General features: G+C 58.1%; 55 protein-coding genes. 41 read left to right on the forward strand and 14 right to left on the reverse strand.

Features of this window, described 5'->3' with window-relative positions:
- From MK208_RS17355 to MK208_RS17370, 4 genes are all read right to left on the reverse strand, one after another.
- A partial coding sequence (locus tag MK208_RS17355) for a cryptochrome/photolyase family protein (RefSeq protein WP_294118823.1) occupies positions 1-148 on the reverse strand: 148 nt, incomplete at its 3' end.
- A gap of 16 nt (positions 149-164) precedes the next feature.
- A complete protein-coding gene (locus MK208_RS17360; RefSeq protein ID WP_294118684.1) occupies positions 165-686 on the reverse strand; it encodes a glutathione peroxidase in 522 nt (173 codons plus the stop codon).
- Between the two features lie 81 nt (positions 687-767).
- A complete protein-coding gene (locus tag MK208_RS17365) occupies positions 768-1,643 on the reverse strand; it encodes an amidohydrolase family protein (protein WP_294118686.1) in 876 nt (291 codons plus the stop codon).
- Entirely contained in the window at positions 1,640-2,644 is a 1,005-nt protein-coding gene (locus tag MK208_RS17370; protein ID WP_294118688.1) for an ester cyclase, read from the reverse strand. The genes MK208_RS17365 and MK208_RS17370 overlap by 4 nt, the downstream gene beginning before the upstream one ends.
- A 113-nt stretch (positions 2,645-2,757) precedes the next feature.
- On the opposite strand from MK208_RS17370, the gene MK208_RS17375 reads away from it, so the two are divergent.
- The 17 genes from MK208_RS17375 (at position 2,758) to MK208_RS17455 (ending at position 21,469) form a co-directional block, all read left to right on the forward strand.
- Positions 2,758-3,810: an ABC transporter ATP-binding protein gene (locus tag MK208_RS17375; RefSeq protein ID WP_294118690.1), complete on the forward strand. Its 1,053-nt coding sequence runs from the start codon at positions 2,758-2,760 to the stop codon at positions 3,808-3,810.
- Positions 3,811-3,909: 99 nt separating this feature from the next.
- Positions 3,910-5,154, forward strand: coding sequence for an extracellular solute-binding protein (locus MK208_RS17380; protein ID WP_294118692.1), 1,245 nt, complete (start codon positions 3,910-3,912; stop codon positions 5,152-5,154).
- A 66-nt stretch (positions 5,155-5,220) separates the two neighbouring features.
- The gene (locus tag MK208_RS17385) at positions 5,221-6,252 is read left to right on the forward strand and encodes a sugar ABC transporter permease (RefSeq protein ID WP_294118694.1); all 1,032 of its coding nucleotides are present in this window, start codon (positions 5,221-5,223) and stop codon (positions 6,250-6,252) included.
- A 10-nt stretch (positions 6,253-6,262) separates the two neighbouring features.
- The gene (locus MK208_RS17390; protein WP_294118696.1) at positions 6,263-7,144 is read left to right on the forward strand and encodes a carbohydrate ABC transporter permease; all 882 of its coding nucleotides are present in this window, start codon (positions 6,263-6,265) and stop codon (positions 7,142-7,144) included.
- A gap of 127 nt (positions 7,145-7,271) precedes the next feature.
- The gene (locus MK208_RS17395) at positions 7,272-7,802 is read left to right on the forward strand and encodes an ester cyclase (protein WP_294118698.1); all 531 of its coding nucleotides are present in this window, start codon (positions 7,272-7,274) and stop codon (positions 7,800-7,802) included.
- Positions 7,803-7,825: 23 nt separating this feature from the next.
- Positions 7,826-9,154, forward strand: coding sequence for a histidinol dehydrogenase (hisD, locus tag MK208_RS17400; RefSeq protein WP_294118699.1), 1,329 nt, complete (start codon positions 7,826-7,828; stop codon positions 9,152-9,154).
- Position 9,155: 1 nt separating this feature from the next.
- Positions 9,156-10,214, forward strand: a complete 1,059-nt coding sequence (locus tag MK208_RS17405) for an ester cyclase (RefSeq protein ID WP_294118701.1) — start codon at positions 9,156-9,158, stop codon at positions 10,212-10,214.
- Positions 10,211-10,975: an SDR family oxidoreductase gene (locus MK208_RS17410; RefSeq protein ID WP_294118703.1), complete on the forward strand. Its 765-nt coding sequence runs from the start codon at positions 10,211-10,213 to the stop codon at positions 10,973-10,975. Before MK208_RS17405 ends, MK208_RS17410 begins: the two co-directional genes overlap by 4 nt.
- Positions 10,972-12,012, forward strand: a complete 1,041-nt coding sequence (locus MK208_RS17415; protein WP_294118824.1) for a LacI family DNA-binding transcriptional regulator — start codon at positions 10,972-10,974, stop codon at positions 12,010-12,012. The genes MK208_RS17410 and MK208_RS17415 overlap by 4 nt, the downstream gene beginning before the upstream one ends.
- A 6-nt stretch (positions 12,013-12,018) precedes the next feature.
- A complete protein-coding gene (locus MK208_RS17420) occupies positions 12,019-13,008 on the forward strand; it encodes an ester cyclase (protein WP_294118705.1) in 990 nt (329 codons plus the stop codon).
- 154 nt (positions 13,009-13,162) lie between these two features.
- Positions 13,163-14,119, forward strand: coding sequence for a cupin (locus MK208_RS17425; protein WP_294118707.1), 957 nt, complete (start codon positions 13,163-13,165; stop codon positions 14,117-14,119).
- A 130-nt stretch (positions 14,120-14,249) separates the two neighbouring features.
- Complete coding sequence (locus MK208_RS17430) at positions 14,250-15,374, forward strand: cobalamin-independent methionine synthase II family protein (RefSeq protein ID WP_294118709.1); 1,125 nt, start codon at positions 14,250-14,252, stop codon at positions 15,372-15,374.
- The gene (locus MK208_RS17435; RefSeq protein WP_294118711.1) at positions 15,371-16,066 is read left to right on the forward strand and encodes an alpha/beta fold hydrolase; all 696 of its coding nucleotides are present in this window, start codon (positions 15,371-15,373) and stop codon (positions 16,064-16,066) included. The genes MK208_RS17430 and MK208_RS17435 overlap by 4 nt, the downstream gene beginning before the upstream one ends.
- Positions 16,063-16,758 carry an RraA family protein gene (locus MK208_RS17440; protein ID WP_294118713.1) on the forward strand — a complete coding sequence of 232 codons (696 nt, stop codon included), beginning with the start codon at positions 16,063-16,065 and terminating at the stop codon, positions 16,756-16,758. The genes MK208_RS17435 and MK208_RS17440 overlap by 4 nt, the downstream gene beginning before the upstream one ends.
- A 1,039-nt stretch (positions 16,759-17,797) precedes the next feature.
- Positions 17,798-18,820, forward strand: a complete 1,023-nt coding sequence (dusA, locus tag MK208_RS17445; RefSeq protein WP_294118714.1) for a tRNA dihydrouridine(20/20a) synthase DusA — start codon at positions 17,798-17,800, stop codon at positions 18,818-18,820.
- Positions 18,821-18,898: 78 nt separating this feature from the next.
- Complete coding sequence (locus MK208_RS17450) at positions 18,899-19,726, forward strand: sulfite exporter TauE/SafE family protein (RefSeq protein ID WP_294118716.1); 828 nt, start codon at positions 18,899-18,901, stop codon at positions 19,724-19,726.
- A 372-nt stretch (positions 19,727-20,098) separates the two neighbouring features.
- Positions 20,099-21,469 (forward strand): calcium-binding protein, encoded by a 1,371-nt coding sequence (locus MK208_RS17455; protein WP_294118718.1) that lies wholly within the window; start codon positions 20,099-20,101, stop codon positions 21,467-21,469.
- A gap of 69 nt (positions 21,470-21,538) precedes the next feature.
- Here MK208_RS17455 and MK208_RS17460 read toward each other — a convergent pair whose 3' ends face one another.
- The 3 genes from MK208_RS17460 to ccmI are packed head-to-tail and all read right to left on the reverse strand — an operon-like array spanning position 21,539 to position 23,486.
- The gene (locus MK208_RS17460; protein WP_294118722.1) at positions 21,539-21,772 is read right to left on the reverse strand and encodes a DUF1289 domain-containing protein; all 234 of its coding nucleotides are present in this window, start codon (positions 21,770-21,772) and stop codon (positions 21,539-21,541) included.
- Positions 21,769-22,251 (reverse strand): Holliday junction resolvase RuvX, encoded by a 483-nt coding sequence (gene ruvX, locus MK208_RS17465; RefSeq protein WP_294118724.1) that lies wholly within the window; start codon positions 22,249-22,251, stop codon positions 21,769-21,771. The genes MK208_RS17460 and ruvX overlap by 4 nt, the downstream gene beginning before the upstream one ends.
- Complete coding sequence (gene ccmI, locus MK208_RS17470; RefSeq protein ID WP_294118725.1) at positions 22,248-23,486, reverse strand: c-type cytochrome biogenesis protein CcmI; 1,239 nt, start codon at positions 23,484-23,486, stop codon at positions 22,248-22,250. Before ccmI ends, ruvX begins: the two co-directional genes overlap by 4 nt.
- Before the next feature lie 177 nt (positions 23,487-23,663).
- Between ccmI and MK208_RS17475 the strand changes: the two genes are divergently transcribed.
- From MK208_RS17475 to MK208_RS17510, 8 genes are all read left to right on the forward strand, one after another.
- Positions 23,664-24,911 (forward strand): sarcosine oxidase subunit beta family protein, encoded by a 1,248-nt coding sequence (locus MK208_RS17475; protein WP_294118726.1) that lies wholly within the window; start codon positions 23,664-23,666, stop codon positions 24,909-24,911.
- 127 nt (positions 24,912-25,038) lie between these two features.
- Positions 25,039-25,368, forward strand: a complete 330-nt coding sequence (locus MK208_RS17480) for a sarcosine oxidase subunit delta (RefSeq protein ID WP_294118727.1) — start codon at positions 25,039-25,041, stop codon at positions 25,366-25,368.
- On the forward strand, positions 25,365-28,379 hold the full coding sequence (locus MK208_RS17485; protein WP_294118729.1) for a sarcosine oxidase subunit alpha family protein: 3,015 nt from the start codon (positions 25,365-25,367) through the stop codon (positions 28,377-28,379). The genes MK208_RS17480 and MK208_RS17485 overlap by 4 nt, the downstream gene beginning before the upstream one ends.
- Complete coding sequence (locus MK208_RS17490) at positions 28,372-28,947, forward strand: sarcosine oxidase subunit gamma family protein (protein ID WP_294118730.1); 576 nt, start codon at positions 28,372-28,374, stop codon at positions 28,945-28,947. Before MK208_RS17485 ends, MK208_RS17490 begins: the two co-directional genes overlap by 8 nt.
- Before the next feature lie 101 nt (positions 28,948-29,048).
- The gene (locus MK208_RS17495; protein ID WP_294118731.1) at positions 29,049-29,450 is read left to right on the forward strand and encodes a hypothetical protein; all 402 of its coding nucleotides are present in this window, start codon (positions 29,049-29,051) and stop codon (positions 29,448-29,450) included.
- A 127-nt stretch (positions 29,451-29,577) separates the two neighbouring features.
- Complete coding sequence (locus MK208_RS17500) at positions 29,578-30,177, forward strand: superoxide dismutase (protein ID WP_294118732.1); 600 nt, start codon at positions 29,578-29,580, stop codon at positions 30,175-30,177.
- A gap of 3 nt (positions 30,178-30,180) precedes the next feature.
- On the forward strand, positions 30,181-31,062 hold the full coding sequence (locus MK208_RS17505) for a metallophosphoesterase (protein ID WP_294118733.1): 882 nt from the start codon (positions 30,181-30,183) through the stop codon (positions 31,060-31,062).
- A gap of 112 nt (positions 31,063-31,174) precedes the next feature.
- On the forward strand, positions 31,175-31,945 hold the full coding sequence (locus MK208_RS17510; protein ID WP_294118738.1) for a siderophore-interacting protein: 771 nt from the start codon (positions 31,175-31,177) through the stop codon (positions 31,943-31,945).
- A 74-nt stretch (positions 31,946-32,019) separates the two neighbouring features.
- Here MK208_RS17510 and MK208_RS17515 read toward each other — a convergent pair whose 3' ends face one another.
- Positions 32,020-32,571 carry a TIGR00730 family Rossman fold protein gene (locus MK208_RS17515; protein ID WP_294118740.1) on the reverse strand — a complete coding sequence of 184 codons (552 nt, stop codon included), beginning with the start codon at positions 32,569-32,571 and terminating at the stop codon, positions 32,020-32,022.
- Positions 32,572-32,669: 98 nt separating this feature from the next.
- Here MK208_RS17515 and MK208_RS17520 point away from each other — a divergent pair, with 98 nt between their 5' ends.
- Positions 32,670-34,535: a LysM peptidoglycan-binding domain-containing protein gene (locus tag MK208_RS17520; RefSeq protein WP_294118741.1), complete on the forward strand. Its 1,866-nt coding sequence runs from the start codon at positions 32,670-32,672 to the stop codon at positions 34,533-34,535.
- Between the two features lie 74 nt (positions 34,536-34,609).
- Positions 34,610-36,427, forward strand: a complete 1,818-nt coding sequence (locus MK208_RS17525; protein WP_294118743.1) for an ABC transporter ATP-binding protein/permease — start codon at positions 34,610-34,612, stop codon at positions 36,425-36,427.
- 28 nt (positions 36,428-36,455) lie between these two features.
- Here the strand turns inward: MK208_RS17525 and MK208_RS17530 are convergent, their stop codons facing one another.
- From MK208_RS17530 to MK208_RS17540, 3 genes are read right to left on the reverse strand one after another with little or no spacing between them, the layout of a single operon-like run.
- Complete coding sequence (locus MK208_RS17530) at positions 36,456-37,010, reverse strand: DUF1294 domain-containing protein (protein WP_294118744.1); 555 nt, start codon at positions 37,008-37,010, stop codon at positions 36,456-36,458.
- Positions 36,973-40,851, reverse strand: a complete 3,879-nt coding sequence (locus tag MK208_RS17535; RefSeq protein ID WP_294118746.1) for an efflux RND transporter permease subunit — start codon at positions 40,849-40,851, stop codon at positions 36,973-36,975. Before MK208_RS17535 ends, MK208_RS17530 begins: the two co-directional genes overlap by 38 nt.
- Positions 40,848-42,092, reverse strand: a complete 1,245-nt coding sequence (locus tag MK208_RS17540; RefSeq protein ID WP_294118747.1) for an efflux RND transporter periplasmic adaptor subunit — start codon at positions 42,090-42,092, stop codon at positions 40,848-40,850. Before MK208_RS17540 ends, MK208_RS17535 begins: the two co-directional genes overlap by 4 nt.
- 227 nt (positions 42,093-42,319) lie before the next feature.
- Here MK208_RS17540 and MK208_RS17545 point away from each other — a divergent pair, with 227 nt between their 5' ends.
- The 4 genes from MK208_RS17545 (at position 42,320) to MK208_RS17560 (ending at position 47,058) form a co-directional block, all read left to right on the forward strand.
- The gene (locus MK208_RS17545; protein ID WP_294118748.1) at positions 42,320-43,000 is read left to right on the forward strand and encodes a hypothetical protein; all 681 of its coding nucleotides are present in this window, start codon (positions 42,320-42,322) and stop codon (positions 42,998-43,000) included.
- Positions 43,001-43,025: 25 nt separating this feature from the next.
- On the forward strand, positions 43,026-44,330 hold the full coding sequence (locus MK208_RS17550) for a PQQ-like beta-propeller repeat protein (protein WP_294118750.1): 1,305 nt from the start codon (positions 43,026-43,028) through the stop codon (positions 44,328-44,330).
- A gap of 48 nt (positions 44,331-44,378) precedes the next feature.
- Complete coding sequence (gene der, locus MK208_RS17555; protein WP_294118752.1) at positions 44,379-45,872, forward strand: ribosome biogenesis GTPase Der; 1,494 nt, start codon at positions 44,379-44,381, stop codon at positions 45,870-45,872.
- A 205-nt stretch (positions 45,873-46,077) separates the two neighbouring features.
- Positions 46,078-47,058: a fatty acid desaturase gene (locus MK208_RS17560; RefSeq protein WP_294118754.1), complete on the forward strand. Its 981-nt coding sequence runs from the start codon at positions 46,078-46,080 to the stop codon at positions 47,056-47,058.
- A 98-nt stretch (positions 47,059-47,156) separates the two neighbouring features.
- On the opposite strand, the gene serS is transcribed toward MK208_RS17560, so the two are convergent.
- A complete protein-coding gene (gene serS / locus MK208_RS17565) occupies positions 47,157-48,449 on the reverse strand; it encodes a serine--tRNA ligase (RefSeq protein WP_294118756.1) in 1,293 nt (430 codons plus the stop codon).
- A 225-nt stretch (positions 48,450-48,674) separates the two neighbouring features.
- Here serS and yajC point away from each other — a divergent pair, with 225 nt between their 5' ends.
- The 9 genes from yajC to MK208_RS17610 all read left to right on the forward strand — a co-directional run bounded on the left by yajC (position 48,675) and on the right by MK208_RS17610 (position 55,127).
- Positions 48,675-48,959, forward strand: a complete 285-nt coding sequence (gene yajC, locus MK208_RS17570) for a preprotein translocase subunit YajC (protein ID WP_294118757.1) — start codon at positions 48,675-48,677, stop codon at positions 48,957-48,959.
- A gap of 30 nt (positions 48,960-48,989) precedes the next feature.
- The gene (gene secD, locus MK208_RS17575; protein ID WP_294118760.1) at positions 48,990-50,651 is read left to right on the forward strand and encodes a protein translocase subunit SecD; all 1,662 of its coding nucleotides are present in this window, start codon (positions 48,990-48,992) and stop codon (positions 50,649-50,651) included.
- Between the two features lie 3 nt (positions 50,652-50,654).
- A complete protein-coding gene (gene secF / locus MK208_RS17580) occupies positions 50,655-51,623 on the forward strand; it encodes a protein translocase subunit SecF (RefSeq protein WP_294118762.1) in 969 nt (322 codons plus the stop codon).
- A gap of 86 nt (positions 51,624-51,709) precedes the next feature.
- Positions 51,710-52,081, forward strand: a complete 372-nt coding sequence (locus tag MK208_RS17585; RefSeq protein WP_294118764.1) for an Mth938-like domain-containing protein — start codon at positions 51,710-51,712, stop codon at positions 52,079-52,081.
- Between the two features lie 235 nt (positions 52,082-52,316).
- Positions 52,317-52,937, forward strand: coding sequence for a heme ABC exporter ATP-binding protein CcmA (ccmA, locus tag MK208_RS17590; protein WP_294118766.1), 621 nt, complete (start codon positions 52,317-52,319; stop codon positions 52,935-52,937).
- Positions 52,934-53,590 carry a heme exporter protein CcmB gene (gene ccmB, locus MK208_RS17595; protein ID WP_294118768.1) on the forward strand — a complete coding sequence of 219 codons (657 nt, stop codon included), beginning with the start codon at positions 52,934-52,936 and terminating at the stop codon, positions 53,588-53,590. Before ccmA ends, ccmB begins: the two co-directional genes overlap by 4 nt.
- A 90-nt stretch (positions 53,591-53,680) precedes the next feature.
- Positions 53,681-54,433 (forward strand): heme ABC transporter permease, encoded by a 753-nt coding sequence (locus MK208_RS17600; protein WP_294118769.1) that lies wholly within the window; start codon positions 53,681-53,683, stop codon positions 54,431-54,433.
- A complete protein-coding gene (gene ccmD, locus MK208_RS17605) occupies positions 54,430-54,579 on the forward strand; it encodes a heme exporter protein CcmD (RefSeq protein ID WP_294118770.1) in 150 nt (49 codons plus the stop codon). Before MK208_RS17600 ends, ccmD begins: the two co-directional genes overlap by 4 nt.
- Complete coding sequence (locus MK208_RS17610; protein WP_294118771.1) at positions 54,576-55,127, forward strand: DsbE family thiol:disulfide interchange protein; 552 nt, start codon at positions 54,576-54,578, stop codon at positions 55,125-55,127. The genes ccmD and MK208_RS17610 overlap by 4 nt, the downstream gene beginning before the upstream one ends.
- A gap of 78 nt (positions 55,128-55,205) precedes the next feature.
- On the opposite strand, the gene rpiB is transcribed toward MK208_RS17610, so the two are convergent.
- A complete protein-coding gene (gene rpiB / locus MK208_RS17615; protein ID WP_294118773.1) occupies positions 55,206-55,646 on the reverse strand; it encodes a ribose 5-phosphate isomerase B in 441 nt (146 codons plus the stop codon).
- A gap of 193 nt (positions 55,647-55,839) precedes the next feature.
- Here rpiB and MK208_RS17620 point away from each other — a divergent pair, with 193 nt between their 5' ends.
- Positions 55,840-56,550 carry a DUF1223 domain-containing protein gene (locus MK208_RS17620; RefSeq protein ID WP_294118774.1) on the forward strand — a complete coding sequence of 237 codons (711 nt, stop codon included), beginning with the start codon at positions 55,840-55,842 and terminating at the stop codon, positions 56,548-56,550.
- A 15-nt stretch (positions 56,551-56,565) separates the two neighbouring features.
- Here MK208_RS17620 and MK208_RS17625 read toward each other — a convergent pair whose 3' ends face one another.
- Positions 56,566-57,645, reverse strand: coding sequence for a FliG C-terminal domain-containing protein (locus MK208_RS17625; protein ID WP_294118775.1), 1,080 nt, complete (start codon positions 57,643-57,645; stop codon positions 56,566-56,568).
- Positions 57,646-57,671 lie beyond the last annotated feature (26 nt).

Below are 57,671 nucleotides of genomic sequence, written 5' to 3' on the forward strand. Positions count from 1 at the left end.
CATAGCTGGCTTCCTCAGCCACCTCCGCCATCAGGATCACATCGCGGTCTTTGTTGCCGTCGCGCAGTGAGGAAAGGGTCAGGGACAGTTGATCGCCCAACACAAGGATAAGCCGCCCTGATGCGTGCGCGGGTGTTTGGATCGTCATGAGTAAAAACCAGCGCTCAGTTCAGAAGGGCTTCGATTTGCGAAGTCACCGTTTTGGACATCGGTTTGGTCTGGGAAGAAAACTTCGTAACCACTGCGCCGTCAGGGCCAATCAGGACTTTGCTGAAATTCCAGCGCGGCACATAGCCGGCTTCCTCTCGCAGCGACACAAATAGGGGATGCGCGGTTTTGCCTTTCACCGAGGTGATCCCGGTCATCGGCATGTCGATGCCATATTGCAGCTCGCAAAACTCTTTGACTTCTGCGTTTGAGCCCAGCTCTTGTTTGAAGTCATCGGAGGGCACCGCCAGCACCACAAGGCCTTGGTCGCGGTAAGTGTCATAGAGGTCCTGCAGCCCGCGATATTGCTTGGTGAAGGCACATTGCGAGGCGGTGTTCACCACCAAAACCGGCTGGCCTGCCCAATCGGAAACCGCAAGCGTGCCGCCATCCATCGAGACAAACTTGGCGGACAAGTCCAAGGCCAAGGCAGCTCCTGTCGTGGACAGCGCAAAAATCAAAGCAGTTAGGAACTTCATGTCGACCCTCCGTTTATTCGATTACGGCACAGAGGGCGCCTTGGATGTCCTTTTGATGCTATGCGAGAGGTGCCTGAGGGATCACGCTTTTAGCTCATAAAACCGTGCGGCGTTGTCCCCAAACACGGCAGCGTGCCAATCGTTGGGGACCAGCGTCTCCATGGCCGCGAACAGAGTGGTATAGTTGGAATAGAGGCTGTCGACCGGGAAGTTTGAGCCAAACATCACGCGGTCTTGGCCAAATTGGGTCAGGCAGGTTTGTACAATTGGCGCGATGCTCTGCTGCGTCCACTGATGGTCAAACATGCCAAGGCCTGAGAGCTTGCAGGATACGTTGGGCAGGGCGGAAAGAAGCTTCAACTCGTTCGCCCACGCTTCCAAGCCTTTGACGCTGCGGTCATGGGGAGACCCGGCATGGCAGAGTGCAACCTGTAGGTCAGACGCTTGCGCCAACACATGGGCGGTGTCTTCCATCAGCTCCGGGATCAGTTGCAAGTCAAAGCGCAAGCCACGCCCTGCAATCTCCTTCAGGCCAGCTAGAAAACGCGAGTTTTCGAGCAAAGCGTTGGTGCTGGTCACAGCATCTTCGTCCGGTGCGCGGCCGACAATCTGGCGCACGCCCCGCAGAGTGGAGAGGTTTTGCAGCCGGTCGAGGTCCCTTGCCAACGTGTCCGAAGTGAGGTCGCAAAACGCGACCTGAACCAAAGGCCAATGCGGGTTTGCCTCTGCCACCTCCTGCACCCAGAGCGCCTCTTGCAGCGGATTTTCAGCACCCACTTGAATGTGGACAGACCCTGAAATGCCATGCTGCCTCGCGTCACCGCTGAATTCTTCCAGCAGGTAGTTGCGCTGAATGGGGGTCGGGTCACCAAAGAACCGTTCAACACCCTGCGCCATCAGCCAAGGATAATGCACCGCGGAGAGATCCCAGAGGTGGTGGTGTGCATCGATCCTCATGTGCGGGGCGCCTCCGCCATGCGGGCCAGAATATCGACGCCCTGCTGTTTCCAGAAGTGCAGCAGGTCAATGAAGATCCAGTTTTCGGCCAGCTTGTCTCCGTCGCGGCGATAGATGTCGATCACGCGGAACTCACCGGGCTTGCCGGTCGCGGGCATGCCCATGAATCCGCCGGTTGGGGTGGCGGTAAAGTTTGGCCAACCAAAAAAGCCGCCAAAATGCCCCTCGGCCATGCGGCAGATGTGGGTGGTTTTGGAGCGATCAGTGAAGCCCGCGCGGAACGGACCGGAATGCTGCTTGGCGTAGCGCGGGATCGTGTAGGTCGCGCCAATGCCGGCCGGTCCCCACCAGATCATGTCCTCATGCCAGGTTAGGCGCAGCTCGTCCTCTAGGCTCAACCCGCTGTTCCATTGGCCGAGGTCGGTGATCATCGCGTTGATCGCACCCAGGGTTTTTTCTCCTGTCTCAGGCGACTGCGGAGTGAACATCAGGCCGTCATGCGTCATCGGGCCCGGTTGCACCAAATGCGCGGCGGTTTGGGGCGGGAACGGCTGCAGACCCGCCTGCATCATCAGATGCGGAATGTCGAAATACATCGCGGTTTCGGTCACTTGGCCGTTTTCAACCTTGTTGAACTCGCAATAGCGCAAGAAGGCCATTTTGCCCGTGGGGGCGATGCCCAGCCATGGCGCATCAAATAGCCCCATCAGATGTCCCATAGACACCACCCATGTGGAGGCAAACCCATCCATCTCGTTTTTGCCCGCCATAAAGACATCTTGGCGGCGTTGCAGGTGGGTGAGGGAAGTTTTGAGCGGTGCCCAGAACCGGTCCGCCACAGCCTCAGGCCCATGGATTTCATCAAACGGATGGTAGCCGCGCCAGATATGATTCGGCGCATAGTGATGTTTGAGTACCGCTTTGGCTGCCTCGGGTGAGGCAGTGTCCAGATCTCTATAGAGCTCTGTTATAATACGTTTTTCTTCTGTGAAGTCAGTCATGGTTTGGGTCGCTTTGCATACGTTTGCAAAAAAGTCTTGCCGAATTCCTAATCCTAAGTCTACCCTCTGTGCATACGTATGCAAAATGCATGTGACATCGGACGGGGGACCACATGGCCGAAATTCAGCTGCGCAATGTAGGCAAGCGCTGGGGCAGTTTTGTCGGGGTCGACAATTTTGATCTGACGATTGCGGATCAGGAGTTTCTGGTTCTGCTTGGCCCCTCAGGCTGCGGCAAGACCACAACCATGCGCATGATTGCCGGATTGGAAGACGCCAGCGAGGGCGACATCCTGATTGATGGCAAGAAGGTCAATGATCTGGAACCTAAAGACCGCGATGTGGCGATGGTGTTTCAGTCCTACGCGCTTTACCCGAATATGAATGTTTATGAGAACATCCGCTTCCCGCTGAAGGTGCGGGGGATTGATCCGGCGACACATGACGAAAAGGTGCGCCGCGCCTCTGCGATGGTTGAATTGGACGAATTCCTGCACCGCAAACCCGCGGAACTCTCCGGTGGTCAGCGGCAGCGTGTGGCGCTCGCCCGCGCCATTGTGCGCGAACCCAATGTGTTCCTGATGGACGAACCGTTGTCCAACCTTGACGCCAAGCTGCGGGTTTCCACTCGTGCCCAGATTAAAAACCTGAGCCACGAGCTTTCAGTCACCACCATCTATGTGACCCACGATCAGATCGAGGCCATGACTTTGGCGGATCGGGTTGTGGTGATGAAAAAAGGCGTGGTGCAGCAGGTCGGTAGCCCGACAGAGATTTACGACGCGCCAGCCAATACGTTTGTTGCGAGCTTCATTGGCAATCCAGCGATGAACTTGATGAGCGGACGCATGGAAGGCGGCACATTTGTTGCTGAGAACGTGCGGGTCGAAGGCCTGTCCGCGCCGGACGGTCCTGTGACCTTGGGCTTCCGCGCTGAGGACGCGGGCCTTGGAGACGCAGGCCATCATGAAATCACTGCACCGATCTACACACTCGAGCTGCTCGGGGACGCCACGATGGTGACCGTCCGCATTGGCGGCGAGCTGGTCGCTGTGCGCGCACCCAAAGATTACCGATCAGAGATTGGCGACACGGTGTCTTTGTCCGTGCCGGCTGAGATCTGCCACCTGTTTGACGCCGAAACCGGCGCCAGAATTGAGGCCTGACGGCTTCACACCAACAACCGGCGATCAACGCCGGGGGCGAGAGGGTGCGCGATTGCAAGGCGCACCTGCAAACACAGAAACGCAACAGGGAGAAAAGTTATGTTTCTAAAGAAATTAACCGCCGCCGGTGCCTTTGCCGGTCTCATGGGAACCGCAGCCTTTGCTGCTGATTGCGGGCCAGAGGGCCAGTCGATCCGCATCCTCGCATCCGACTTCCCAGCCATCCACGCTGTGGCAGGTGCTGCAGAAGCCAACTGTGCAAGTGGCGCCGCGGAGTTCACCCGCAACCACACCACTGAGGCGCGCCAGATCATGAACGCGGCGCTGACACCGAACCCAGCAGAGTACACCTCTGTGATTGTGGCCAACTCGACACTGACACAGCTGATGAACGACGGCCTTGTGCGTCCGCTCAACGATCTGGTTGAAAAATACGGTCAGAACATTCCAGAGAACCTGCTGATCAGCATCGATGGCAACATCATGGCTGTGGCCTTCATGGCAAACTCTCAGCATCTGTTCTCCCGTAAGGACCTTCTGGAGAAGGCAGGCGTTGCCGAGGTGCCATCCACCTACGCGGAAATGATCGACGCGGCCAAATCCATCCGCGACGCGGGTATCATGGAATACCCGGTCGTGATGAACATGAAGACCGGTTGGAACGTCGGCGAAAGCTTCAACCTTGCGTTCATGGCGCATGGTGGTGAGTTCTTCAAACCCGGCACCGCAGAGCCATCTGTGAACAGCCCGGCCGGTGTGGCCGCGTTGGAGACCCTGAAAGGTCTGGTGGAATATGCGCATCCGGATCATTTGACCCAAGCCTCCAACGAGACCCAAGGTCTGTGGGAAGCCGGTCAGGCGGCGCTGGGCATCATGTGGGGCTCGCGCGGCGCGCCAATTCTGGATGACGAAGGCTCCACCGCCGAGATTACTTCCAACACCGTCCTGACTGCGGCTCCATCTGTTGAGGAAGGCGGCGTGCCAGGAGCAACTCTTTGGTGGGATGGTTTCACCATCGCTTCCAACGTGTCTGACGAAGAAGCCGAGGCGACTTTTGCTGCGCTTGCAAGCGCACTGAACAAAGAGATGGTTATGGCCAACAACGACGACGCGGTCTGGCTGCTCGACGGCTTTACACCGGGTGCTGCAGCGGAAGGTGTTTCTGCCACTGCCAAGGCAGGCGCGAAGCCTTACCCAATGATCCCGCAGATCGGCTTGATGCATAACGCGCTGGGCGCGGAGTTGGCGGACTTCCTCAAAGGCGATGAAAGCGCAGAACAGGCGCTGGCGGACGTCGAGGCGGCCTACATCACCGCCGCCAAAGAAGCGGGTTTCCTCCAGTAATCCTCCCCTGAGAGGGCCTTCGGGGCCTCTCATCCCCTCAACTTTTTTTCCACCGGGACGTAGGCTATGAAGCATCGCACCTTTTTCTGGTTCATCTTACCGACGCTCTCCGCGATGATCCTGTTCATCGCGCTGCCCATTGTTTCGGTGTTTGTTCAGTCGCTTTTTGTGGCGCATGAACAAGTGCTTGTGGTGTCTGAAAGCTGCGGCCCGTTTGGCTGTACCCCCACCACATCCGTCGATCTGGAAGCCACCGAGAAGCTCCGCGAAGAGGCGCCTTTGGGTCGGTTCAACGGGTTGGGCACCTATTTCAACCGCTCCCATCTGGCGATTGCGGAAATTGGCGAAGCCTGGGCGAGTTCTGACAGTCTGGGGGCGTTCTGGAGCCAGATTTACAACCTACCATTCTACAACGCGTTGATCTTCACGCTGACCTATACCTTTGTGGTGACACCAGCGGTGCTGGTGCTTGGCCTGGCTATCGCCGTTGGGGTGAACAATCTGCCACGCGCGCTCAAAGGCCCGTCGATCTTTGTCTCTCTCCTGCCGTTCCTTGTAACCCCTCTGGTGGGGTCTCTGATCTTGTTTTGGATGGTGGATGGGGATGGCGTGATCGGCGCGACCATTCAGAAGATCTTCAACGATCCCTCGCTGAGCCTGAAAGCCTCTACAGCGCTCACTTGGATCATGCTGATCGTCTACGGCATCTGGCATACGCTGCCGTTCAGCTTCATCACATTCTATGCCGGATTGCAGACCGTCCCAGACGACACACTCGAAGCGGCGCAGATTGATGGGGCGTCCAAGTGGCAGACCATGATCCACGTTGTGGTGCCACATCTGATGCCGCTGGTGTCCTTCGTGACGCTGATGCTGATCATGGACAACCTGCGCGTCTTTGAACCCATTGTCAGCTTTTCGGCGGAGGCCCATGCCCGCTCGCTCAGCTGGGTGATCTTCAATGACCTGCGCGAAAGCGGCAACCCGCTTTACGCCTCTGCCGGAGCCACCTCCTTGCTGACCATCATCATCGTGATCTTCCTGATGATGCCCGTCCTGGTGCGCACCTGGCGCGACTTCACCCGCAAATCCCACTGAGGACAGACACATGGCGACCAAAGCACAATCCCGCATGACCCCGCTGAAGCTGTTCTCCTACACCTTCGTGGCGCTCTGGCTGATCATCGCAGCCTTCCCTTTCTTCTGGACCTTCTGGGGCAGCTTCAAAGTGCAGGCTGACTTCCTCTCCAAGGCGGACTGGCGCAATGCGCTTTATGGGGCCAACACCATTGCGCAGACCGGCAGCGCATTTACGGCGGAGGCCTATCGCGGGGCTTGGATTGACGAAGAATTCTGGTTCAACTTCAAGAACACCGGTATCGTGGTGTTCTTCACTGTGGTGATTTCGCTGACCTTCGGCACGCTTGGCGGCTATGCTCTGGCGCGCTCCGGCTTCCGCTACGCTTTCTGGATCCTGATGGCGGCACTGGTGTTCCGCGCCATGCCACACATCACGCTGGTGTCCGGCTATCTGCTACCGTTCTTCGAGTGGAACGTCTGGGGCATCCTGCCCACCACCATCATCGTTCTTGTGGCTATCAATCAGCCGTTTACGCTCTGGATGCTGCACAGCTTCTTCAAGAACATCCCCAAAGACATGGATGAAAGCGCCATGGTCGACGGCTGCACCCGCTTCCAGGCCTTCCGTTATGTGATTGTGCCGGTGATGTGGCCAGGTGTGATCACCACGGGTCTGTTCAGCTTCCTGCTAGCCTACAACGACTTTACCGTCGCGGCGATGCTTTTGAGTGAGGAAAACGAGACCATCATTCCGGCGATCAACAGCTTCATGGGCACCACCCAGGTCGAGGGCAAAGTCATGTACGCCGTGGCCGCCGTGGTCTCCACCGTTGCGCCACTCTTTGTGCTTATCCTGTTCTTCCAGCGCCAGATTGTCTCCGGCCTGACCGCAGGGGCGGTGAAAGGATGAGTTCTTCCGCCCGCCATAACGCCATGGCGCGTCATCCGGCGCTCAACAGAATGCCACGGGATTTCATAGGGCAGGGGGCGTTACGTTCCCTGACAATCCTCAACACCATTCTGAAAGGAGAGGCCCCATGAAAGGCTCCCGCCCCGAACAAGCCGTGCTGACGCGCGACACTGATATGAGCAAGACCGAAGCCACCCGCGCCGTGATCGAAGCCATGGTGGATGGTCTGAATGACCACCGCATCGACGATATTGGCGAGTTCTTCGCCCAAGGGTTCCGTTGGATGGGCAACCAAGGTTGCGGCACCAAAACGGGTCTGCAGGAATTTCAAGACAACTGGCAGCGCCCGTTTCAGGCGGCGTTTTCGGACAAGACCTGTATCGATGAGGCACGCCTCTACATGGGCGAATGGGCCGCTGCTTTTGGCCGTCAGGAAGCCACGCACAGCGGCGAGTTCCTCGGCATCGCGCCAACCGGCAAGCGGGTGGAAATTCGCTACATGGACTTCTGGAAAGTTGTCGACGGCAAAATCGTCGACAATTGGGTGAACGTGGATTTCGCCCATGTCGCCGCACAGCTAGGCGTCGACCTGTTTAACGGCGAAGGCTGGGAAGCCTTTGATCGCGGCGAAAAAGAAGCGCCGCGCCCCCAAAACTGATCCTGTCAATTGAGGATAAGACAATGACAATCGAGTATCTGAAACGCGGCAAAGACCAAGCGGAGCGTGCTGAAGACGACGCAAAAACACGCGCCGTTGTTGAGGCCACGCTGAAGGACATCGAAACCCGCGGCGACGCAGCTGTGCGCGAGCTGTCTGAAAAGTTTGACAACTACTTGCCGGCGTCCTTCAAGCTGAGCCAGCAAGAGATCGACGACCTGATGGCGCAGTTGAGCGACCGCGAGTTGGCGGACATTAAGTTTGCCCAACAGCAGGTGCGCAATTTTGCCCAGGCGCAGCGTGACACGATGCTTGATCTGGAAGTGGAAACGCTCCCCGGCGTTGTCCTCGGGCACAAAAACATCCCGGTCCAATCTGTGGGATGTTATGTGCCCGGGGGCAAGTTCCCGATGGTGGCCTCTGCACATATGTCCGTGGCCACCGCTTCGGTGGCTGGCGTGCCGCGCATCATTGCCTGCACACCACCATTCCAAGGCAAGCCAAACGCAGCCGTGATCGCGGCGATGCACCTTGGCGGTGCGCATGAGATTTATGTCTTGGGTGGCATTCAAGCGATTGGGGCCATGGCGCTGGGCACGGAAACCATTGATCCCGTGCACATGCTGGTTGGTCCGGGCAACGCCTTTGTGGCCGAAGCCAAACGTCAACTGTTTGGCCGCGTCGGCATCGACCTCTTTGCCGGTCCGACCGAAACCATGGTGATCGCTGACGAAACCGTGGATGCGGAAATCTGTGCCACCGACCTCTTGGGACAAGCTGAACACGGCTACAACAGCCCATGCGTGATGGTCACCAACTCCCGCCAGTTGGCGGAGGACACGCTGTCGGAAATCGACCGCATTCTGAAAATCTTGCCGACGGCGGACACTGCCTCTGTCAGCTGGGAAGAATACGGCGAAGTCATCGTCTGTGACAGTTACGAGGAAATGCTCGAAGTGGCGGACGACATTGCGTCCGAGCACGTGCAGGTCATGACCGATCGCGATGATTGGTTCCTGGAAAACATGACCTGCTATGGCGCGCTGTTCTTGGGGCCGCGTACCAATGTGTCCAACGGCGACAAGGTGATTGGTACCAACCACACGCTGCCGACCAAAAAGGCCGGGCGTTACACCGGTGGTCTCTGGGTGGGCAAGTTCCTGAAAACCCACAGCTATCAGCGCGTTCTGACCGACGAAGCGGCCACGATGATTGGCGAGTACGGCTCGCGTTTGTGCATGCTCGAAGGCTTTGTCGGCCATGCGGAGCAGTGCAACGTGCGTGTGCGCCGCTACGGTGGCATCAACGTGCCGTACGGCGAAGGTGCACCCTATCGGGAGGCGGCTGAGTAGGATGGCTGTCGACAAACACACACAGCACAAAGAGCTGATCCAAGCCTTTCGAGACGCGACTTATAACTTTAGCGAAGAGGGTGTCCGCAAGGCGCTCTCGGATCTCGCGACACCGGATGCGCTTTTCCGTCTGTGCCATCCGTTTGGCGACATGACAGGGCCGGGTGCTTTTTACGATGGCGCCTATAAGGGCTTGCTCGACGCCTGGCCGGACTTGGAGCGTCGTGACTACATCGTCATGGCCGGACCAGATGAGTTTGGCAACGACTGGGTGGGCTGCGGTGGTTACTACACCGGCGTGTTCACAGGCCCGTGGTTGGACATTCCGCCCACCGGCCATCAGGTGTCGATGCGCTATCACGAGTTCTTCCGTTTTGTTGATGGCAAAGTGGTTGAGTATCAGGCGATGTGGGACATTCCCGAGGTGATGATGCAGGCAGATGCCTGGCCTATGGCGCCGTCGCTGGGGCGCGAATGGCATGTGCCTGGCCCCGCAACCGCAGACGGCTTGGTGCCTGGACCCTATGATGAAGCCAAAGGCAAAGAGACCTGTCAGCACATCATTGACATGCTGGAGCATCTGAAAAAGCACCCGCGTGATCCGGATCCACGCGCCATGAAGATGGATCACTACTGGCATCAGCGTATGAGTTGGTACGGCCCAGCGGGTATTGGCACAGGACGTGGCGTGGCAGGGTTTCGGAACTGGCACCAGATCCCGTTTCTCAACGGCATGCCGGACCGCGGCCAATATGTGGATGAGATCACATATCACTTCTTTGGCGATGGCGAATATGCTGCCGTCACTGGCTGGCCCAACATGATCCAGACTGTCACCGACGATGGGTGGATGGGCATCGCGCCAGCGGGCAAAAAGATCACCATGCGCAGCTTGGATTTCTGGCGTTTAGAGAACGGAAAAATCCGAGAAAACTGGGTGCTGGTCGATCTTTTGGACGCCTATCGCCAATTGGGCGTGGACGTCTTTGCCCGGTTGCGGGAATTCAACAAGGTGCGCAGTATGGCGCGCCTGAATATCCCGGATGGAATGAGCAAATGACTGACCTGCCCCGCACCCCTTCCTTTTCACTGAGCGGCAAAACCGCCCTTGTCACCGGTGCGTCCTCCGGCATCGGGCAGGGCTGTGCCGTGGCGCTGGCCGAGGTCGGTGCCCATGTGATTTGCGCGGCACGCGGGGCAGAGAAATTAGAAGACACCGTCGCGGCCATGACGGCTGCGGGCATGAGTGCCGAGGCGTTGGTGCTGGATCAAGGCGACCTCGCGGCGCTGGCGCAGGTATTTGAAACGCAAGACATCGACGTTGTGGTGAATTCCGCTGGTCTGGCGCGGCACGGTCCGGCTGTTGAGACCACGCCAGAGGATTATGACGCCGCGATGGGGCTCAATTTGCGCTCCGCCTATTTCCTTTCCGCCTACGCGGCTAAAGCGTTGATCGCGGCGGGCAAACCCGGTTCCATCATCCACATCTCCAGCCAAATGGGCCATGTGGGTGGTGTGGACCGCGCGGTCTACTGCGCTTCTAAGCATGGATTGGAAGGCATGGTCAAAGCCATGGCCATTGAGTGGGGACCGTCGCAAATCCGTATCAACACGGTCTGCCCGACCTTCATCAAAACGCCACTTACGGCGCAGACGTTTGAACGACCTGAACGCAAAGCCTGGATCGAGGAGAAAATCAAACTTGGCCGTATTGGCGAGGTCGAGGACATCATGGGCGCGGTGCTTTACCTCGCTTCTGATGCCAGTGCCTTGGTCACCGGCACTTCCATGTTGATTGACGGCGGGTGGACGGCAGACTGATGGCTGAGAAAGTAACCTCCCTCCAAGTTGCCGAGCGCGCCGGTGTCAGCCAATCCGCTGTGAGCCGTGTGTTCACGCCCGGCGCCTCCGCCTCCAAAGCCACCGTCGAGAAGGTGCGCAAAGCCGCCGAGGAGCTCGGCTACCGCCCTAATGTGCTCGCCCGCGCCATGGTATCCGGCAAAAGCCGCATCATCGGCCTCGTCGTGGCCTATCTGGACAATTACTTCTACCCGGAAGCGCTGGAAATCCTCTCAAACGCGTTGCAGGAAAAAGGCTACCACGTACTGGTTTTTATGGCGTCCCAAACCGCCGGAAACATTGACGGTGTAGTTGAAGAAATCCTAGACTATCAAGTGGATGGCATTGTCACAGCCTCCGTGGCGATGTCCTCCGATCTTTCGGCGCGCTGCCTGCAAGCGGGCGTGCCTGTGGTGCATTTCAACCGCTTTGAAGAGGCCAAAGGCGTCAGCTGTGTCACCTCCGACAACTTCGAAGGCGGCCGCCAATTGGCGCAGTTCCTCGTTGCGGGCGGGCACAGCAAAATCGGCCACATCGCCGGTTGGGAAGGGGCCTCCACCCAACGGGATCGCGAAGCTGGTTTCCGCGCTGGACTTGAAGAAGCTGGGCAGGACCTATTTGCCCGCGAGATTGGCGATTTTGACGTGGACCGCGCCCGCGCTGCGGCCAGCGCCATGTTCGATGTGCCGGAAGACAAGCGTCCAGATGCGGTCTTTGTGGCCAACGATCATATGGCTTTTGCTGTCATGGATGAGCTGCGTTTTGGCCTTGGACTCAAGATCCCTGAAGACGTTTCCGTTGTGGGCTTTGACGACGTGCCGCCAGCGGCATGGCGCGCCTATGACCTCACCACCATGCGCCAGCGCGCCAATCTGATGGTGGAAGAAACCGTCGATGCGCTGCTGCAGCACATTGAAACCCCGGCAACTGCCGCCCCGCGGCAAGTCGCAATTCCAACCCCGCTGATTGTGCGTGGCTCCGCGCGCGTTCCAGACACCTGGCCTCCAAAAGAAGGATAGACCCCCATGCAAGGCTTCGATGCGAAATTTCAGGATTTCCCCGATTACATCATCGGCATCACCAAAGAGATTTGGGAAGATCGGGGCATTGCCACGCTGCACCACTACTACAGCGATGACATCGTTGTGCGTTCTCCGGCTTCCGTGGTGCTGGGCAATCAAAATGTCATCGGCGCAACCATGGCCACGCTGGCAGAATTTCCGGATCGGCAGTTGTTGGGTGAAGATGTGATTTGGTCCGGTACGCCGGAGGAGGGCATGCTCAGCTCCCACCGGATCATCTCCACCGCCACTCATATGGCGGATGGCGTTTATGGCAAGGCGACCGGCAAGCAATTGCGCTATCGCATCCTGGCTGACTGTCACGCAATCAACAATCAAATCAACGATGAATGGCTGATCCGCGACCAAGGTGCCATCGTGCGTCAAATGGGGTGGGAGCCCAAGGAATACGCCGCCAATTTGATCGAGGCCGAAGGTGGACCAGACAACTGCGTGAAGCCCCTGACACCGCACACGGACCAACCCGGCCCCTACACAGGGACCGGCAACGACAACGTGTGGGGCGCGCGTTATGCGGAGATACTCAACCGTATCATGGGCGCGGATATCGCGGCGATTGAGGCCGAGTACGACCGCGCGGTGCAATCCGAATATGTTGGTGGCGTGACTGGCCATGGCTGGGATGCAGTGGACCGTTTCTGGATGGGCCTGCGCGCCAGCTTCCCAAATGCAGAGTTTAAGATTGAGCACCAGATTGGCCGCGATGATCCGATGATGCCACCGCGCGCCGCAATCCGGTGGAGCCTCTGGGGCAAACACGAAGGGTGGGGTACTTTTGGTGCGCCGACTGGCGCGGAGGTTTACGTGCTGGGCATCAGCCATGCAGACTTCGGCGCGCTGATCACGGATCAGCCCAAAGTACGCCGTGAATACACGCTGTTTGATGAAACCTCGGTCTGGAAACAGATCCTACTTCAAACCGGTCAGGCGTGAATTCTAACCTGACATATCCTCGGCTGTGCAACACACAGGCGGCGCGGCGCTTTCATGCGCATCGTGCCGCATTGCGCGCACGCCGTCTCAACAACCGTCCTCCCGGGGCGGGGTCTACTTCGATCCCAATCCAAACCCCACAAGGAGACAAAAGATGAGTTCTATCCAATCCCGCATTGTGCGCTACGGCGACTTGAAACCCTGCAAAACGGCCTTCATTGACGCCCACACACCGGGCAGCGATCAGAAAGAAAACTTCACAATCGTCGGCGGCGGCGTGTCCGAGTCCCCGGATCAGCATGTGCACATCACCGATAAGATCGGTTTTAACATCGGCGCAGCGGGACAGCCGCCCAAATGTCGCAACAGCTTGCACAGCCACACCACCGCTGAAGTGTTCTTCGTGGCTAAAGGCCGTTGGCGCTTTTTCTGGGGCCTGCACGGCGACGCCGGTGAGTTCATTGCTGAAGAAGGTGATATCTTTAACATTCCCACCGGCATCTTCCGTGGTTTTGAAAACGTTGGTCAGGATTACGGGATGATCATGGCGATCCTTGGCGGGGATGATGCGGGTGGGGGCGTCACTTGGGCGCCGCACGTGATTGAAGATGCGCAGGCGCATGGTTTGATGCTGGGTGACAACGGCGTGCTTTATGACAGCAAGAAGGGCGAAGAGCTGCCACACAACGTGCGCCCCATGCCGTTGTTGACCGAGGAAGAATTAAAAGCCTTCCCCGAAGTGCCAGTGGAAGAGGTGATGCCCTATGTGGAGCGCTATTGGGATTTGATGGCGTTGGCGGCAAAAAAGCCAGCCAAGGTGATCGGCGAGGACGCGATCATCAAAGACAAGCCCGGGTTTGAGGTCGACTTCCTGACGCGCGGGTCCGCCGTGACAGAACCCGTGACCACTGCGCAGCCGGTGGTGCTGATGCCCGCCAGTGGCCACTGGCGCATCACTATCGACGACGTGGAGGTCACCTTGTCCGCAGGGGACACGGCCGTGGTACTGCCGGGCGAAAGCTACAGCGTGACCCCTTCGATGACGGGGGAAGCGGGGCTCTACCGCATCACCGCAACAGACGATACCGCTGGTGCCACCTGGACCGGCTAAAACCTTAGGCCTCGCGCGGCGGCACTCACTGCCGCGCGAGGCGCTCAAACGTTAACGGTGTCGGGTTGCGGAGTGCACCTCCGCGTTACCGACGCGATACTGACGGGAAACAGACAGGGAAAACGGCGCGATGAGCAAAATCTTAACAACCCATGTGGGCAGCCTGCCACGTACCCAAGAGGTGGTGGATTTCATCTTTGCGCGTGAGCACGAAAAACCCTATGATCCGGCGGCTTTCGATGCAGCCATGACCGCTGCCGTGGACGAGACGGTACGCAAACAGGTCGACGCGGGTGTCGATATTGTAAGCGACGGGGAAACCAGCAAAATTTCCTACGCCACTTATGTAAAAGACCGCTACACGGGGTTCTCGGGCGACAGCGAGCGCAACGCACCAGCAGACCTCAAGATGTTCCCGTCTTTCCTGAAGCGATTGGCCGATGATGGCGGCACACCGCAATACGCCCGCCCCAAGTGCACCGGAGAGGTGCGCAGCAAAGGGCAGGGGGAATTGATGAAAGATATCAGTAACCTGAAGGCCGCCATGGCGGCTCACGGCGTGGAGCGTGGTTTTATGAATGCCGCCTCGCCAGGGGTGATCTCGCTGTTCTTGCAGAATGATCATTATGCCAGTCGTGAAGACTATCTGGCGGCCCTCGCGGATGCCATGAAGGACGAGTATGAAACCATTGTTTCCAATGGCTTAGACCTGCAATTGGACTGCCCAGATTTGGCCCTGTCCCGCCATATGTTGTTCAATGATCTGAGCGATGACGAGTTCCTCAAGATCGCGAATATGCATGTAGAGGCGCTCAATCACGCCCTGCAAAACGTGCCGCAAGATCGCGTAAGGGTCCATATTTGTTGGGGAAATTACGAGGGTCCCCATTGTTGCGACATCCCGATGGACAAGGTGTTCAGCACTTTGATGGCGACCAAATCCCGCTATGTGCTGTTTGAAACCTCCAATCCGCGTCATGCGCATGAGTGGACGGTGTTTCGAGACCGCAAATCTGAAATCCCCGACGACAAAATACTTGTGCCCGGAGTGGTGGATACCACCACCAATTTTGTCGAGCATCCTGAGCTGGTTTCTCAGCGTATTCAACGCTTTAGTGATATCGTTGGCGCGGACCGTGTGATCGCCGGAAGCGACTGCGGCTTCGGGACTTTCGCAGGATTTGGCGCGGTCGATCCCGATATTGCTTATGCCAAACTGGCAGCCCTCAGCGAAGGAGCCGCAGCGCTGTCATGACACCTTTGGTTTTGCTCCCCGGTATGATGTGTGATGCGCGCCTTTTTGGCCCGCAAATCAACGCTTTGTCTGGACGATATCCGATCATGACGGCGCCGCTGGGCGGGCAGAAAACCATTGAGAAACTCGCCACAGAAGTGTTGCAAAACGCGCCTCCAAAGTTCGCTCTGGCGGGGCTGTCGATGGGCGGCATTGTCGCCATGGAGATGTTGCGACAAGCGCGAGACCGCATTGTGGGGCTAGCCTTGATGGACACCAACCCGCTTGCGGAATCCGAGGCGACAAAAGACCGCCGAGCGCTTCAAATAGCCTCCACTTTGGCGGGAGACATGCGGCGCGTGATGCGCGAGGAGATGAAGCCTAATTACCTTGCGGATGGACCTAATCAAGGCAAGATCTTGGACCTTTGCATGGCCATGGCCACCGACCTTGGGCCAGATATTTTTGTTAGACAGTCCAAAGCCTTGCGTGATCGCAAAGATCAAACGGAAACCCTGCGGAGTTACTCCGGCGAAACGCTAATCCTTTGCGGTCGGGAGGACAGCCTGTGCCCCGTCGAACGCCACCGATTGATGCAAAATTTGATCCCGGGCAGCACATTACAGATTGTTGAAAACGCGGGGCATTTACCGACCTTGGAGCAACCCCGAATTACCAATGCAGCGTTGACCCGCTGGCTGGAGAGCCTATGAACGACACCCTTTTGAAACTGCTGCAATCAGTGGATACCCCGACCGTTTGCAACGCCATTGAAGTGGCCCAAGGTCAACGTGGTTTTGATCAGTTTACGCGCGGCACCATGCTCTGTTCTGATCCTGAGGGCGGCGCTATGGTGGGCTATGCCCGCACTGCCAAAATCGCGGCGCTGGAACCGCCACAAGGGGCGCCTGACGTGATTAAAGCCCGACGCATGGCCTACTACAAACATATGTCGGACGGGCCGCGCCCAGCGATCACGGTGATTGAAGATGTCGATTTTCCGAACTGCATCGGTGCTTATTGGGGGGAGATCAACACAACCGTTCACAAAGGGCTTGGAGTCAGCGGCGCACTGACCAACGGTGTCATGCGCGACCTGGGAGATTTGCCAAGCGGGTTTCCCGTGCTGGCAGGCTCCATAGGACCAAGTCATGGCTTCGTCCATGTGCGGGAAATTGGAACAGAAGTTGAGGTATTTGGCCTGCGCATCCGTGATGGCGATTTGGTACATGCGGACCGGCATGGTGCCTTGGTGATCCCGCCGGAAGTGGTTGGGCAACTGGAAGGCGCGATCCATAAGTTGCTGGACACTGAGCAGCTGATCTTGGAACCGGCACGAAAAACGGGGTTCGATTTTGCAGCTTTTGCAACAGCTTGGGCCGCATTTGAAGCTTCGCGCACCTGAGCCAGAAACGTAAGTTCTGGTTCGCCTGGAGACATTGTGGTGGATCCAAGACCGGCCTCAAGATGGCTGTGGTGCAGACAGGGAGAGTGTTGAACGATTGTGACCTCTCTATTTTTTGCACTTGGCCAAGCGAACCTGCCGCGGAAAAGCTGGTGACTAATTCCAAACTCATCAGCTAGTCAGCTGGGCGGAAAGGGCAAGAAGCTGGCGGGTTGGTGTGGATCATTGGATCTGCGCATAGAAGACTTTCAAACTGGCTGCTGTGAATTTCTGGAAACCTGCCATCCTTATAGCAAGGTCATGTTCTCTTTGGGCTGGAAGCCGTCGTTAGGTGGGTGTTGATCCTACGGCAGCAAAGGGCCGAGTGCAGAACTTCTGGCAGTATTATTGGATCACTTGACTAAGACTTTGCGATTCGGCGGAAAAATTCCGCTTGCACATTCACGCCTGTCTCTTTTGGGATGACAGTTTGCCTTTCTTCCGGCTTTGTTATTTAGTGCGAGCCTAGGCATTTCGATCAAGGCACTTTCGAAGAAATTCCACCGAAATGGGTTCGAACTGCGACAAATTCATAAATGGCAATGTTTGCAACAATTGACTGTGGGACGTCGAATTTTGTGTCAGCTTTGTCGTCTCATCAGAAAATTGTTGTTCGAGTTATGGTGAACTTCAAAATTAGCGGCTCAAAGGTAAGTTGGCTGAGATCCGAAAAGGTTGCAGCGACACCAAAAACATAGCCAACCGTCAAGACGACAAATTCCGCCCCACATTCTACCCCACACTTACGTTGGATCATGTTGCAACGGTCTGCTGCAGTTTACGGAGCAAGCCAGTCACAATCCGCAACAGAAAAAGGTCAGAAGTACGATTTGCAACAAGTTGCAATAAGAAACAGGTTCCGTGTGGGGGCACCATTTTCCAAAAATGGGACTGGATTTTGGCTTGCAGAATACGCTTGCGCTATCGTAGTGCCCACGACGTATGTCGCTTCGAGTGCTGACACGCCACCCTTTGGCCAACCGCAAGAGAGATCAATCTGATGACTGACGTGACCGCAACGTCCCCCTCCAAGGCGTCAGACCTTCATCGAGCCGCGCGCCTGTCTGTCGCCCCGATGATGGACTGGACGGACCGTCATTGTCGCTATCTGCATCGGCTGTTGTCGCGGGACACCTTGCTCTATACGGAGATGGTCACAGCCCCCGCGCTGGTGCGGGGCGGGGCGGTGCATCTGTTGGATTACAATACCGAAGAGCACCCGGTCGCTTTGCAACTTGGCGGCAGTGATCCGCAGGAACTGGCCGCTGCCACGAAACTTGGTGCCGCTGCGGGCTATGATGAAGTCAACCTCAATGTTGGCTGTCCCTCGGATCGAGTGCAGTCTGGCACCTTTGGCGCGGTGTTGATGAAAACACCCGAGTTGGTTGCGGACTGCGTTCGGGCCATGCAGGACGCCACAGATGTCAAAGTCACCGTCAAGTGCCGGATCGGAGTGGATGACCAGGAGCCCAAAGAGGTGTTGCCTGACTTTATAAATAAGATGCAAGGTGCTGGCATAAAACGCATTTCCATTCATGCGCGTAAGGCGTGGCTACAGGGTCTGAGTCCCAAGGAAAATCGCGATATTCCACCATTGGACTATCCGCTGGTCTATCAGATGAAACGGGATTTTCCGGAGCTGCATTTGTCGATCAACGGCGGCGTCACCACTTTGGAAGAGGCCAAAACGCACCTCGCCGAAGGCATGGACGGGGTGATGATTGGCCGCGCGGCCTATCACAACCCCACTGATATACTCAGCACGGCGGATCGCGAGATCTACGGTGCCGGGGCGGACAGTGATCCCGTACAGGTGGTACAGCACATGCTGCCCTATATCGAGGCGCATCTCGCCAAGGGCGGCAAGCTCAACCAGGTCACGCGGCATATGCTCGGGTTGTTTGCGGGCAAACCCGGGGCGCGGGCCTGGCGGCGGTATTTGTCGGAACATGCCACCAAACCGGGGGCAGGGCCGGATACGGTTCTGACGGCACTGGAAAACGTTACCCAAGCGGCGGCGTAACGCGTCGCGACGAGGTTGGTTGCGAACCGTCGGGATTTGGGCTTTATCTCTGCTCAACGCGCGATCCCGGAGAGACTGATGGCCCACGATCCTACCTTGCTTATTCAAATGCTGCTGCTTTTGCTGGTGATCGGCGGGGTGGCCGGGGTGTTGGCCGGCCTGCTGGGGGTTGGCGGCGGCATCGTTTTAGTACCAGCGTTTTTCTATGCGTTTCAGGCGCTTGGTTACGATGGGCCGCAACTGATGCAGGTGTGTCTGGCGACCTCGCTGGCGACCATCATTGTGACATCGTTGCGCTCTGTGGCAAGCCACAACAAAAAGGGCGCGGTGGACTGGGACATCCTGCGCACCTGGGCGCCTGGCATTGTTGTCGGCGCCTTCATTGGCGTGCTGGTGGCGGCCAATTTGCGCTCCGTGACGTTGCAAATGGTCTTTGGCTGTCTGGCGTTGGTGATTGGGGCCTATATGGGCTTTGGCAAGGCGCATTGGCGGTTGGGACAAGCGATGCCGACCGGATTGCCACGTGTGGTTGTCAGCCCCTGTGTCGGGTTCCTCTCGGTGCTTATGGGTATTGGCGGGGGCAGCTTTGGCGTTCCGTTGATGACGTTGTTTAATGTGCCGATTCACCGCGCTGTGGCGACGGCAGCAGGCTTTGGTGTGACCATTGCCGTGCCTGCGGTGATTGGCTTTCTGTTTATGGAGATTGATCCGGCAACCCGTCCGCCGTTCACAATTGGGGCGGTCAACATGGTGGCCTTTGGTCTGATCATTGCCATGACGCTTCTGACCGCACCTTTGGGGGTCAAGCTGGCCCATGCTATGGACCCCAAACCGCTCAAGCGGGTGTTTGCCGTGTTTTTGACGCTGGTCGCGCTGAACATGCTGCGCAAAGCGGCGGGTCTGTAAGAAAACCTGCGATTTTCTCGCAACCCCAAGGTCAGTGTTTTGTCACTCCGAGGGGAATTGGGCCTTATGAGACACGAATCGACGTTGCGTGGGTTTTTCATATGAGCCGCCGGGAGGACTTTCCCGGATCGCTTTTTCCATTTTGCCCTACACCACCCACGCGTGCTTTGGCTTCCTTGGCGTGACGTTAAAGTCGCACGGCGGTCCTTGAAAAGTAGGCAATACCCTATGTTTCGTTGCAAGGATGGAAACGTTACGGTCTTTGGTGCCGCATTGTTTCGATTTTACTATCGCTGCAAAATGTCTCCTTAATTTTAAACGAATTTTTGGCTAAACTTTTGAAAATTCTATTTGGACCAAGGGTGTAAAGCGATGCAGTTACTTTGGATTTTGGGCCTTGCGGTCCTCGGCGGCGCGTTGATCTATGAAATTACGGATGATGATGACGACAGCAGCACGGAGCCAGAAACCAACGATGATCCGACAACCGGTGATCCAACCACGACCGGTGGCGACGATCCAGTAGATCCAACTGATCCTACAGATCCAACTGACCCTACTGATCCCAGTGATCCGACCGACCCAACGGACCCGGGTGACCCAACAACGGTTTCCGTTGATCCGATCGCCGGGACCGAGGGCGCAGACACGCTGGCCGGCACCGAAGAAGGCGACCGGATTGAAGCCGATGCAGGCGGTGACGCTGTCACGGGGCTTGGCGGCGATGACACCATTCTTGGTGGCGACGGTGAAGACGCGATTGATGGCGGCGAGGGGAATGACAAGATCTCCGGCGGCAACGACGCGGACACTCTCGCCGGTGGCGCTGGCGATGACCTTATGGGTGGCGGCACATCTAATGACAGCCTGACCGGCGATGATGGCGCTGACACGCTGTTTGGCGGTTGGGGGGATGACACCCTCGATGGCGGCGACGACGACGACAGTCTGATGGGCAGCCGGGGCCTGGATGTTCTGAGCGGCGGTTTGGGCAATGACTACCTGAACGGCGAAGATGACAACGACACGCTGGATGGCGGCGAAGGGGATGACAGCCTGCTGGGCGGTGACGGCAACGACAGCTTGACCGGTGGAGAAGGCAATGACTCGCTTTGGGGCGGCAACAGCGATGACACGCTGGAAGGCGGCGAGGGTGACGACCACCTGTCTGGCCAGACCTCTGATGACAGCCTTGTTGGCGCAGCTGGGGCCGACACGCTTCTGGGCGGTCGCGGCAATGACACGCTGATTGGGGGCGTTGGCGAAGACAGCTTGGAAGGCGGTCTGGGTGACGATGTCTTTGTTGGCGTCGAAGATGGCTCTGATGACGAAACCATCGCGGCCAGCGATGTGCTGGACGCAGACACCATGCGCGGCGGTGACGGCAACGACACCTTTGTCCTCGGTTCCGGCGATGTTGCCGAAGGCGGCGCGGGCGTCGACACCTTCGCCTCCGGGACCTGGGTGGATGCGGACAACCTGCCTGTGATCGAAGACTTTGACGTGGCCGAAGACGTCTTTGCGCTGCTGGTGCCGGAAGGTGAGGGCACAGGCACGGTGACGGTTGATGCCGATGCGGACGCGGGTGAGGGCTGGTTCACGGTCTCTTATGACGGCGCCCCGGTCGCCACCGTCTTTGGCGCGGGCATGACACCGGCCAATGTGTCGGTTGTGGAAACGGACGTGGTGGAAAGTGCTGTTACTACGGATCCGGTCCCTGCTTATGCAGAGCCCACTGTCTAAAGCTACAGTTTAGAAACGAGAAAAGCGCGCTCTTTCGGGCGCGCTTTTTGTTTGGGCTGGTGTCTGGATTTAGCGCTTCAGGCGCGCAGCCCGACCACCTCGACGTTTCTTCAACCGTGGCGCGCGGTTTGGCAGCTCCTGCATGATCTCGCTGCGCTCATCGGGCGCCATCTTGGACCATTGGGTGATTTCATCAATCGTGCGCAGGCACCCGGTGCAGATCCGTTCTTCGGGATGCACAACGCAGAGTTTCACACAGGGACTTTCGACTTCGGCGCGCGTCCACACGGTGTCTTTGCTCACGAGGCACTCCCAAGATGGTTTAAACGGTCCAACACTCCTTGTAGGATATAGGACGCAGCCACATGGTCGATCACCTCTGCGCGACGTTTCCGTGACGTATCCGCCTCCAATAGCGCTCTTTCCGCCGCGACGGTGGACAATCGCTCGTCCCAGAAGCCAATCGGTGCCTCAACCAAGGCAGACAGGTTGCGGGCAAAGGCGCGGGTGGATTGCGCCCGTGGACCTTCGCTGCCGTCCATGTTCATGGGCAACCCAAGGATGATCCCACCGATGTTGCGGTCTTGGATGATCTCGATGAGGCGCTGCGCATCCACGCCAAATTTCTTGCGCTTCACGGTTTCAATCGGCGTGGCCACAGAGCGGAAGCTGTCGCTCACCGCCACACCAATGGTCTTGGTGCCCAGATCCAACCCCATCAGCGCCTGCATCGCGGGCAAGTCCGGGGCCATCTCTTCTATGCTTTGGTAAATCTCGCTCATTCCAAACCTGCCTGTGCTGCACCCATACGCACGATTTCTAATGCATCAGGCACGTTTGCAAAAACACTCTGCGCTTCGTTCCAGATCGCTTCGGCCCGTGCGCGGTCCCCTAATACGCCATAGGCCCCAATCAAACGCGCCCATTCCTGTGGTGTGCCGCCCTCGGTTGCCAATCGATCTGAGAGCTGGTCCACCATGCCCTGGATCATCGCCTGACGGTCCTCAACCGACAGTTCGCCTGCCGCTTCCATGTCTTCGGCTGAAGGGCCGGACAGACCGTCGGCGGAATGGGCTGGCACCGGCGCAGGCATCTTGTAGTCAATGCCAGCGTACCAGGCCAATTCAGTGATGGTGGCGCGAATGGATGGCACCCACGGCGCGTCATTGGGGCTTTGCCGCAGCACCTGATCCCAGATGCGGAACGTCGCGTCCGGACGGCCGGTCTGCCACATCATCAGGCCGGTATAATAACGGGCCAGATTGTTGAACGGGTCAAGCTCCAGTGCCTTTTTGAGGCTGGCCTCAGCTTCTGGGGAGACATAGTCGCCCGCCGCGGTGATCAGCAAGTTGGCGTGCAAAACATAGTCGCCTGCGGTCGCATCGTCGCCTTTGATTTCAATGACCTTTGCCTGAGCTTCGTGCGCGGCTCTCAAGTTGCCGAGGCTGGCTTCGTTACGAGCCAAAAGCTCTTGACCGCGCAAGTCCTCTGGATTGTCCGCCACAGCTTTGCGTAGCTTTGCCATAAGGTCTAAAAACTCTTCACCCGCCTCCGCCGCAGGGCGGGCGGGCACTTTGGTTTCGGCCACGGCCTGTGGGTCGCGATTGTCGCGGCGTGCTTGAGCCTCCGCCGCGCGCTCTTGCAGCGGCATATCACGGTAACCCGGTGCGCCGAGTTTATAATACAGGCCAAAACTTCCGGTAAGAACCACAGCGCCCAAGATCACGGCAATTACTCTAGATTGCTGGCTGTCTTCGGCTTGACCGCTCTCCGCTTTCTGCATCTGCGCATCGGCAGCCAGAATGCGCCGGGAAATCTCGGTCTTCATACGGGCGGCGTCTTCTTCGCCAATCACGCCCCGAGCTTGATCTTTATCGACCTCTTTGAGCTGGTCACGATAAACCCGCAAATCATAGGCGGCAGGGTGTTCCGCCTCTTCATCGCGACGTGTCAATGCGAGCGCAAACAAGCCAGCGGTCACGAGGGCTAGGGCAGCTGCAACAATCCAGAAAATCATGTGGCCTCCTAAGTGCTGGACCACATGTAGTGTTGTGAACAGGCGGCTGAAAGCAAAATCGGCATTCTGACGCGACATGTCGCAACCGGTCTGCAAATAGGCGCTTTAACCACCGTGACCGACTTAGCAAAAAGTTCATAAACTGGGAGAAGTTGCCTCCTATTCGGAATCACGCTCATGAGAAGATATTCAGCCTTTGCCATCGCCCGTGAAGCCGCCCGCTACCATTCGGGCTGGGAACGCGCATGGCGCTCTCCGGAACCCAAGAAAAAATACGACGTGATCATCGTGGGCGCGGGTGGCCACGGTCTCGCCACTGCATTTTACTTGGGCAAGAACTTTGGCATCACCAATGTCGCGATCATTGAGAAGGGCTGGCTTGGCGGCGGCAACACGGGGCGCAACACCACGATTATCCGGTCAAACTACCTGCAGGACAGCTCTGCCGCGCTTTATGAAAAGGCGCGCTCACTTTATGAGACCATGTCGCAGGACTTGAACTATAACGTCATGTTCTCTCCGCGCGGCGTGATCATGCTGGCGCAGACCGAACATGAGGTGCGCGGCTATCAACGCACAGCGCACGCAAACGCGCTGCAAGGCGTGACCACTGAGTTTATCGGGCCGGAACGTGTGAAAGAACTGGTGCCGATCATCAACATCGACGGCCCACGTTATCCGGTGCTCGGCGGTCTCTGGCAGGCGCGCGGCGGCACTGGTCGCCATGATGCGGTGGCTTGGGGCTATGCCCGCGCGTGCTCCGACATGGGCATGGATATTATTCAGAAATGTGAAGTGGTTGGCGTGCGGTCTGAAGGTGGCAATGTCGTCGGCGTCGACACCACAAAAGGCCCAATTGATTGTGACAAGCTTGGCCTTGTGGTCGCAGGCAACTCCGGTGCCTTGGCCAATATGGCGGGCTTCCGTCTGCCGATGGAATCTGTAGCTTTGCAAGCGCTGGTGTCTGAGCCGATCAAGCCATGTATGGATGTGGTGGTGATGGCCAACACCGTGCATGGCTACATGTCTCAATCTGACAAAGGCGAGATGGTGATTGGCGGCGGCACCGACGGGTTCAACAACTACACCCAACGCGGCAGCTTCCACCACATCGAAGAAACTGTGCGGGCGCTCTGTGAAACTTTCCCGATGGTCAGCCGCCTCAAAATGCTGCGCCAGTGGGGCGGCATCGTGGATGTGACCGGCGACCGCTCGCCGGTGATTGGCAAGACGCCTCTGGGCAACTGTTTCATCAACGCAGGCTGGGGTACCGGCGGCTTCAAAGCCATCCCTGGCGGCGGCTGGGCCACGGCTGAGCTGATCGCCAAAGGTGAGCCGGGTCCGTTGAGCGCTGAGTTTGGCATGGAACGGTTTATCGAAGGTCGTTTCATTGACGAAAGCGTTGCGGCAGGGGTGGCGCACTGATGGCGCTCCCTCTCAACCTCGTTCGCCCGGCAACGCCGGGCAGCGCCCGATCCGCCCCCACGGGCGGGCGCTTCGCTTCCCCCCTCGGATCGGGCACGGCCCTCTGTACTACTTGGGAGATTGCACAATGCTAACCCTTCAATGCCCCTATTGCGGCGTCTGGGCCGAGGAAACCGAGCTTCACGCCGAAGGTGAGGCCCATCTCAAACGCTTTGGTCCCGGCTCTGATGACGCGGATTTCGAAAGCTACCTCTTTATGCGCGAAAACCCCAAAGGCGTGCATTTTGAGCGCTGGCGGCATTCCAACGGCTGCGGCAAATTCTTCCACGCCGCGCGCTGCACCATGACACTTGAGGTCTTTGGCACCTATCCGGCGCAAACGCTGGAGCCGCCGCAGGACATCAAAGACAAGATCACGGCCAAATACCCCGGCTGGACCTGGAGGGAGTTCTCATGAGCACACGTCTGACCACCGGCGGACGCCTGTTGAACAAATCCAAACAGGTGACATTCTCCTTTAACGGCAAGCAGTTCACCGGCTTTGAGGGCGACACGCTGGCCTCGGCACTTCTGGCCAATGACCAGATGCTGATGGGCCGCTCGTTCAAATATCACCGCCCACGTGGCGTGGTCGCCTCGGGTGCGGAAGAGCCCAATGCCCTGGTAAATCTTGGCAAAGGCGGCAAGTTCGAGCCCAACCAACGCGCCACCACCACCGAGCTCTATGACGGGCTGACCTGCACCAGCCAGAACCACTGGCCCTCGCTGGAGTTCGATGTGGGCGTGGTCAACAACTACGCCGCCCGCGCGCTACCGGCAGGGTTCTACTACAAAACCTTTATGGCGCCCGCGGCGGCCTGGAAACATGTGTTTGAACCGATTGTGCGCCACTCGGCGGGGCTGGGCAAAGCGCCCAAAGATCGCGATGCGGACCGCTATGAGCATTTCTACGCCTTTTTTGACGTGGTGGTTGTTGGCGGCGGTGTGGCTGGCCTGATGGCTGCCAAGGCGGCAGGTAAAGTCGGTGCCAAAGTCCTATTGATGGAGCAAACCGCCCATTGGGGTGGCCGCGCGCCGGTCGATGGCGGCAAAGTGGATGGCGTGAAGGTCGATGACTTCATCGACGCCACCGTGGCCGAGCTTGAGGTGATGGACAACGTCACGCTGCGCAACCGGATGATGGGGGCAGGGGTCTATGACCACGGCTACATCCTTGGCTATGAGCGCCTGACCGACCATGCGCCTTTGATGGATGGCCCGCGCCATCGCCTGTGGCGGATCCGTGCCAAACAGATTGTGACCGCGACCGGCGCCATCGAACGCCCACTGTCTTTTGCGGGCAACGACATTCCCGGCGTGATGCTGGCCAGCGCGATGCGTGATTACATCGTCAACCACGGCGTGAGCTCCGGTGATCGCGTGGTGGTTGTGGCCAACAATGATGACGCTTACCGCACCGCCTTTACACTCAAGATCCACGGTCTCGATGTGCCAGTCATTCTTGACGCACGTCCCAATGGCGGTGGCCCTCTGGCCGATGCCGCACGGGAACAAGGTTTCCGTGTTGAAAACGGCAAAGGCATTGCCAAGGTCAAAGGCGGCAAGCGCGTGACTGGCGTGGCGATCTGCTCGCAAGCGGGCGAGGGCGCTGTTCTGGAAGAGATCGCCTGTGACGCAGTCGCCATGTCCGGCGGTTGGTCGCCGGTGGTGCACCTGTGGTCTCATTGTGGCGGCAAGCTGATCTGGGACGAGGTACAGGCGCATTTCCGCCCTGATCCCGACCGTGCGCCCACCAGCCATGATGGCAACCCCTTTGTTTCTACAGCGGGTACCGCAAGTGGTCCGCTTAAACTGGATGACGTGCTGGTGGATGGCCTGAAAGCGGGTGAAGCCGCAGCTGAGGCGGCAGGTTTTATTGTGACTGCGGCTGAAGCGCCCAAAGGCGAGGTGCACGACGAAGCGCCGCTGCAAGCCTGCTGGTTGATGCCACAGGGCGCAGGGCCAAAGCTACGTATGAAAGCTTGGCTGGACTATCAGAACGACGTGAAAGTGTCGGACGTGAAACTGGCCGCGCAGGAGGGCTACGAAAGCGTCGAGCACACCAAGCGCTACACCACGCTTGGGATGGCGACTGATCAGGGCAAGTTGAGCAACATCAACGGCTTGGCGGTGCTTTCTGATGCGCTTAATCAGCCCATTCCGGCCACGGGCACCACCACCTTCCGCCCGCCGTACACACCTATTTCCATGGGTGCGATCGCGGGTGAGGCGCGCGACGAGGTGTTCCAACCTTTGCGCCGCACACCAATCCACGACTGGCACGAGGCCAGCGGTGCCTTCTTTGAACCAGTGGGCCATTGGCGGCGCCCGTATTGCTTCCTGCGCGGCAGTGAAAGCCACGCCGATGCGGTCAGCCGCGAAATCCGTCAGACCCGCGACAGTGTGGGCCTACTGGATGCGTCTACGCTCGGTAAGATCATCGTCAAGGGTCCAGACGCGGGCAAATTTCTCGACATGATGTACACCAACATGATGTCATCTCTGAAGCCGGGCAAATGCCGCTATGGCCTGATGTGCAACGAAAATGGCTTCCTGATTGATGACGGCGTTGTCGCCCGCATCGATGAGGACACCTTCCTTTGTCACACCACCACCGGCGGCGCCGAGCGTATTCATGGCTGGATGGAAGACTGGCTGCAGTGCGAGTGGTGGGACTGGCAGGTTTATACTGCCAATGTCACCGAGCAATATGCGCAGATTGCCGTTGTGGGTCCAAACGCCCGCAAGGTGATCGAGAAACTTGGTGGCGAGATGGATGTCTCCAAAGAGGGACTCGCCTTTATGGAGTGGAAAGACGGCAAGATCGGCGGTTTTGACGCCCGCGCCTACCGCATTTCTTTCTCCGGCGAGCTGTCCTACGAAATCGCCGTGCCAGCGTCGCAAGGCCGTGCCTTCTGGGATGCGCTGCTCGAAGCAGGCGCCGAATTCAACATCATGCCCTATGGCACCGAAGCGCTGCACGTGATGCGGGCCGAGAAGGGCTTCATCATGATTGGCGATGAAACCGACGGCACGGTGATCCCGCAGGATCTCAACATGCAGTGGGCGATCTCCAAGAAGAAAGAAGACTTCCTGGGCAAACGTGCACAGATGCGCGATCATATGGCCTCAGATGACCGTTGGAAGCTGGCGGGTTTCGAAACTGAAGACGGCTCCGTCATTCCGGATGGGGCTTACATCGTGAACCATGGCACCAACGCCAACGGCCAACGCAACGTGCAGGGGCGTGTGACCTCGACCTACTATTCGCCGACGCTGGACCGCGGCATTGCCATGGGCCTCATTCACGGCGGCATGAAACGCCTCGGCGATGTGGTGGAGTTCAACAAAGTGGACGGCAGCACAGTGAAGGCCAAAGTGGTCGATCCGGTGTTCTATGACAAAGACGGGGAGAAGCAGAATGTCTAAGGCTGTGAGCGCCCTGGATGGCGTAACGTTCGATGGGTTTGCCAAGGTCGAGGAAACCCGCCTGCGTGGCATGATCACGGTGCGTGGCGATCTGGCGTCCAAAGAGATGGCAGCGGCCGTGACTGCGGCAACCGGTGCGGCGGTGCCTGAGGTACGCAAGGTGACTTTTGGAAACACAGGCGCGGTGGCGTGGATGTCGCCAGACGAGCTGCTGGTTGTTGTGGACTATGAGGCAGCCAATACCACCGTTGCCACCCTGACGGACGCTCTGAAAGACAGCCATGCGCTGGTGGCCAATGTGTCGGATGCCCGCGCTGTGTTCCGTCTGTCAGGCGACAGTAGCCGCGATGTGCTGGCCAAACTGGCCCCGGTGGATTTTGCCAAAGACGCGTTTGGCGCTGCGGACATCCGTCGCTCGCGTATCGCGCAAGTACCTGCGGCGGTTTGGGGCAATGAAGATGGCAGCTTTGAGGTTATCTGTTTCCGCTCTGTGGCACAGTATGTCTTTGACGTGCTGAAGGTTTCGGCGCAGCCGGGCGGCGAGGTGGGCTTCCACTGTAGAGCCTAACTGCGTCGCCGAAAGGCCGCGTACCTGTGACAGAATTGCTACTTGTGGTTGCGTGTTGCTCGCCTATTGTACCGAAAACACTTTTGGGACGTTTCTGAACAATGTTGAAGACAATCTCTGTTGTGCTCGGCCTTTCTCTTGCTGCGGCGACGACTGTGCAGGCGCAGACGTATATTTGTAAATTCCGCGGCGGCGGGAGTAATGGCACCATATCGCCTGAGGTTTTGGTTGAGTTTGATGGTAAGGGCGGCGCCCAGGTGACAGATCGCCTTTCCAAGAGCCACGACCGGGCGCCGGTGCAGGCAAAATTTGCTCAAGACAATGACAAACAAATGCGTGTGCGTTGGCGTCTGGTGGATGTCATAAGCAGTCGCGGGCAAAAGGCGACGCTTGAGTGGTCTTTGGTGTACAAAAAGAAGCGCAACCGGGCCCATCTGACGTTTAATGCCTTTGGCTATCCGAACACTGAAACCGGCAATGGTTCCTGCACCCTGCAAAAGTAATTCTGCGCATCTTAGTGGGGAAGAGCTCTGCACTCATCGCATTTTACCGCTTTCCCCTTGACCTTGCAGGGCTTTCGACCACATGTGTCAGGCAAAGACAATTCGCGCAACAGAAGAGGATGCTGCAATGGCTTTTCAACTCCCTGATCTTCCTTATGCCCACGACGCTCTGGCCGACAAAGGCATGTCCGCAGAGACGCTGGAATTCCACCACGACCTGCACCACAAGGCATATGTCGACAACGGCAACAAGCTGATCGCCGGTACCGAGTGGGAAGGCAAATCTCTGGAAGAAATCATCGTTGGCACCTATGACGCCAATGCAGTTGCCCAAAACGGCATCTTCAACAACATTTCGCAGCTGTGGAACCACAACCAGTTTTGGGAAATGATGGGTCCTGGCGAAAGCAAAATGCCTGGCGCTCTGGAAGATGCTCTGAAAGAGACCTTCGGCTCCATAGAACAATTCAAATCCGAGTTCTCCGCCGCTGGCGCCGGCCAGTTTGGCTCTGGCTGGGCATGGCTGGTTAAAAACGCAGACGGCTCCCTGGCCGTAACCAAAACCGAGAACGGCGTGAACCCGCTGTGCTTCGGTCAGACTGCTCTGCTGGGCTGTGACGTGTGGGAGCACTCCTACTACATCGATTACCGCAACAAGCGTCCGGTGTACCTGTCCAACTTCCTGGACAACCTGGTGAACTGGGAAAACGTTGCATCGCGCATGTAATCCATGACCCGTCGTGGATTTATCAAGGGCCTGCTGGGAGTGATCCTGGCAGGCTTTTTTGCGGCCACTTATGGGTTCTTTATTGAGCCCGCTCTGCGTTTGCGCGTGAAAAAGTGGCGCATCAGGCGGGATGATTGGACTGCACCCCCGCTCAAGATTGCGCTTTTGGCAGATTTGCATGTGGGCGAACCGTATGTCGGATTAGGACGCATTGAACAGTTGGTGAAACGCGTCAATGCGTTGGATGCTGATCTTGTTTTGCTGCTCGGGGACTATGCGGCAGGGCATCGCTTCATCACCAAACCCGTAAAAATCCGCGACGTTGCACCGATCCTCGGCAAGCTCAAAGCCAAACAAGGCGTCTTCGGTGTATTGGGCAACCACGATTGGTGGGATGACCTTGGCGCGCAGAAACGGGGCGGTGGCCCAAATTTGTATGGCGAAGCGCTGCAGTCGCAGGGCATTACCATGTTGTCCAATCAAGCGCTAAAGATTGAGAGACATGGCGTTTGGTTGGCCGGTCTGGAGGATCAAATTGCAATCCGACGGAATGGTAAGTGGCAAGGGTTGGATGATTTGCCAGGTACTTTGTCTCAAATAGCGGACGACGGGGCGCCAGTCGTGATGATGGCCCATGAGCCTGACATCTTTTCTGAAATGCCCAATCGTGTCAGCCTAACGGTTTCCGGTCATACTCATGGTGGGCAGGTGAGACTATTCGGATGGTCTCCGATTGTGCCGTCACGTCACGGCAACCGTTTTGCTTATGGCCATGTGCGGGAACATGGGCGCGACCTTGTGGTTTCTGGTGGCATTGGATGCTCGATTATGCCTGTGCGTTTTGGGGTCGTTCCTGAGATTACCGTGATCGAGGTCTCATCTTGAAAAAACGCAGAAGTTGTTTTTTGCAAAGATCACTTCCCTCGTCGCGAAGAGTGGTTTAATCGAGTAATTTAATCGGATATATCTCCGCACGTATTTCAAAAGGGAAGTGACGATGGCAAGACCGCAATCTCGGATATTGGACGTTCTGGGTACAGAGCAGGTGACGCCAAATATGATGCGCGTGCGGTTTGGCGGCAGCGAAATTCATACTATTCCCGAAGGATTTGAAGGCGGTTATATCAAGCTGATTTTTTTGGAGGCACCACGCGCGCATCCAGATCGTCCGGTCATGCGGACTTACTCCATCCGTTCTTACGATGCTGAGAAAGGCGAAATGGCCGTGGACTTTGCATTGCACGGTGACACGGGTGGGTTGGCGACCGATTGGGCTCTAAATGCCAAAGTTGGAGACCGGATGCTGATTGGCGGACCTGGGTCTGTGAAGATGGTGGACCCTGAGGCGGATTGGGTGTTCCTGGCCGGCGACATGACGGCGATCCCTGCTTTGATGTGCAATATCGAGCGACTGCCGGCAACGATCAAAGGGTATGTGGTTATTGAGGTCACCTCAGAAGCTGACAAGCAAGAGCTGAACCTGCCTGAAGGCATTGAAGTGCACTGGGTCGTGACACCGTCGCCGGAAAAGCTTGAGGGCAATCTTGTCTCCAAAATCAAATCGCTTCCGTGGCTTGAAGGGTGTGTCAGCGTTTGGACCGCATGCGAGTTTGACAGCATGCGGACTTTGCGAAGCTATTATCGCAACGAACGCGGCGTTGGTCGGGATCAAATTTACCTGTCCAGCTACTGGCGCGCCGGTCGCACCGAAGATCAGCACAAAACCGACAAACAGAAGGACAACGCGGCCAATCAGGCGGCTGCCTAAAGCGGTTCCAGGTACAAACAGAAAAGCTTGCCGGCTATCGGCAAGCTGTCTCAGTTTTATCGGTGCTTTTTGATCTACCCAAAAGCGCGGTCCAGGATGGCTTCCAAGCTGCCTACGTCATCCGCCACATGGATGAAATCCTTCAGGCTTTGCTCGGCAAACCCCTGATCGATGACGTGGTCCAGCAGTCCAACCAGTGGGTCCCAGAACCCGTTCACATTCAGCACCACAATTGGCTTTTCATGCAGGCCAAGCTGGCGCCAAGTGAGAACCTCAAAGAACTCGTCGAGCGAGCCTGCGCCGCCTGGCAGGACAACAATGGCGTCGCAATTCATAAACATGACCTTTTTGCGCTCGTGCATGTTTTCGGTCACGATGAAGTTTGTCAGGTCGCGTTTGCCCACCTCCCATTCCAGTAGGTGGGTAGGGATCACGCCAAAGGTGTCCGCACCGGCGGCTTGGGCCGCATTGGCCACGGCGCCCATCAACCCGACATCGCCCGCGCCGTATACCAGACGCCAGTTTTTGTCACCAAACCGCGCGCCAAAGGCCTCCGCGCCGTCCTTATAGGCGGCATCGCCGCCAAAACGTGAACCACAAAAGACACAGATCGAGCGTGTGGTCATGAAATTCTCCAATATGTTCAAAGCTCTTTTGACCAGCAATATCTGGGTTGGTAGGGTCTCTCAACCAAATGACAGCCGACTTCGGGGGATATTCGGCGATGAGTGACAAAGCATCAATTTTTAGCGGCAATGTGGTCTGGGTGGCCGGAGTTGTGGTGGCGATGGGCGTCTCCGTCTATGCGCTGGTGGCGACCGGCGTGTTGGACGGCAGCGATCAGACGGTCAATGATGCCACAACCACTGAGACCGCCCCGGCACCAGACGCCACGCCGAAGGTGGCTGAGCAGACCGCTGAGGAAGTGTCCGAGCCGGAGGCGCAGCCCGCACAAGCGGAAACGCAGGAGCAAGTCGCTGAGGTGGCTGAAGACGGTGTACCTGTTGCGGAGCCAGAACCAAAAGAAGAGCCGGTGGCTGCGGCATCTGTGCTTGTTGAGGAAGAGCCCACGCCAACCATCGCGCCAAGTTTTGACGTGGTACGGGTGGATGCTGAAGGCAACACAGTGGTGGCCGGAGCGGCTGCGCCTGGTGCCATGTTGGGCATTCTGCTGGATGGGACAGAGGTCGCTTTGGCCCCTGTCGACATCGCTGGGAAATTTGCTGCTATACTGGCCATCGAGCCCAGTGAGGCGCCTCGGGTCCTGAGCCTTGTGGAGCGCCGCGAAGATGGCGATGTGCCTTCGGATGTCACGGTGATCGTCGCACCGGTTGTGGCGGTTGCGGAGGCTGTGGCGACTCCTGAGGCGGTGGAAGAACCTGCGGCGAAGGATGTGGCCGAACCAGAGGTAGCGCCAGAGACTTCTGAACCTAATGTCGCCACCACCGAGGTCGAAGACGCGGCATCAGACAGCGTTGTTGCCGAGGCCGAAGAAACTGTAGCTCAGGTGAATAACGGCGACCAACCTATTGAAGAGGTTGTTGAAAATTCAAATGAAGATTCGACTGAAGTTGCGCCTAAATCGGAGACTCAAGAAGAAATGGCTGCGGCAGAGCCCGCGCTAAAACCCAAAGCACCAGCGGTGATTGTGTCGGATTCCGAGGGCGTGCGCGTGGTGCAACCGGCCGCGCCGGAAGAGGCCACACCGGAAGTTCTGGCCGCCGTTTCGATTGACTCAATCAGCTATACCGATGCCGGTGCGGTGATGGTCTCCGGACGTGGCAACCCAAGTGCCTTTGTGCGGCTGTATCTGGACAACACCTTGGCGGCGACCACACAGATTGATGACGCGGGCCTGTGGTCCACGCAGCTGGAAAACGTGGCCGGTGGCCTCTATGAACTGCGCGCAGATGAGGTGGACGAAACCGCCAAAGTGCTCTCCCGCGTGGTAACGCCGTTCAAACGCGAAACCCCTGAAACCGTCGCAAAGGCACGCGCTCAGGCGGAAGCAGTGGCGGAGGCTGAGGCCGCCGCGCAGGAGGCTGAGGCTCCGACTGAGAAAACTTCTGAAACCGTCGTAGAATCAGAAACTGCAAGCGGAGACAGCGCTGTTGAAGCTGCGGTGGCTGATGCCGAGCCTGAAGCTACAACGGATGTAGCCGAGGCTCCGACAACAGATGTTGCAACCTCCGAAGAAGAAACGGCTCAGAAAGACACTGAAGCAGTCTCGGCAACTGCTGATGAACAGGCCCCCGACGCAGAAACAACCTCAGCGGAAGCCGCAGTTGAGCCGGAAACTGCTTTGGTGGAAGCAGCACCGCCGACTCCGGTAGCAACAGAATCACCGACCACCACGGACGCTTCGGCAGACACGCCTCAGTCTGAACCCGAAACCAAACCGGAGCCCGCCGCAGCACAATCACCGGTGCGCATCGTGACCGTGCAACCCGGTGCCACCCTCTGGGCGATTGCGCGAGACCGCTATGGCGAGGGACAGCTCTATCTTCAAGTGTTTGAGGCCAACAAAGACAAGATCCGCGATCCCGACCTGATCTATCCGGGCCAAGTCTTTACAGTTCCAGAAGAATAAAGCGGGGCAGGGCTGGCAAGTCCTGCCATCACTCCTTAGATTGGACCGGCTACCCCTCGCAAAAGGCAAGCCATATGGTCGATCAATCTCAGAGCGCGCGCGACATCGCGGATAAAGAACGGCGTTCGGGATTGCGCATCATACGCAGTGTTGCGCCCTACCTGTGGCCCAAGGACATGCCGTCCCTGCGCGTGCGGGTTGTCTTGGCCATGCTGGCGCTTATTGCCGCCAAAGTGGTCGCTGTATTCACCCCAATTCTCTACAAAGGCGCGGTCGATACCCTCGCAGGGGAAGGCATTCCGCCTTTGGCTTTGGGCGCGGTTGGCTTGACCATGGCCTATGGTACCAACCGACTTCTGGCAGTTCTGTTTGAGCAACTGCGCGACCTGTTGTTCGCCAAGGTCAGCGTGCGGGCGCTGCGGCGTTTGGCGCTCACCACGTTTGAACATATCCATGCGTTGAGCCTGCGGTACCATTTGACCCGCCGTACCGGTGCTTTGACCCGAGTAATGGACCGAGGCGTCAAAGGCGTGGCGTTCCTGTTGCGCTTTATGCTGTTTTCGATCGGGCCGCTGTTTCTTGAACTTGTGATGATATGTGCGGTGTTGGCGACCCTGTTTGACTGGCGTTTCCTGTTGGTCGTCGCGGGCACCATGACGCTCTATATCTGGTTCACATTCGCGGTAACCGAATGGCGTGTGCGCATCCGTCGGGTGATGAATGATCGTGACAACGAGGCCAACCAGCGCGCTGTCGACAGTCTGCTGAACTTTGAGACTGTGAAGTACTTCGGCGCCGAACGGCGCGAGGCCACGCGCTATGACGAAGCCATGGAAGGCTATGAGGGCGCCGCACTGAAAACGGCAAACTCGCTGGCACTCATCAATATGGGGCAGGCGGTGATCATCAACGGGGGCTTGGTCGCTGTGATGGTCATGGCCGCAAAAGGCGTCACCGATGGCAGCTTCACCGTCGGCGACTTTGTCATGGTCAACGCCTATATGCTTCAGGTTATGGCGCCACTGAATTTCCTCGGCTTTGTCTATCGCGAAATCCGCCAGAGCCTCGTGGACATGGGGCAAATGTTCGACTTGCTGGATGACAATGCGGAGATTTCGGATAAGCCGAATGCAGTGCCTCTGTCGGTTACGAATGGCACCATTGAGCTGGAGAACGTCACCTTCGGCTATGACGAAGACCGCGCCATTTTGAAAGGCGTGGACCTGTCGGTGCCTGGCGGTCAAACTGTGGCCATCGTGGGCGCATCCGGTTCTGGTAAATCCACCATCGGACGGCTGCTGTTCCGCTTCTATGATGTGCAAGACGGCGCGCTGCGCATCGACGGTCAAGATGTGCGCGATGTGCAGCAGGAAAGCCTGCATGACGCCATTGGTGTGGTGCCGCAAGACACGGTGCTGTTCAACGACACCATCCGCTACAACATCGCTTACGGGCGCGACGGGGCCACAGAAGAGGATGTGATCGAAGCCGCCAAGGCGGCACAAATCCACGACTTCATCGCGGCGCTGCCGGACGGCTATGACACGGCTGTCGGTGAACGCGGCCTCAAGCTCTCCGGTGGTGAAAAGCAACGCGTCGGCATTGCCCGCACACTGCTGAAAAACCCGCCAATCCTGCTTCTGGACGAGGCCACCTCAGCGCTGGACACTGATACCGAACAGGGCATCAAAGAAGCGCTGGCACGGGCTGGCGAAGGCCGTACCGTGATCACCATCGCGCACCGTCTCTCCACCATTGCCGAGGCGGACCGGATTGTGGTGCTGGAGAAGGGCGAGGTCATCGAAGAAGGTACGCACGCGGCGCTGTTGGACAAAAAAGGCCGCTATGCGCAGCTCTGGACCCGTCAGCAGGCGGATGAAGACGCGGCGTAAAGGCTAACAAGCAAAAAGGGTGTTTGGTTTATTTCGACCAGACACCCGCAAATTCCTCTGCGGTCCAGAAACCACTGGGAGCGGCAAAGGCGTAGTATGTGCCCAGGGCAATCAATCCAAGGTGCAGTACCACAATAGCATTGAGCAGCCGTCCAAAGGGTTGCTTGCAGGTTTTGTGGCGAAAGCGCTTCTGTGCCACTTTGGCGCCCAGAGAGCCGCCAATCAGAGCCAGCGATAGCAGAGTCCGCTCCGGGATCCGGTCTTCGCCATGGATCGCACGTTCTTTGTCCGCGTGGAAAAACGTGTAGGTGACCAGATTGAGGGCCAACCAGAACACAAGCACCAACCCGGTCAAAATCAGTGCGGGCAGGGCAGGGGACAATGTTGTGCCAACTGCAATGTTGAACATGTGGATGCCTGTATGCGTTTGCTCAAAAATCTTGAGCAACACGTATAAGGCGAAAATCCATGCAGAAAAAGAATATTCTGGATGAACAAAAAACGCGCCCCCGAAGGAGCGCGTTTTTTGATCATATGCTGAAGTGTTATTCAGCCGCTTGAATGCCACCCGGATCGGGATCATCATTCGCCGCCTTGCCGCTGCGTGGTGCTTCCACCTCGGGGGCCAGTTCGTTTGGATCGACCTTGGTGGAGCGTGTCGCAGGCACTGAGGAGCGGGAGGTTGGCGCAGAGCTTTCCATCACAACTTCAGTGGTGTCGTCCCACATCAGCACCGGATGTTTCACCTTGCGGGCCGCGCGGCGCAGTGCCCAGTCCTGACCGGCACGGGATGTGCGGCCAAAGGACAGACGGGCCAGCAGGCGCATCATCCAGTTGAAGTAGGTGCTTGCCCAAACCCGTGCGGCCAGCATGGATGGGGTGAACACCAGCGTCAGCACGGTGGCAATCCCGAGGCCAAAGACCACGGCGGTCGCCAGCTGTTTCCACCACAGCGAGGTCGGGCTGTCGATCGAATAGCCGCCGTTGATGAAGTCCAGGCTCAGGCCAAACATCATCGGCGCCAGACCGGCCATTGTTGTGATGGTGGTCAGCAAAACCGGACGGATACGGCTTTGCGCAGTACGCACAATCGCATCAATCCGCGGCATATACTGGCTGTATTCCTGATAGGTATCGATCAGAACAATGTTGTTGTTCACCACAATCCCCGCCAAAGCCACAATGCCGGTCCCGGTCATAATGATCGAGAAGGTCTGATCCATCACCAGCATGCCCACCAGCACGCCAGCCGTGGACAGAACCACCGCCAGAAGCACGAGCACCGAGTTGAAGAAGCTGTTGAATTGCGCCAACAGGATCACAAACATCAGACCCAAGGCGGCGGAGAAAGCGCTCGCCAAGAAAGCACCGGATTCCGCCTGCTCTTCCTGATCCCCAGTCCATTCCCAGCTGATAGAGCTGTCAAACGGGTTGGTGTTGAGCCATTCCGTCAGTACTTCGATCCGCTCGGTGGCTGTGACAGGCACACGGCGTGCCCCCTCTTCCAGCGCGGTGCGAACTTCCTCCGCAGAGCTCGCCGCGTCCAGCGCAAAGATTGTGAAATCCTCACCGTTGGGAGTGGTGATCACATTGTCATAAGACAGCTCGCCTTCCGGCAGTGCCTTCAGGATCGCTAATGTCTGAAGCTCTTCGCCTTCACCAGATACAATTTTTACCAGTCCCGGTTCCACATCGGCTTTCACGTCGTAATAGCGTTCCTGATCAACACGCGTGATCGATGCCCTTTTGGGCACTGGGAAGCGCGTGACGAAGTTGGACAATGGCACAAGCCCATCGTTGGTGCGCACCTTCAGCGTGTCGAGCGTGGACAGGACACGGTCCTGATCTGGAAGACGCAGACGGATTTCGATTTCCTCGTCCGAGCTGTCGACCCGCATGGTGTCCAGCAGGATACCACGGGTCACCAACTGCACCATCGCGCCCACGGTGGCCACATCGGCGCCGTAGCGGCCGGCTTTGGCCACATCCACGTCGATTTGCCAGTCGATGCCGGGCAGGGGCAGGGTGTCTTCCACCAGGGTCAGCCCGGTGGTCGCTTCAAAGGTTTCCCGCGCGCTAATGGTGGCGGCGTTGAGTTCGTCCCAGCCGTCGCCACGGATGCGCAGGTGTATCGGCTTGCCGGAACCCGGACCCTGTTCAATCGGGCTGGTTTCCACATAGAAGCCGGGCAGCTTGGCCAACTCGGCGTTCAACTCGTCCAGCACACGGTTGCCGTCAAAGTCCGGCGCGGTCACATCCCGCTCCAGCTTGCCAAAGAACCACTTTTCACGCGCGGTTGGACGTTCATCCCACGGGATGATTTCAAACTGTACCTGACCTACGGTGTCGGGCGGGGAGTTGCCACCACCCGGACCACCGGTGTCCAGACCACCTTCACCGGCGAAGGAGAACACATTGATCACCGCAGGGTGCTGCATGATGATGTTTTCCGCTTCGCGCACCATGGCGTCTTTTTCTGCCAGTGAGATGTTGCCGCGCGCGCGGACATAGGCGGTAGCCTGTTCCGGTTCGGTTTCCACAAAGAAATCGACGCCGTTGTTGTTTTCACCAAAGTAGCCAATGATCGACACAACGGTGAAGATGACGGCTGCAATGGTGACCAGCGGCATCACTGGGTTGCCCACAATGAAGCGCATGAAATAGCCAAAGCCGTTGTGGCGGAAGCCGGATTTCACGGCACGGCGTTTGCGACCGATCTCCGCTGCCGTCATTGTGATCGAGGCTGCAAAAGCGGACAGCACAAAAATCACAGCTCCAACCGCCACTGCGCCTGTGGTGCCTTCCCCCCCGGAAGCATAGGTCACGGTCAGCATCTGCATCAGCCCGACAAACATGCCGTAAAGCGGGATCGGCACCAGCAGAGCGCGCACTACCCATGGCAGGCGTTGCTTCATGCCTTGGGAGATCCGGTCAAACACCCGGCTCAAACGACCGGAGATACCCCCCACAACCGGCAGATAGATCAGTGCCACCAGCAGCGAGGCTGACAGAACAAAGATCATCGTGACCGGCAACATGCCCATGAACTCGCCCGGCACACCTGGCCAGAACAGCATCGGCAAGAACGCACAGAGCGTGGTCGCAGTGGAGCTGACAATTGGCCAGAACATCCGCTGCGCCGCCTCAACATAGGCGTGCATCGGGCCGACGCCCTCTTTGATGCGCTTGTCGGCGTATTCCACCACAACAATCGCACCGTCCACCAGCATACCCACCGCAAGGATCAGGCCAAACATCACCATGTTGGAGATGGTCACACCCATCACCGCGAGGAAGGCAAAACACAGCAGGAAGGACGCCGGGATGGCAAAGCCCACCAGCATTGCAGCGCGGCTGCCCAGAGAGGCCAGAACCACAATCATCACCAGCGCAATCGCGGTCAGAACCGACCCTTCAAGCTGGCGCACCATCGAGCCTACCGTGCGGCTCTGGTCGTTGGAGGTGCCAACCTGCACCGCCGCCTGCAGCTCTTCCGGCCATTTCTCTTGCGCCGCTGCCAGGGTGGTTTTGATCTGCTCCACAGTGTCGATGATGTTGTAGCCTTTGCCCTTCACCACCTGCAGCGCCACAGTGTTTTCGCCATCAAACCGCGCGGTGCCCGCACGGTCCTCAAAGGTGAAGTTGATTTCAGCCAGATCGCCCAGGGTCACAATCCGCTCGCCGTTGGTTTTCACCGGCAGCTCGTAAATGTCGGTGACATCGTTGAACGACGAAGGAATTTTGACCGAGAAGGTGCCCTGGTTGGTTTCCACTTCACCAGCGGCAATCAGTTGGTTGTTGTTTTGCACAACACTGATCAGTTCTGGCGCGGTGACGTTGTAGGATTCCAGACGCAGCGGGTCGATCACCACCTCCACCATCTCGTCACGGTTGCCCGCAATTGGCGCTTCCAGCACCGCGTCGATGGCTTCAAATTCGTCCTGCAGGTCTTTGGCCAAACGCGCCATGGTGCGCTCTGGTACATCGCCCGACAGGTTCACAATCACGATCGGAAATTCGGAGAAGTTGATCTCGTTGATGGTGTATTGTTCCGCGCCCGCGGGGAAGTTTGACGACGCGGTGTTCATCGCATCGCGCACATCCGCAATTGTCGCGCTTTTGTCCCAGCCGAAGTCGAACTCCAGCAGCAGCGAGGCGTGGTTCTCCGAAGCAATGCCGGTCATCTTGTCGAGACCGTCCAGATCGACCGCCTCGGTCTCCATCGGCTTCACGAGCAGGCTCTCGGCGTCTTCTGCGGAAATGCCCGGATAGCTGACCGACACATAAAGGATCGGAATGTCGATGTCTGGCTCACCCTCCTTTGGAAGGCTGACGTAGGAGAAGGCGCCAATCACGAGAGAAATCACGATGAACGCCAGAATCATTCGGGCCCGTTCCGCGGCCCAGGTGATGGCGCCGGTCATTGGTCAAGCTCCCGATAGGTCGGCGCGACGGTGACACCCTCAACCACAAACTCTTGGCCCACAACAATCACGCTGGCCTGTTCCGGCAAACCGCCAACCCAGATGCCGTCTGTGCCATCACGCAGCAGGTCCACCGCCTTAAAGGCCACAACGTCGCCGTCTTCAACAATGCGCACGCCCAGGGTGCCTTCGTCGTTTAGCGTCAGGGAAGACTGAGGCAGGAAATGTGCCGTCGCGCCATCGGCAGAGATCATAATCTCCGCGGTTTGCCCGTCGCGGATCGCCAAGTCTGCGTTTGGTACCGTCACTTCCACGCGGAAGGTGCGGGTCTGCGGATCGGCGGAACGAGACACAAAGGTCACCTGGCCAGTCACTTCCTGACCGGTGGTCAAACGGGCGCCCGCCAGCGAGCCTTCGTTCACGCGGTTGATGTCGGTTTCCGGCACAAAGCCAACGATACGTATTGGATCAAGACGCAGCACTGTGCCGCACAGGCTGCCCGGCTGCATCAGGCTGCCGAGTTCTGCGGTCCGGCTTTCCAGCAGGCCGTCAAACGGTGCCACAATCGTCAGGCGCGCCACTTCGCGCTCTGCGGCTGCGACCAAGGCCTCGGCTGATTCGATGCCAGCCTGAGTGCTTTCCAGACCGGATGTGGCCGATTGAATCGCCGCTTCAGCCGCGCGCACACTTGCGGCGGTGCTGGCGACACGTGTGGAAGAGGCAAAGCCACCTTCAGACAGTTTGCGCGCTGCGTTGTCGTTGATCTTGGCTTCTTCCAATCGTGCTTCGGCCTCGGCAACCGAGGCTTGCGCGCTTGGGATGCGGGCCTGTGCTTCCAGCAGGCGAGCTTTTGCCTCTGCCAAAACGGCTGTGCTGGTGCCCACGTCGAGGCGGCAAAGCTCTTGGCCTGCCGTCACATGTGTGCCGCGGCGCAGTGGCTCGGTGATCACCAGACCGCTGGTCTCGGCGCGCACCTCAACCTGACGATCCGCCTCGGTTTCGCCCCGCAGCACAACCGCGCTGTCGATGGTGCGGGCTTCACTCTTAACCGCCACCACACGAATGAAACCCGGCGCTTCAGAAGGCGTTTCACTCGCCTCTGCCTGCGCCTCAGTGGCGGTGTCCGCCACCTCTTCGGGCGCGCCATTGCCGGCAAACGCCGCCAAGCGATCACGCTCCACCACTACAAAATACAAAATTGCCGACACGAGAAGTGCGGTCAGAACCGGAATAAGCCGCATTGAATGGCCCCTGTTGCTTTAACGTGCGCCCTCCCGCGCACAAATATTCACCGACATATTGGCGTTCGCGCGCCGAGAAACAACCTCCGATACGAGATTTTGAACTCCTCAGTTCAAATTAGATCCAGAAACGAGAAAAAACCGGTGTCGCCGATGTGCCTTTGCCACAGTACTTGGCACTTTGAAAACAAAACGATAAGACAAGGCAAACCGACAGGAGAGCAGGCGTGAGCAATACCGACAGTTTCATCGAAGAAGTCACCGAAGAAGTGCGCCGTGACCGCCTTTTTGGCCTGATCCGCCGTTATGGCTGGATCGCCGTTCTGACGGTGATCGCGATTGTGGGCGCAGCCGCTTTTAACGAATATCAAAAGAGCAAAGCCCGCACCGCAGCGGAAAACACCGGCGACGCGCTGATTGCCGCTGTGGCCTCCAGCGACGCTGAAGCCCGCGTGGCGGCGCTTGGCGAACTGACAACCGAGTCGCCCAATGCGCAAGTTGTTGCTGACATGCTGCTTGCCACCCATCAGATTGAGGTGGGCTCTGGCGCCGACGCCGCGGCAACCCTGAACGGGATTACCACCAGCGGGTTGGAGACGCCGGAAATCTACCGTCAGATCGCAGCTTTCAAAGCGGTTCTCGCAAACGCGAAGGAAACGTCCGTGGCGGATCGTCGCTTAGCGCTGGAAGCTCTGGCCGGTCCGGGCATGCCTCTGGCGCTGCCTGCGCAGGAACAGCTTGCCCTTTTGAGCTTGGAAGAAGGCGATGTGGATGGTGCCATCGAACAACTGCAAGCGCTGATTCAAGATGCGGCGGTCACCGCAGGCTTGCGCAATCGCGCATCTCAGTTGATTGTGGCTCTGGGCGGGACACCTGCGGACACCGCGCCTGTTCTGGCCGACCAATAAGACTTGCAGGGTGGGGGACTCAGCAGTGAAACGTACGTCTTGGATTTTGGCAGCGGGTGTTGCCTCCGCCGGCCTGTTGTCTGCATGTGCCGAGCCGGAGATCATTCTGGCTGGGGATCGCGAAGATCTGTTCCCCTCCGAAGAGGTTATTGAGAACAAAGATCTTGCAATTAGCCTGCCATCGCAAAGCAAAAATGCGAATTGGACCGGGCGCATCGGCTCTCCAAGCACGCGCACCGCTCATGCGGCACTGTCATCAAAACCGGTTCTGGCCTGGTCGACCTCGATCGGCGCGGGCGAGTCGCGCAAGACACGTATTACGGCGGACCCTGTTGTCGCCGATGGACGCATCTTCACAGTCGATGCCGAAGCCACCGTTACAGCAACCACAACCGGCGGGCAAACTGTGTGGTCCCGAGATCTGACGCCCCCTAACGACAAGGCGGGCCAAGCCTCCACCGGCGGTTTGGCTTATGGCAAAGGCAAGCTTTTTGTCACCACAGGGTTTGGCAGCATCCGCGCGCTGGACCCAGCAACCGGCGCGGACCTGTGGGAGCAGAAATTTCAGGCGGTAGGCAGTGGCACCCCCACGGTCTACGGCGATTTGGTCTATGTCGTCTCCGGCGATGCCACCGCCTGGGCGCTGGAAGTTGAGACCGGCAAAATTGCCTGGCAGCTTCTGTCCATTCCCAACGTGCAAAATGTGCAAAGCCCGGCGGCACCGGCCATCACTGACCGTCTGGCGATCTTCCCCTACGGTTCCGGGGAAATCCAGGCGGCCTTCCGCCGTGGTGGTGTGTCCCGCTGGACCGCAGGCCTGTCAGACACCCGTCCGGGCCGTGCTGTGAACACCGTGGGCGACATCTCTGGTGACCCCGTTGTGGTTGGAGACACCATCTACGTGGCCAACCACTCCGGCCGAATGGCATCGTTTGATGCGGAAACCGGCGTGCGCAAATGGACGGCGGATCACGGCGCACTCAGCCCGGTGTTCCCGGCGGGTGGGTCGCTCTTCTTGTTATCTGAAACCAATGAGCTGCTGCGTCTGGATGCCCGAGACGGCACCCGCATCTGGGGGCAGACCCTGCCGCAGTTCATCAAAGACAAACCTAGGAAGCAGTCCGCTGTGCACGCACATTACGGGCCAATCTTGGCGGGGGGGCAGTTGGTTGTCCCCTCCACTGACGAGGTGGTGCGCTTCTACAACCCGCGCAACGGTCTCTTGACCCACACCGTCGAGTTGCCCCACGGGGCAGCCACCAATCCGGTTGTGGCAGGCGGTGTTTTGTATGTGGTCAACCGCAAAGGCGAATTGTACGCTTTCCGTTGACGCAATAATGCTGTATCGGGGCGACTTCAGACGTTCCGGAGATCTGTCATGAGTTTCACGCTCGCCATTGTTGGCCGCCCAAACGTGGGCAAATCCACGCTGTTCAACCGCCTTGTGGGCAAAAAACTGGCTTTGGTCGACGACCAGCCGGGCGTCACGCGCGACCTGCGTGAGGGCGATGCCAAGCTGGCAGACCTGCGGTTCATCGTGATCGACACTGCCGGTCTGGAAGACGCCACCGATGACAGCCTCGAAGGCCGCATGCGCCGCTTGACCGAGCGCGCGGTGGACATGGCCGACATCTGCCTCTTTATGATGGACGCTCGCACAGGGGTGACGCCCACCGACATGGTCTTTGCCGAGATACTACGCAAGAAATCCGCGCATGTGCTGCTGGCCGCCAACAAAGGCGAAGGCAAGGCGGCGGATGCGGGCGTGCTGGACGCCTACTCTTTGGGGCTTGGCGAACCGATCCGCCTGTCTGCGGAGCACGGCGAAGGCCTCAACGATCTGTATGCGCAGCTCATGCCTATTGCCGATGAATTTGCCAAACGCCAAAAGGCTTTGGATGATGAAGTTGAAGTCGACGTCGAGCTCGAAGAAGACGGCGATTGGGATGACGAGTTTGACGAAGGCGGCCTGCGTCCGAGCGAGCAGATCACCGAGACCAAGCCGCTGCAGATCGCTGTGGTAGGTCGCCCGAACGCGGGTAAATCCACGCTGATCAACAAGATCATCGGTGAGGATCGTTTGCTGACCGGTCCTGAAGCGGGCATCACCCGCGATGCGATTTCGCTGCGCACCGAATGGGACGGCACCCATATGCGGATTTTTGACACCGCCGGGATGCGCAAGAAAGCCAAGGTGCAGGATAAGCTCGAGAAACTCTCCGTTGGCGATGGTCTGCGTGCGGTGAAATTTGCCGAGGTGGTTGTTGTGCTGCTGGACGCGGCGATTCCCTTTGAACAGCAAGACCTGCGCATCGCCGATCTGGCCGAACGTGAGGGCCGCGCAGTTGTGGTCGCGGTGAACAAATGGGACGTGGAAGAGCACAAGCAGGAAAAGCTGCGCGAGCTGAAAGAGGCTTTCAACCGACTTCTCCCGCAGCTGCGCGGCGCACCGCTGATCACAGTGTCTGCCAAAACCGGTCGCGGTCTTGAACGCCTTAACCAAGCGATCTTGGACGCCTATGACACCTGGAACCGTCGGATTCCGACTGCTGCGCTGAACCGCTGGCTGGTGGAGATGTTGCAACAACACCCGCCGCCCGCGCCGCAGGGCAAGCGCATCAAGCTGCGCTACATGACACAGGCCAAAACCCGTCCGCCGGGCTTTGTGGTGATGTGTTCCCATCCCGACAAGCTGCCCGCCAGCTATTCGCGTTACCTTGTGAATGGCCTGCGGGAAACATTTGACATGCCGGGCACGCCCATCCGCCTGACCATGCGGGGGCAGGGGGACAAAAACCCCTACAAGGGTAAGAAAAAGTCCACACCGTCCCGTCTGCGCAAGCACATCAAGGGCCGCGACGCGGGCTTCTGATCCGCCCATCAGGTATGAATTTGGAACTCTTCATGTCGCCGTGCAGCCCCTGTGCGGCGACAGGTGCATTGTGGCGTCACAAATTCGCGTTATAGTCTTGTTCAGTGGTCCGAAATTTCGCGGGTCACGTAGGCTTTAATACCTAGGCACAGTGTCCCCAGGCACGGCTCAGGCGGAAATACTGATTTGAAAAGAGAGGTTTGCGATGGAGATTCGCGAGCGCTTGAAAGAATTCACTGTGCAAGACGACCGCATTGGCGCGGTCAGTTTTTTTGGCACCTTTGCTTTCTATTTTGCCACGCTCACTCTGGCGATAGCCAATCAGGGCACATGGTACTTCCTGATCCCTATGATGATTCTGAACGGCCTCTCGGCTGTGCGGCTTTATGTTTTACAGCATGACACAGGTCATGCCTCGCTGTTCAAAACGCGTAAACATAACGACTGGGCCGGAGAGGCGCTGTCGGTGGTGACCTTCGCGCCCTATGCCGCCATGCGCCACAATCACAATATGCACCACAGCCATATCGGCAATCTGGAGCATCGGGAGACCGGCGAAATCCACACTATGACCGTGCGGGAATGGAATGAGGCCGGTTTTTGGGAGCGCCTGCAGTACCGGCTCTATCGCAATCCCTTTGTGCTGATCCCGCTGGGCAGCCTGTTCACCTATTTCATCCGCTACCGCTGGCCCAAAAATGCCCACACCATGTGGAAATCGGTGCTGCTGCACAATCTGGCGATCTTTGCCTACATGGGCGTGCTCTATGTGCTGGCCGGTTGGAACGGTGTGCTAATCTGGTTCCTGGCGTCCTTCTTTGGCGGCATGGTTGGTGTCTTCATGGTCTACCTGCAGCACAATTTTGAAGACACCTATTGGGATCGCCGTCCCGATTTGGACCCGCGTCTGGCAGCGTTGCAAGGCTCCTCCGCTTTGGATCTCGGCTGGTGGATGGATCTGGCATCGGCGAACATCGCCTATCACGACATCCACCACTTCAACGCCCGTATTCCGCACTACAATTTGCGCAAATGCCACCAGATGATCCGTGATGAATACGACCTGCCCACCATCGAGTGGCCGGAGGCGATCCGGTCGTTTTCGCTCAAACTGTGGGATGAGGAGCAGGAACGTCTGGTGCCCTTTCCCAAAAATCAGTCACAAGGCGCGGTTCCGGCGGAGTAGGCCGGGGGCCAGCCCCCGGACCCCCGGGATATTTATGGACAGATGAAAAAAGCGCGGCTCCATCGGGCCGCGCTTTGTTTTGTTTCTGTCATAGGGACTTAAACCAGCTTGCCGTCTGCGCTCAGCGTGGACTTGCCGCCCAGATACGGCACCAGCGCCTCCGGCAATTCAACAGACCCATCCGCTTGTTGGCCGTTTTCCAGCACCGCAATCAGACAGCGGCCCACGGCAAGGCCGGAGCCGTTTAGAGTGTGCACATACTCGGGCTTGCCACCGTCCGCCGGGCGGAAGCGCGCGTTCATGCGGCGGGCTTGGAAATCGCCGGTGGTGGAGACGGAGCTGATCTCGCGATAGGTGTCCTGACCCGGAATCCACGCCTCGATGTCATAGGTGCGGCGCGCGCCAAAGCCCATGTCGCCGGTACACAGCACCACGGTGCGGTACGGAATGCCCAGCTTTTCCAGGATACCCTCGGCACAGCCCAACATGCGCTTCTGCTCGTTGTCAGACTCGTCCGGGTGGGTGATCGAGACCATCTCCACCTTTTCAAACTGGTGCTGACGCAGCATGCCGGAGGTGTCTTTGCCTGCGCTGCCCGCTTCGCTGCGGAAACACAGCGAATGCGCGGTCATGCGGATCGGCAGGGCGCTTTGTTCCAGAATGTCAGTGGCCACCGAGTAGGTGAGCGGGATTTCAGAGGTCGAGATCAACCACCATCCGTTGGTGGTCTGATAGCTGTCTTCGGCAAATTTGGGCAGCTTATCAGTGCCATACATCGCCTCATCGCGCACCAGAACCGGTGTGTTGACCTCGGTCAGCCCGTTTTCATCGACATGCACATCGATCATGAACTGCGCCAGCGCACGGTGAATGCGGGCCACAGCGCCTTTGAGCATCACAAACCGCGCACCGGAGATTTTGGCGGCGGTCTCAAAATCCATGCTCGCGGCCACGCCGCCAATTTCGAAATGTTCAACCGGTTTGAAGTCAAAAGACTTGGGCGTGCCCCACTGTTTGATTTCGACGTTGTCGTCTTCATCTGCACCGTTTGGCACATCGTCAGCTGGCAGGTTGGCAATGCGCGCCAAAGCATCGGTCAGCTTGGCGTCGATCTCTTTGGCCTCGTTCTGCATCGCCGCCACTTCGGACTTTTTCTCGCCCACCAGTGCACGCAGCCGTTCAAATTCGGCCTCGTCGCCTTTGGCTTTGGCCGCGCCAACCTCTTTGGCCGCAGCCTTTTGCGCCGCCTGCGCCGCCTCAGCAGCAGCGATCTTGGCACGCCGCTCTTCATCCAAAGCCAACAGGGAGGATGACATGGCCTCATCCCCACGGCGGGTCAGGGCGGCGTCAAAAGCGGCCGGGTTTTCGCGGATCGCTTTAATGTCATGCATCTCTCTTATCCTTCATGCTTGAGATGAGTCGTTTTACGTCTCTGCTTATGCCGGAAATCTTGGTTAATCGTAACCACCCGCACGTTACAGCGACATATGCAGGCTCTTAAGGCAACAAGGCGCTCCGTCAAGCCCTTTGACACCTTGCAACTACGGCTTAAGCCCCATAGGTTCCCTGCGACTTTGCGGGGCACTGTGCCGCGCCATCTAGAGGGACCTTAACCTATGCAAGAACTCGGTCAGTTTCTGCCGCTCATTCTGATCTTTGCGATCATGTATTTCCTGCTGATCCGCCCACAGCAGAAGAAGATGAAAGAACACCAAGCCATGGTCGCCGCTGTACGCCGTGGCGATCAGGTTGTGACCCAGGGTGGTCTGATCGGTAAAGTTACAAAGGTCAAAGACGACGCGGAAATCGAAGTTGAACTGGCGGAAAACGTGAAAGTGCGCGTGGTGAAATCCACCATCGCCAACGTGACCTCCAAGACCGAACCGGCCAAAGCCGAGTAATCCAAAAACAAGACCAACAGGGCATCTGACATGCTGCAAATTGACCTTTGGAAACGGGTCCTGATCTGGCTCACCTGTGTGGTGGGCCTGCTTCTGGCCATGCCAAACGCGTTTTATCCGAGGGTTGAGGCCCATAATGACGCCGTCGCGGCGATCGAAATGGGGGCTTCCGGCAACGGGCTGGAGGAGCAGGCGGCGATGTGGCCGTCTTTCCTGCCGTCCCGTCTGGTGAACCTGGGTCTTGATCTGCGCGGCGGTGCGCATCTTCTGGCCGAAGTACAGGTCGAGGATGTCTATGCCGCCCGCATGACCAGCTTCTGGCCGGAAGTGCGCGACCTGCTGCGCGGCGAGCGCGCCACCATCGGCACCATTCGCCAGCAACCGGGCCCAGATACGGAGCTGCGCTTCAAAATTTCCAAGCCCGAAGCCATTCAGGAGGCCGCCAGCCTCGTGCGTGGTCTGTCGCGTCCGGTGACCTCGCTTACCGGGGCAGGGGCCAGCGACATTTTGGTCCGCACCGAAGGCGACATGATCATCGTGGAGCTGTCAGACGCGGAGAAACTCGCCTCCGATGAGCGCACAGTGCAGCAGGCGCTGGAAATCATCCGCCGCCGGATCGACGAAGTGGGTACGCGTGAGCCGACCATTCAACGTCAGGGTTCCGATCGTATCCTCATTCAGGTGCCGGGCATTGGCTCTGCCTCTGAGTTGAAAGAGATCATTGGCACCACCGCGCAGCTGACATTCAACCCGGTTGTAAGCCGCACCTCTGACGCGGACGCGCCGGCCGGTGCAGGCAACAAAGTGCTGCCGTCGATTGACGAAGAGGGCGTGTTCTACATTGTCGAAGCCGCCCCGGTTGTGACCGGCGAAGAGCTGGTGGATGCGCAGCCAAGCTTTGATCAGAACAACCGTCCGGCTGTGTCTTTCCGTTTCAACCCCACTGGGGCACGTAAGTTCGGCGATTACACTGCAGAGAACATCGGCAGCCCGTTTGCGATTGTGCTGGATGATGAGGTGATTTCCGCCCCTGTGATCCAAAGCCACATTCCTGGCGGCTCCGGTATCATCACCGGGCGTTTCTCTGTCGAAGAAAGCACCAACCTCGCCGTGCTGCTGCGCGCAGGGGCGCTGCCAGCGGAGCTGAACTTCTTGGAAGAACGCACCATTGGGCCAGAGCTCGGCCAAGACAGCATCGAGGCGGGTCGCATTGCCTGTATCGTCGCCTTTGTCGGCGTGCTGGTCTTTATGTTCCTCAGCTACGGAACCTTTGGCGTCTTTGCCAATATCGCGCTCATCCTGAACGTCGGCCTGATCTTTGGTCTGCTGTCGCTCATCGGCGCGACGCTGACTTTGCCAGGCATTGCCGGTATCGTTTTGACCATCGGTATGGCGGTGGACGCCAACGTGCTGGTGTTTGAGCGGATCCGCGAAGAGCTGAAATCGGCAAAAGGCCCAGCCCGTGCCATCGAGCTTGGCTATGAAAAAGCCCTGTCGGCCATTCTGGACGCCAACATCACCACCTTCATCACCGCTGTGATCCTCTTTGCCGTGGGCTCCGGCCCGGTGCGCGGCTTTGCCATCACGCTCGGCCTTGGCATCCTCACTTCGGTCTTCACCGCGATCTTTGTGACGCGCGTGCTGATCGTGATGTGGTTTGAACGCCGCCGTCCCAAGACAATCGAGGTATAAGCCATGCGTTTGAGACTTGTTCCCCAAGAGACCAAATGGGATTTCTTCTCCCGCCCAACGCTCTGGCTTGGCATCTCCGGCGCGCTGATGGTGGCGGCTCTGGTAAGCTTCTTCATCCAGGGACTGAACTTCGGCATCGACTTTAAGGGCGGCACCACAATCCGGACCGAAAGCGCACAGGAAGTGGTGATCGCAGATTACCGCGCCGCGCTGGAGCCGTTGGAACTGGGCGACATTTCGATCACCGAAGTGTTCGATGTGACCTTTGAAGAAGATCAAAACGTCACCATGATCCGTATCCAAGCCCAAGAAGGCGAAGAAGCGGTCACCGCCGACATGATCCGCAAAGTTGAGGCACAGCTGCAAACCGTTGCACCGGACATCACCTTTGTGTCCGTGGAATCCGTGGGTCCCAAAGTGTCCGGCGAGTTGATCACCACCGCCGTGATCGCCGTTCTGCTCGCGATTGGCGCGGTGCTTGTCTACATCTGGCTGCGCTTTGAGTGGCAGTTTGCGGTGGGGGCTGTGATGGCCTTGGTGCACGATGTGGTGCTGACCATCGGTGTGTTCTCCGAACTGCAGATCAAATTTGACCTCGCTATCATTGCGGCGCTGTTGACCATTGTGGGCTACTCGCTCAACGACACCGTGGTTGTGTTTGACCGTGTGCGTGAGAACCTGCGTAAGTACAAGAAGATGGATCTGAAAGAGGTGCTGAACCTCTCGATCAACGAAACCCTGAGCCGGACCGTGATGACCTCCGCCACCACTTTGCTGGCGCTGATCTCGTTGTTTGTGTTGGGGGGGGACGTGATCCGTGGATTTGTTTTTGCCATGATCTGGGGTGTGATTGTCGGGACCTATTCCTCGGTCTTTATCGCTTCCGCCGCGTTGTTGAAACTTGGCGTGAAGCGCGATTGGTCCAAGCAGGCCAACACCGCTGGCAACAAGTTTGCTGACATCGACGCATAATCCAAACTTTCGGGCGTCCCACAAATGGGGCGCCCGAAGTCTTTTGAGACATCCGTGAAAGTGCTTATGACGCGGGAGGACGTGCGATGCAGATGACCGAAGTGACCTATGAGGATGCAATTCCCATCGACAGCTACGGCCCCGGCTTTTTCCGCATCGGCGGCGAAATCATCAAGGGCGGGGCCATCATCCATTCCAAAGGCGCGCGCAGCTGGGCAGGCTATGAGGACGTGGAGTCGGTCTTGGCCCTCAAAGATGAGATCGACTTTGTCCTGATGGGCACGGGCACCAACATGGCCCCGGTGCACAGCGCGTTTCGCGAAACCTTGGAAGCTGCGGGGATTGGGGTGGAGCCGATGGCCTCGCCCTCCGCCTGCCGCACCTACAACGTTCTGGTCAGTGAGGGCCGGCGCGTGGCGGCGGTGATGTTGCCGGTTGAAGACACTGCGAAAGAGTGAGGGGCGCTGCCCCTCCTTGGCCGTAGGCGGCCAATTCCTCCCCGGGATATTTTGGGAATGAGAAAATTGGAGTTGTGCAACGTGCGTTGCGTTTACGCTCTTTGATTTAGGTTAAGGTGCGCACCCCCACCTCCGCGATACAGCCACGATACAGACGCTATACCGACGTCGAAATTCAGCGGGTTCAAAAGGTTAATCCTTTTGCCAGCCAAGGGGATGGGGTAAGCCTCAGAACATGATTTTACGTGTCAAAGATGTCAGCGTGGCCCGCGGCGGCGTGGCGGTTTTGGAGGGGCTGACCTTAGAGGTTGCCTCCGGTCAGGCGCTGATCTTAAAAGGCCCAAACGGCGTGGGCAAAACCACGCTCTTGCGCACGGTCGCCGGCCTGCAACCGCCTTTCAAAGGCGAAGTAGACGCACCGGAAGAGGCGGTGGCCTACGCCGCGCACAGCGATGGGTTAAAATCCATGTTGACCGTGGAGGAAAACCTGCGGTTCTGGGCGGAAGTCTTTGCCCAGTCGGACATTGAAAAAGCCATTCAAGCCTTTGATCTTGTTGATTTGCGTAACCGCCTGGCAGGCAGTCTGTCCGCCGGTCAAAAGCGGCGTTTGGGCCTCGCGCGCCTTCTGGTGACCGGCCGCCCAATCTGGGTGTTGGACGAGCCCACCGTGTCTTTGGACACGGCATCCGTGCAACTCTTTGCCGATGCTGTGCGGGCGCATTTGGCAGGCGGCGGCAGCGCCTTGCTGGCCACCCATATTGACCTTGGTTTGGACGTGACTGTGCTGGACGTGGGCCCGTTCCGCGCCAAACAAGGCGACGCGCCGGTCAGCGGCTATGATGAGGCGTTCCTATGAAGGCCCTGCTTTTGCGCGACTTGAAACTGGCTTTTCGCGCCGGTGGCGGCTTTGGCCTCGGCATCGCGTTTTTTCTGATTGTTGTGATACTTGTGCCCTTTTCAGTAGGCCCAGACAGTGGCCTTCTGACCAAGATCGCCCCCGGTGTTTTGTGGCTTGGCGCCTTGCTGGCCTGCCTGCTGTCGCTGGACCGCATTCTGGCGCTGGACTGGGAGGACGGCACGCTTGATCTGGTCGCCACATCGCCGCTGCCGCTGGAAGGCGTGGTCTCAGTCAAGGCACTGGCCCATTGGCTCACCACGGGGGTGCCGCTTGTGGTCGCAGCCCCGGTCTTTGGCGTGCTGCTCAACCTGCCACCCCAAGGCTTTGTCTGGCTGGTGACATCACTGGCTTTGGGCACACCCGCACTCAGCGTGATTGGTACCTTTGGCGCGGCATTAACAGTGGGCATCAAGCGAGGCGGACTGCTGCTTTCTCTTTTGATTTTACCGCTTTACGTGCCGACGCTGATTTTTGGCGCAGAGCTGGCAAGACGCGGCGCGGAAGGTCAAGACATCACCACGCCCTTGCTGATGCTGGCGGGGATCACCTTCGGCGTGATCGCGCTTTTGCCTTTTGCAAGCGCCTTGGTGTTGCGGATGAATCTGCGCTAGCGCGCGGACCGCTTAACCCATATCAAGGCAACAATGGTGCTCTCATGGAAGTGAAGTGCACAACTGACGACGACAAGATAGGACACCCTCATGGGATCGATCTGGGAATATGCCAATCCGGTGAAGTTCAGCCAAACCGTGTCGCGGTTTCTGATGCCGGTAGCCGTTTTAGCCGCAATCGCAACGATTGTCGGATTGGTCTGGGGATTTTTCTTTACACCGGACGATTATCGTCAGGGGGCCACTGTAAAAATTATCTACCTGCATGTGCCGTCTGCCCTGATGGCAATCAACATCTGGTTCATGATGCTGGTCACCTCGTTGATCTGGCTGGTACGCCGTCACCACGTGAGCGCTCTGGCGGCCAAAGCTGCAGCACCTGTGGGCGTGGTCATGACCTTGATTGCGCTTTGGACCGGCGCGGTCTGGGGACAGCCGATGTGGGGCACCTGGTGGGCCTGGGACCCGCGACTGACATCGTTCCTGATCCTGTTCTTGTTTTACCTGGGCTATATCGCGCTTTGGGAGGCGATCGATAACCCGGATACCGCCGCTGACCTTACTGCTGTGCTCTGTATTGTGGGCTCTGTCTTTGCCATGCTGAGCCGTTATGCGGTGAACTTCTGGAACCAGGGGCTGCATCAGGGCGCCTCGATCATGCGGGCAGGGGCGGTGACAGGCACCGACACCGAGGAGAAGGTCTCCAACGTGTTCTTTTACCCGTTGATGATGTGCATCATTGGCTTTGTCCTTTTCTTCATTGCGCTGGTGCTGTTGCGCACCCGCACGGAAATTCACAAGCGGCGCACCCGCGCGCTGCTGGCACGGGAGCGCATGGCATGATGCCAGATCTGGGAAAATACGCGGACACGGTTTTGTCGTCTTACGCAGTGTCGCTGTTGCTGATTGTGGGTCTGATCTGGTGGAGCCTGCGTGCCGCCCGCAAAGCCCGTGCCGAGCTGGACGATGTGGAAGGGCGCCGCAAATGAGCGACACTCCAGCCAAGAAAAAAGTCTCGCCGCTGATGTTCCTGCCGCCGCTGCTCTTTGCGGGATTGGCAGCGATGTTCCTTTTGGGCATGCAGCGCGAAAACCCAAACGAGCTGCCAAGCGCTCTGGTTGGGGAACAAGCGCCAGACGTTCAAATCACCATGCTGGGCGACAAAGAGATGTGGGATGACAGTGCTTTGCGCACCGGCAAGCCAACCCTGGTGAACTTCTGGGCCAGCTGGTGTGGGCCGTGCCGTGTGGAGCATCCCAACTTGATGCAGTTGCAAGCCGAGGGGCTGACCATTTTGGGGGTGAACTACAAGGACGCGGCAGGTAACGCGCTGAGTTTCCTGGAAGAATTGGGTGATCCCTACACCGCAGGCGGGGCTGACACCACGGGCCGCATGGCGCTCAATTGGGGTGTCTATGGTGTGCCAGAGACCTATCTGATTGATGGCGACGGCAATGTGCTTTTGCGCATCGCAGGTCCGGTGACCGAACGCGAAGTTGAAGGCCGCATCCGGCCCGCGCTTGAAGCTTTGAACTAAAGATCCATACTGAAGAAAACAAAAAAGGCCTCGACAGCTGAAACACACCGAGGCCTTTTCTTTTTAAGTGCTGGGGCCTTAGCCTTCAATCATGTCCACACGGGTGCCGTGGCGACCGCCTTCAAATTCGGCGTCCAAGTATGCGTCAACAATTTCCAGTGCGAGACCTTCACCAACAACCCGAGCGCCAATCGACAGCATGTTGGCGTTGTTGTGGGCACGGATCATCGTGGCGGAAAATGTGTCCGAGCACACGCCACAACGGATGCCAGGCACTTTGTTGGCTGCCATCATGATGCCTTGTCCGGTGCCACAGAGGATGATGCCCAGATCACACTCGCCAGAAGCCACGTGCTCCGCTGCGGCTTTGCCGTGCAGCGGGTAGTGGGTGCTCTCGGTGGTGGTGGGGCCGATGTCAACCACTTCATAGCCCTTGGCGGTAACATGAGTGGCAACAGCTTGGCGCAGGTTGATGGCGGCGTGGTCGCTGGAAAGCACGATGCGTTTGGTGGCAGACATAGGTGGCAGACCTTTTTGTGAGTGTTGGCCCGTCCATAGGGGCAAAGGCAAACAAGTGCAATTGGCCTCTGTCGCCTTGGGCCTGAGGTCGCGAAGTGACGCTCACTCTTTCTCGCGAAACCTTGATTGGCATGTCACGTCATGTGCGCATAAAACGGTCTTCGGGGACACACTCAATGGAATGGACTTCGGTATGATCGGAAAGATTGGCATCCGCACAACGGGCGCGCTCGCGGCTTTGTGGCTTGGACTGGCGATGCCGGTGATGGCAGAGATCAAACCCGTCGTGGTGGAGCTGTATACCTCGCAAGGTTGTTCCAGCTGTCCTCCAGCGGATGAGTACTTCCATAAGCAGTTGGCGGGGCGCGATGATGTGATCGCGCTGGCCTTTCATGTCGACTATTGGGATTATATCGGCTGGAAAGACATCCATGCGGACCCGGCCTACACCGAGCGTCAACACACCTATGCCCGTGCCGCAGGCCACCGGTCTGTCTACACACCGCAGATGATCGTGAACGGCAAGGACCACGTGGTTGGTACCCATCCGGGCAAAGTTGACGGATTGATTAAGACCCATCTCAAAGGCAGCTCTGCGGTGGATCTCTCTATCACACGGGACGGCAATCAGCTTCGCATCAAAGCGTCTGCAGACAAGCCTGCCCCGATGCAGGTGCACGTGATACGCTACAAGTCGGCCGAGAAAGTCTCCATCAAACGCGGTGAAAACGCTGGCCGTGTTTTGACCTACGCCAACATCGTGTCCGAGTGGGAGACGGTGAAAGACTGGAACGGGCGCAGTAACCTCTCAACCAGTGTGCGTGTCAAAGGTGACGCACCAATTGTGGTGCTCATCCAACATGAAAACGGCGGCCCCATTGAGACCGCCGCGCGTATCAAGTAATTGACGTAACGAGGTTTATTCGTCGTCGTCATCCTCTTCGGAGATGAGTTCGATCTCGCCAAGTTCGACCAGTTCGCGCACTGCTTTGGTGACCTCTGACATGGCGGCTTCGGCTTCTTTGGTTTTCACCTTGCCACGATCACCGATCGCTTCACGCAGTTGATCTGCCATCCGGCCGGACATGTTGGACAAGATGAACTCGGTCGACATGCCAAAGTCGCCTTCGGTGGCGTAGGCCATGGCGGTGACAAGCGCACCTTCGTCGATGTCTTTGGTCAGTTTCGGCACATCCAGTGGCTTCACGCGTGTCGCGATATGCGCATAGGTGAAGATCCGACGGCGTACGGCATCGGCAAACTCGGCGTCTTTTTCGTCCAGCGAGCCCAGAACCTCGTCACGCGTAGCTGTTGAAGCGCTGTTGAGGATGGCCCCCAGGCGATCTTCCGGGCCTTCTTTGAAGGCTTTTGGCGGACGGTCTTCGATCTGACAGGCCAGTGTCAGGCCAATGCGATCCACCGCTTCCGGCGTAATGCTTTCGGTCATTGACATGGCAAAGGTGATGCGGCGGGCCTTGTCGCCCGGCAGCTTGGCAAGCACCTCTGCAGCTTTGTCCACTGGCAGTTTGGAAATCAAAACCGCGGAAACTTCGATGCTCTCGCCATCGACCATCTCGATCAATTCCTGGGTGGAGAGTTCTTTGATGCGGGCCCATGGGTTGCCAATCATGCGCACACCCGCCTCTCGGCGCAGGCGGGCCTCGGTCATTGGGCTGATCTGCCCTTGCAGCACGCTGAGCGCGCCGGAGATGCCATTGGGGAAGGAGAGACCAATCGACTCAAGCTCTTGGGCAAACTCCATAAGCACATCTGCCAGGGTTTCCCGATCGATATAGCCCATGTCACCCATCATATAGGTCAGGTCTGCCTGATGATCATCAGACAGTTCCGCCAGCGCGAGTTCCGCCCCTTCGTTGAGCAGAAACCGAACAATAATGGCCGCTTTCTGCGGGCGGGAGAGATTGGTTTTGCGCATGCCACCGAAGCTCGGCATGTCATCGACGCCACCCAGCGGCGCCAAAGGAATCGCATTGTCCATCAAGGTCTCCATATGTCTTGAGCGCC

Origin of the sequence: Shimia sp. (genome assembly GCF_022448905.1) — a bacterium.
GTDB lineage: Bacteria > Pseudomonadota > Alphaproteobacteria > Rhodobacterales > Rhodobacteraceae > Shimia.

Coding starts and splice junctions, on each gene's coding strand:
- MK208_RS17360 (WP_294118684.1), bottom strand. CDS start 686: ATGAAGTTCCTAACTGCTTTGATTTTTGCGCTGTCCACGACAGGAGCT.
- MK208_RS17365 (WP_294118686.1), bottom strand. CDS start 1,643: ATGAGGATCGATGCACACCACCACCTCTGGGATCTCTCCGCGGTGCAT.
- MK208_RS17370 (WP_294118688.1), bottom strand. CDS start 2,644: ATGACTGACTTCACAGAAGAAAAACGTATTATAACAGAGCTCTATAGA.
- MK208_RS17375 (WP_294118690.1), top strand. CDS start 2,758: ATGGCCGAAATTCAGCTGCGCAATGTAGGCAAGCGCTGGGGCAGTTTT.
- MK208_RS17380 (WP_294118692.1), top strand. CDS start 3,910: ATGTTTCTAAAGAAATTAACCGCCGCCGGTGCCTTTGCCGGTCTCATG.
- MK208_RS17385 (WP_294118694.1), top strand. CDS start 5,221: ATGAAGCATCGCACCTTTTTCTGGTTCATCTTACCGACGCTCTCCGCG.
- MK208_RS17390 (WP_294118696.1), top strand. CDS start 6,263: ATGGCGACCAAAGCACAATCCCGCATGACCCCGCTGAAGCTGTTCTCC.
- MK208_RS17395 (WP_294118698.1), top strand. CDS start 7,272: ATGAAAGGCTCCCGCCCCGAACAAGCCGTGCTGACGCGCGACACTGAT.
- hisD (WP_294118699.1), top strand. CDS start 7,826: ATGACAATCGAGTATCTGAAACGCGGCAAAGACCAAGCGGAGCGTGCT.
- MK208_RS17405 (WP_294118701.1), top strand. CDS start 9,156: ATGGCTGTCGACAAACACACACAGCACAAAGAGCTGATCCAAGCCTTT.
- MK208_RS17410 (WP_294118703.1), top strand. CDS start 10,211: ATGACTGACCTGCCCCGCACCCCTTCCTTTTCACTGAGCGGCAAAACC.
- MK208_RS17420 (WP_294118705.1), top strand. CDS start 12,019: ATGCAAGGCTTCGATGCGAAATTTCAGGATTTCCCCGATTACATCATC.
- MK208_RS17425 (WP_294118707.1), top strand. CDS start 13,163: ATGAGTTCTATCCAATCCCGCATTGTGCGCTACGGCGACTTGAAACCC.
- MK208_RS17430 (WP_294118709.1), top strand. CDS start 14,250: ATGAGCAAAATCTTAACAACCCATGTGGGCAGCCTGCCACGTACCCAA.
- MK208_RS17435 (WP_294118711.1), top strand. CDS start 15,371: ATGACACCTTTGGTTTTGCTCCCCGGTATGATGTGTGATGCGCGCCTT.
- MK208_RS17440 (WP_294118713.1), top strand. CDS start 16,063: ATGAACGACACCCTTTTGAAACTGCTGCAATCAGTGGATACCCCGACC.
- dusA (WP_294118714.1), top strand. CDS start 17,798: ATGACTGACGTGACCGCAACGTCCCCCTCCAAGGCGTCAGACCTTCAT.
- MK208_RS17450 (WP_294118716.1), top strand. CDS start 18,899: ATGGCCCACGATCCTACCTTGCTTATTCAAATGCTGCTGCTTTTGCTG.
- MK208_RS17455 (WP_294118718.1), top strand. CDS start 20,099: ATGCAGTTACTTTGGATTTTGGGCCTTGCGGTCCTCGGCGGCGCGTTG.
- ruvX (WP_294118724.1), bottom strand. CDS start 22,251: ATGAGCGAGATTTACCAAAGCATAGAAGAGATGGCCCCGGACTTGCCC.
- ccmI (WP_294118725.1), bottom strand. CDS start 23,486: ATGATTTTCTGGATTGTTGCAGCTGCCCTAGCCCTCGTGACCGCTGGC.
- MK208_RS17475 (WP_294118726.1), top strand. CDS start 23,664: ATGAGAAGATATTCAGCCTTTGCCATCGCCCGTGAAGCCGCCCGCTAC.
- MK208_RS17480 (WP_294118727.1), top strand. CDS start 25,039: ATGCTAACCCTTCAATGCCCCTATTGCGGCGTCTGGGCCGAGGAAACC.
- MK208_RS17485 (WP_294118729.1), top strand. CDS start 25,365: ATGAGCACACGTCTGACCACCGGCGGACGCCTGTTGAACAAATCCAAA.
- MK208_RS17490 (WP_294118730.1), top strand. CDS start 28,372: ATGTCTAAGGCTGTGAGCGCCCTGGATGGCGTAACGTTCGATGGGTTT.
- MK208_RS17495 (WP_294118731.1), top strand. CDS start 29,049: ATGTTGAAGACAATCTCTGTTGTGCTCGGCCTTTCTCTTGCTGCGGCG.
- MK208_RS17500 (WP_294118732.1), top strand. CDS start 29,578: ATGGCTTTTCAACTCCCTGATCTTCCTTATGCCCACGACGCTCTGGCC.
- MK208_RS17505 (WP_294118733.1), top strand. CDS start 30,181: ATGACCCGTCGTGGATTTATCAAGGGCCTGCTGGGAGTGATCCTGGCA.
- MK208_RS17510 (WP_294118738.1), top strand. CDS start 31,175: ATGGCAAGACCGCAATCTCGGATATTGGACGTTCTGGGTACAGAGCAG.
- MK208_RS17515 (WP_294118740.1), bottom strand. CDS start 32,571: ATGACCACACGCTCGATCTGTGTCTTTTGTGGTTCACGTTTTGGCGGC.
- MK208_RS17520 (WP_294118741.1), top strand. CDS start 32,670: ATGAGTGACAAAGCATCAATTTTTAGCGGCAATGTGGTCTGGGTGGCC.
- MK208_RS17525 (WP_294118743.1), top strand. CDS start 34,610: ATGGTCGATCAATCTCAGAGCGCGCGCGACATCGCGGATAAAGAACGG.
- MK208_RS17530 (WP_294118744.1), bottom strand. CDS start 37,010: ATGATCCCGATCCGGGTGGCATTCAAGCGGCTGAATAACACTTCAGCA.
- MK208_RS17535 (WP_294118746.1), bottom strand. CDS start 40,851: ATGACCGGCGCCATCACCTGGGCCGCGGAACGGGCCCGAATGATTCTG.
- MK208_RS17540 (WP_294118747.1), bottom strand. CDS start 42,092: ATGCGGCTTATTCCGGTTCTGACCGCACTTCTCGTGTCGGCAATTTTG.
- der (WP_294118752.1), top strand. CDS start 44,379: ATGAGTTTCACGCTCGCCATTGTTGGCCGCCCAAACGTGGGCAAATCC.
- MK208_RS17560 (WP_294118754.1), top strand. CDS start 46,078: ATGGAGATTCGCGAGCGCTTGAAAGAATTCACTGTGCAAGACGACCGC.
- serS (WP_294118756.1), bottom strand. CDS start 48,449: ATGCATGACATTAAAGCGATCCGCGAAAACCCGGCCGCTTTTGACGCC.
- yajC (WP_294118757.1), top strand. CDS start 48,675: ATGCAAGAACTCGGTCAGTTTCTGCCGCTCATTCTGATCTTTGCGATC.
- secD (WP_294118760.1), top strand. CDS start 48,990: ATGCTGCAAATTGACCTTTGGAAACGGGTCCTGATCTGGCTCACCTGT.
- secF (WP_294118762.1), top strand. CDS start 50,655: ATGCGTTTGAGACTTGTTCCCCAAGAGACCAAATGGGATTTCTTCTCC.
- MK208_RS17585 (WP_294118764.1), top strand. CDS start 51,710: ATGCAGATGACCGAAGTGACCTATGAGGATGCAATTCCCATCGACAGC.
- ccmA (WP_294118766.1), top strand. CDS start 52,317: ATGATTTTACGTGTCAAAGATGTCAGCGTGGCCCGCGGCGGCGTGGCG.
- ccmB (WP_294118768.1), top strand. CDS start 52,934: ATGAAGGCCCTGCTTTTGCGCGACTTGAAACTGGCTTTTCGCGCCGGT.
- MK208_RS17600 (WP_294118769.1), top strand. CDS start 53,681: ATGGGATCGATCTGGGAATATGCCAATCCGGTGAAGTTCAGCCAAACC.
- ccmD (WP_294118770.1), top strand. CDS start 54,430: ATGATGCCAGATCTGGGAAAATACGCGGACACGGTTTTGTCGTCTTAC.
- MK208_RS17610 (WP_294118771.1), top strand. CDS start 54,576: ATGAGCGACACTCCAGCCAAGAAAAAAGTCTCGCCGCTGATGTTCCTG.
- rpiB (WP_294118773.1), bottom strand. CDS start 55,646: ATGTCTGCCACCAAACGCATCGTGCTTTCCAGCGACCACGCCGCCATC.
- MK208_RS17620 (WP_294118774.1), top strand. CDS start 55,840: ATGATCGGAAAGATTGGCATCCGCACAACGGGCGCGCTCGCGGCTTTG.
- MK208_RS17625 (WP_294118775.1), bottom strand. CDS start 57,645: ATGGACAATGCGATTCCTTTGGCGCCGCTGGGTGGCGTCGATGACATG.